The 57671-nt window shown below is 40.2% G+C and carries 50 protein-coding genes and 2 riboswitches (2 of these 52 only partly in view); of the genes, 8 read left to right on the top strand and 42 right to left on the bottom strand.

The genetic code is table 11. The annotated features are described in order from the left end of the window. From Q4550_RS08400 to Q4550_RS08370, 7 genes are all read right to left on the bottom strand, one after another. On the bottom strand, positions 1–1217 hold the 5' portion of the coding sequence (locus Q4550_RS08400; RefSeq protein WP_303531678.1) for an NCS1 family transporter. Its footprint begins 265 nt before the window's first position; 1217 of the gene's 1482 nt are visible here — the first part of the coding sequence; the start codon lies at positions 1215–1217; the stop codon falls past the left edge of the window. Positions 1218–1241: 24 nt separating this feature from the next. Continuing rightward, positions 1242–2660, bottom strand: a complete 1419-nt coding sequence (hydA, locus tag Q4550_RS08395; protein WP_303531676.1) for a dihydropyrimidinase — start codon at positions 2658–2660, stop codon at positions 1242–1244. Positions 2661–2675: 15 nt separating this feature from the next. After that, positions 2676–3956 (bottom strand): NAD-dependent dihydropyrimidine dehydrogenase subunit PreA, encoded by a 1281-nt coding sequence (gene preA / locus Q4550_RS08390; protein WP_303531672.1) that lies wholly within the window; start codon positions 3954–3956, stop codon positions 2676–2678. A 20-nt stretch (positions 3957–3976) separates the two neighbouring features. Further along, complete coding sequence (locus tag Q4550_RS08385) at positions 3977–5338, bottom strand: NAD(P)-dependent oxidoreductase (protein ID WP_303531671.1); 1362 nt, start codon at positions 5336–5338, stop codon at positions 3977–3979. 98 nt (positions 5339–5436) lie between these two features. Next, positions 5437–6327, bottom strand: coding sequence for a nitrilase-related carbon-nitrogen hydrolase (locus tag Q4550_RS08380; protein WP_303531669.1), 891 nt, complete (start codon positions 6325–6327; stop codon positions 5437–5439). A gap of 261 nt (positions 6328–6588) precedes the next feature. Beyond that, a complete protein-coding gene (locus tag Q4550_RS08375) occupies positions 6589–7470 on the bottom strand; it encodes a 5'-methylthioadenosine/S-adenosylhomocysteine nucleosidase (protein ID WP_483298557.1) in 882 nt (293 codons plus the stop codon). A 247-nt stretch (positions 7471–7717) separates the two neighbouring features. Further along, positions 7718–7820, bottom strand: a riboswitch (purine riboswitch). A gap of 178 nt (positions 7821–7998) precedes the next feature. Then, positions 7999–8409 (bottom strand): thiol-disulfide oxidoreductase DCC family protein, encoded by a 411-nt coding sequence (locus tag Q4550_RS08370; RefSeq protein WP_303531666.1) that lies wholly within the window; start codon positions 8407–8409, stop codon positions 7999–8001. A gap of 131 nt (positions 8410–8540) precedes the next feature. Here Q4550_RS08370 and Q4550_RS08365 point away from each other — a divergent pair, with 131 nt between their 5' ends. Further along, positions 8541–9890 carry an MATE family efflux transporter gene (locus tag Q4550_RS08365; RefSeq protein ID WP_303531663.1) on the top strand — a complete coding sequence of 450 codons (1350 nt, stop codon included), beginning with the start codon at positions 8541–8543 and terminating at the stop codon, positions 9888–9890. A gap of 37 nt (positions 9891–9927) precedes the next feature. Here Q4550_RS08365 and Q4550_RS08360 read toward each other — a convergent pair whose 3' ends face one another. The 3 genes from Q4550_RS08360 to Q4550_RS08350 form a co-directional block, all read right to left on the bottom strand. Then, positions 9928–11547: an ABC-F family ATP-binding cassette domain-containing protein gene (locus Q4550_RS08360; protein ID WP_226613088.1), complete on the bottom strand. Its 1620-nt coding sequence runs from the start codon at positions 11545–11547 to the stop codon at positions 9928–9930. 82 nt (positions 11548–11629) lie between these two features. Beyond that, positions 11630–12295, bottom strand: a complete 666-nt coding sequence (gene bshB2 / locus Q4550_RS08355) for a bacillithiol biosynthesis deacetylase BshB2 (protein ID WP_194221648.1) — start codon at positions 12293–12295, stop codon at positions 11630–11632. 13 nt (positions 12296–12308) lie between these two features. Then, a complete protein-coding gene (locus tag Q4550_RS08350; protein WP_303531656.1) occupies positions 12309–12650 on the bottom strand; it encodes a YojF family protein in 342 nt (113 codons plus the stop codon). Positions 12651–12825: 175 nt separating this feature from the next. Here Q4550_RS08350 and Q4550_RS08345 point away from each other — a divergent pair, with 175 nt between their 5' ends. Continuing rightward, complete coding sequence (locus Q4550_RS08345) at positions 12826–13731, top strand: AAA family ATPase (protein ID WP_303531654.1); 906 nt, start codon at positions 12826–12828, stop codon at positions 13729–13731. Next, complete coding sequence (locus tag Q4550_RS08340) at positions 13732–15615, top strand: vWA domain-containing protein (protein WP_303531652.1); 1884 nt, start codon at positions 13732–13734, stop codon at positions 15613–15615. A 342-nt stretch (positions 15616–15957) separates the two neighbouring features. Here Q4550_RS08340 and Q4550_RS08335 read toward each other — a convergent pair whose 3' ends face one another. The 3 genes from Q4550_RS08335 to Q4550_RS08325 form a co-directional block, all read right to left on the bottom strand. After that, complete coding sequence (locus Q4550_RS08335) at positions 15958–16854, bottom strand: branched-chain amino acid transaminase (RefSeq protein WP_303531765.1); 897 nt, start codon at positions 16852–16854, stop codon at positions 15958–15960. 246 nt (positions 16855–17100) lie between these two features. After that, positions 17101–17601 (bottom strand): G/U mismatch-specific DNA glycosylase, encoded by a 501-nt coding sequence (gene mug, locus Q4550_RS08330; RefSeq protein ID WP_303531651.1) that lies wholly within the window; start codon positions 17599–17601, stop codon positions 17101–17103. Between the two features lie 6 nt (positions 17602–17607). Next, positions 17608–18384, bottom strand: coding sequence for a class I SAM-dependent methyltransferase (locus tag Q4550_RS08325; RefSeq protein ID WP_303531649.1), 777 nt, complete (start codon positions 18382–18384; stop codon positions 17608–17610). Between the two features lie 275 nt (positions 18385–18659). Here Q4550_RS08325 and Q4550_RS08320 point away from each other — a divergent pair, with 275 nt between their 5' ends. Then, positions 18660–19892 (top strand): dicarboxylate/amino acid:cation symporter, encoded by a 1233-nt coding sequence (locus Q4550_RS08320; protein WP_303531647.1) that lies wholly within the window; start codon positions 18660–18662, stop codon positions 19890–19892. A gap of 72 nt (positions 19893–19964) precedes the next feature. Here Q4550_RS08320 and Q4550_RS08315 read toward each other — a convergent pair whose 3' ends face one another. From Q4550_RS08315 to Q4550_RS08305, 3 genes are all read right to left on the bottom strand, one after another. Further along, positions 19965–20423 (bottom strand): DUF4306 domain-containing protein, encoded by a 459-nt coding sequence (locus tag Q4550_RS08315; RefSeq protein ID WP_303531645.1) that lies wholly within the window; start codon positions 20421–20423, stop codon positions 19965–19967. Positions 20424–20685: 262 nt separating this feature from the next. Beyond that, positions 20686–21288 (bottom strand): alpha/beta hydrolase, encoded by a 603-nt coding sequence (locus tag Q4550_RS08310; protein WP_303531643.1) that lies wholly within the window; start codon positions 21286–21288, stop codon positions 20686–20688. Continuing rightward, the gene (locus Q4550_RS08305; RefSeq protein ID WP_194221641.1) at positions 21288–22232 is read right to left on the bottom strand and encodes a ring-cleaving dioxygenase; all 945 of its coding nucleotides are present in this window, start codon (positions 22230–22232) and stop codon (positions 21288–21290) included. The genes Q4550_RS08310 and Q4550_RS08305 overlap by 1 nt, the downstream gene beginning before the upstream one ends. A gap of 217 nt (positions 22233–22449) precedes the next feature. Here Q4550_RS08305 and Q4550_RS24630 point away from each other — a divergent pair, with 217 nt between their 5' ends. Beyond that, entirely contained in the window at positions 22450–22539 is a 90-nt protein-coding gene (locus tag Q4550_RS24630; protein ID WP_224880206.1) for a putative holin-like toxin, read from the top strand. Positions 22540–22637: 98 nt separating this feature from the next. On the opposite strand, the gene Q4550_RS08300 is transcribed toward Q4550_RS24630, so the two are convergent. Together Q4550_RS08300 and gltB are read right to left on the bottom strand one after the other, a co-directional pair. Further along, on the bottom strand, positions 22638–24122 hold the full coding sequence (locus Q4550_RS08300; RefSeq protein ID WP_303531642.1) for a glutamate synthase subunit beta: 1485 nt from the start codon (positions 24120–24122) through the stop codon (positions 22638–22640). 14 nt (positions 24123–24136) lie between these two features. After that, on the bottom strand, positions 24137–28726 hold the full coding sequence (gene gltB, locus Q4550_RS08295) for a glutamate synthase large subunit (protein WP_303531640.1): 4590 nt from the start codon (positions 28724–28726) through the stop codon (positions 24137–24139). A 176-nt stretch (positions 28727–28902) separates the two neighbouring features. On the opposite strand from gltB, the gene gltC reads away from it, so the two are divergent. Then, complete coding sequence (gene gltC, locus Q4550_RS08290; RefSeq protein WP_194221638.1) at positions 28903–29808, top strand: glutamate biosynthesis transcriptional regulator GltC; 906 nt, start codon at positions 28903–28905, stop codon at positions 29806–29808. A 44-nt stretch (positions 29809–29852) separates the two neighbouring features. Here the strand turns inward: gltC and Q4550_RS08285 are convergent, their stop codons facing one another. The 4 genes from Q4550_RS08285 to Q4550_RS08270 all read right to left on the bottom strand — a co-directional run bounded on the left by Q4550_RS08285 (position 29853) and on the right by Q4550_RS08270 (position 33943). Beyond that, positions 29853–31259: an MFS transporter gene (locus Q4550_RS08285; RefSeq protein WP_303531638.1), complete on the bottom strand. Its 1407-nt coding sequence runs from the start codon at positions 31257–31259 to the stop codon at positions 29853–29855. A gap of 86 nt (positions 31260–31345) precedes the next feature. Next, positions 31346–31915 (bottom strand): HAD-IA family hydrolase, encoded by a 570-nt coding sequence (locus Q4550_RS08280; RefSeq protein WP_303531636.1) that lies wholly within the window; start codon positions 31913–31915, stop codon positions 31346–31348. A gap of 125 nt (positions 31916–32040) precedes the next feature. Then, positions 32041–33423, bottom strand: a complete 1383-nt coding sequence (locus tag Q4550_RS08275; protein ID WP_303531635.1) for a glycine--tRNA ligase — start codon at positions 33421–33423, stop codon at positions 32041–32043. Between the two features lie 382 nt (positions 33424–33805). After that, positions 33806–33943 (bottom strand): anti-repressor SinI family protein, encoded by a 138-nt coding sequence (locus Q4550_RS08270; RefSeq protein ID WP_303531633.1) that lies wholly within the window; start codon positions 33941–33943, stop codon positions 33806–33808. Between the two features lie 25 nt (positions 33944–33968). After that, a riboswitch (cyclic di-GMP riboswitch) is annotated at positions 33969–34057 on the bottom strand. Positions 34058–34282: 225 nt separating this feature from the next. On the opposite strand from Q4550_RS08270, the gene Q4550_RS08265 reads away from it, so the two are divergent. After that, positions 34283–34513 carry a hypothetical protein gene (locus tag Q4550_RS08265; protein ID WP_303531632.1) on the top strand — a complete coding sequence of 77 codons (231 nt, stop codon included), beginning with the start codon at positions 34283–34285 and terminating at the stop codon, positions 34511–34513. Between the two features lie 32 nt (positions 34514–34545). On the opposite strand, the gene Q4550_RS08260 is transcribed toward Q4550_RS08265, so the two are convergent. From Q4550_RS08260 to Q4550_RS08245, 4 genes are all read right to left on the bottom strand, one after another. Beyond that, positions 34546–34860, bottom strand: a complete 315-nt coding sequence (locus tag Q4550_RS08260; RefSeq protein ID WP_194221634.1) for a thioredoxin family protein — start codon at positions 34858–34860, stop codon at positions 34546–34548. Positions 34861–35122: 262 nt separating this feature from the next. After that, a complete protein-coding gene (gene egtB, locus Q4550_RS08255) occupies positions 35123–36406 on the bottom strand; it encodes an ergothioneine biosynthesis protein EgtB (protein ID WP_303531628.1) in 1284 nt (427 codons plus the stop codon). A 70-nt stretch (positions 36407–36476) separates the two neighbouring features. After that, positions 36477–37115 carry an SGNH/GDSL hydrolase family protein gene (locus tag Q4550_RS08250; protein WP_303531626.1) on the bottom strand — a complete coding sequence of 213 codons (639 nt, stop codon included), beginning with the start codon at positions 37113–37115 and terminating at the stop codon, positions 36477–36479. Positions 37116–37177: 62 nt separating this feature from the next. Further along, positions 37178–37387, bottom strand: a complete 210-nt coding sequence (locus Q4550_RS08245) for a glutaredoxin family protein (RefSeq protein WP_303531624.1) — start codon at positions 37385–37387, stop codon at positions 37178–37180. A 104-nt stretch (positions 37388–37491) separates the two neighbouring features. On the opposite strand from Q4550_RS08245, the gene Q4550_RS08240 reads away from it, so the two are divergent. Then, on the top strand, positions 37492–38187 hold the full coding sequence (locus Q4550_RS08240) for a Crp/Fnr family transcriptional regulator (protein WP_306558400.1): 696 nt from the start codon (positions 37492–37494) through the stop codon (positions 38185–38187). 75 nt (positions 38188–38262) lie between these two features. On the opposite strand, the gene Q4550_RS08235 is transcribed toward Q4550_RS08240, so the two are convergent. The 16 genes from Q4550_RS08235 to Q4550_RS08160 form a co-directional block, all read right to left on the bottom strand. Beyond that, positions 38263–38469 (bottom strand): hypothetical protein, encoded by a 207-nt coding sequence (locus tag Q4550_RS08235; protein WP_303531622.1) that lies wholly within the window; start codon positions 38467–38469, stop codon positions 38263–38265. Positions 38470–38579: 110 nt separating this feature from the next. Then, positions 38580–39695 carry an aminopeptidase gene (locus Q4550_RS08230; RefSeq protein ID WP_303531621.1) on the bottom strand — a complete coding sequence of 372 codons (1116 nt, stop codon included), beginning with the start codon at positions 39693–39695 and terminating at the stop codon, positions 38580–38582. A 104-nt stretch (positions 39696–39799) separates the two neighbouring features. Beyond that, entirely contained in the window at positions 39800–41248 is a 1449-nt protein-coding gene (gene aldA, locus Q4550_RS08225; protein WP_303531618.1) for an aldehyde dehydrogenase, read from the bottom strand. Between the two features lie 73 nt (positions 41249–41321). Further along, positions 41322–42191: a patatin-like phospholipase family protein gene (locus Q4550_RS08220; RefSeq protein WP_303531616.1), complete on the bottom strand. Its 870-nt coding sequence runs from the start codon at positions 42189–42191 to the stop codon at positions 41322–41324. A 122-nt stretch (positions 42192–42313) separates the two neighbouring features. Continuing rightward, on the bottom strand, positions 42314–42451 hold the full coding sequence (locus Q4550_RS08215) for a hypothetical protein (RefSeq protein WP_194221627.1): 138 nt from the start codon (positions 42449–42451) through the stop codon (positions 42314–42316). Between the two features lie 321 nt (positions 42452–42772). Continuing rightward, complete coding sequence (gene argH / locus Q4550_RS08210) at positions 42773–44155, bottom strand: argininosuccinate lyase (protein WP_303531610.1); 1383 nt, start codon at positions 44153–44155, stop codon at positions 42773–42775. Positions 44156–44167: 12 nt separating this feature from the next. Continuing rightward, on the bottom strand, positions 44168–45379 hold the full coding sequence (locus tag Q4550_RS08205) for an argininosuccinate synthase (protein ID WP_283152123.1): 1212 nt from the start codon (positions 45377–45379) through the stop codon (positions 44168–44170). A 70-nt stretch (positions 45380–45449) separates the two neighbouring features. Then, a complete protein-coding gene (gene argF, locus Q4550_RS08200) occupies positions 45450–46418 on the bottom strand; it encodes an ornithine carbamoyltransferase (protein ID WP_303531605.1) in 969 nt (322 codons plus the stop codon). A 4-nt stretch (positions 46419–46422) separates the two neighbouring features. After that, entirely contained in the window at positions 46423–49623 is a 3201-nt protein-coding gene (gene carB, locus Q4550_RS08195) for a carbamoyl-phosphate synthase (glutamine-hydrolyzing) large subunit (RefSeq protein ID WP_303531604.1), read from the bottom strand. Then, positions 49610–50683 carry a carbamoyl phosphate synthase small subunit gene (locus Q4550_RS08190; protein WP_303531602.1) on the bottom strand — a complete coding sequence of 358 codons (1074 nt, stop codon included), beginning with the start codon at positions 50681–50683 and terminating at the stop codon, positions 49610–49612. The genes carB and Q4550_RS08190 overlap by 14 nt, the downstream gene beginning before the upstream one ends. Positions 50684–50685: 2 nt before the next feature. Continuing rightward, positions 50686–51852 (bottom strand): acetylornithine transaminase, encoded by a 1167-nt coding sequence (locus Q4550_RS08185; protein WP_303531601.1) that lies wholly within the window; start codon positions 51850–51852, stop codon positions 50686–50688. Next, positions 51843–52676: an acetylglutamate kinase gene (gene argB, locus Q4550_RS08180; RefSeq protein ID WP_303531599.1), complete on the bottom strand. Its 834-nt coding sequence runs from the start codon at positions 52674–52676 to the stop codon at positions 51843–51845. Before argB ends, Q4550_RS08185 begins: the two co-directional genes overlap by 10 nt. Next, positions 52639–53871, bottom strand: coding sequence for a bifunctional glutamate N-acetyltransferase/amino-acid acetyltransferase ArgJ (argJ, locus tag Q4550_RS08175; RefSeq protein ID WP_303531597.1), 1233 nt, complete (start codon positions 53869–53871; stop codon positions 52639–52641). The genes argB and argJ overlap by 38 nt, the downstream gene beginning before the upstream one ends. A gap of 27 nt (positions 53872–53898) precedes the next feature. Next, positions 53899–54936, bottom strand: a complete 1038-nt coding sequence (gene argC, locus Q4550_RS08170; RefSeq protein ID WP_303531595.1) for an N-acetyl-gamma-glutamyl-phosphate reductase — start codon at positions 54934–54936, stop codon at positions 53899–53901. Positions 54937–55143: 207 nt separating this feature from the next. Continuing rightward, entirely contained in the window at positions 55144–57288 is a 2145-nt protein-coding gene (locus tag Q4550_RS08165; protein ID WP_303531593.1) for a DNA topoisomerase III, read from the bottom strand. 86 nt (positions 57289–57374) lie between these two features. Then, on the bottom strand, positions 57375–57671 hold the 3' portion of the coding sequence (locus Q4550_RS08160; protein ID WP_303531591.1) for a hypothetical protein. Its footprint extends 6 nt past the window's final position; only the last 297 of its 303 coding nucleotides appear in the window; its start codon lies beyond the right edge, outside the window; its stop codon occupies positions 57375–57377.

Genomic DNA, 57671 nt, shown 5'->3' with positions numbered 1-57671 from the left:
GCGGCATTTACCCCGTTCATATAACGATACTGACCGTTTTGCTCATACAAATCTGGAACGTTGACGCGACGCTTTCTTAGAAGATAATAGTCAGCAAAAAGAATTCCAACAATCGCAGATAAGATACCACCAACTATAAGCAAAATCGGTATGAGTATATTAAATAAGCTCCACGGCTGAACAACTGATCCTATAATACCTGCAATAAATACACCTGCCCAGAACGGAATTTTAGGTCCACCTACATTGGAGAAAATTGTGGCAGCTGGTACTAGATTGGCAGATACATTCGTTGACCATTGAGCGAGAACGATCATTAATAATAAAATGCCTAGAACTAACCCAGTGGCGGCTTCCTGCAGTGCAACGACTGGATCATAATTCGAAACAGCAATGTAGGATACACCACCAATAATAACCATAAAGGTTTGCGTGATCGGTAGCGCAATCATACTACCTACTAACGTTCCTTTATTACGCTTCACCCAATTCTGCTCGAATTTAGGAGCCTTGATGAATCTTGATATAGAAGGAATGTCTGCTGAAATGGTTGCCCAAAATCCCATATTACTAAAGATAACGACAAGAAAAGCAGTAACTGCTGCTCCACCGGTCACAGGGCTTTCAATCCACGCCCATACTTCTCGCCCCTGTGCAACTGCCTGATCGGATAATGAAGCATACATCCATACAGAGATGATAATGATCACTGGTGCGGCAAGATCTGCGAATCGTTCAACTGCTTTGATACCTAGTGCAGTGTTTACGAGCTGAAGTGTTGCGAAAATCAGAAAACACACAAACCAGTTATCAAATCCAAAAAGTACATTTAGAATTGCGTTCATTGCCGTTGCACCAAAATACGTATTGATTCCAAACCAGAATGAAGCAGCAAGTCCTCTCACAATGGAAGGAATGTGTGTACCGATCGTACCAAAAGGTGCCCTCATGTAAACCGGAAAGGATAGACCATGTTCAATACCGATATCACCTATAACTGTAATAAACAAACCAATCCCAAGGGTTCCGATAATCGTTGCCGTTACAACCCACGTAAGTGATAGTGATTGAACACCGGCTCCACCAATTGCAAACGCGGCGAGAACAACAGCCATCCCAACCCACATCATTGCAAATCCGCCCGTCCCTATCTTTCTATCTTTATGGGCTATGGGCAAAAGATCCGGTGACTTTAAATAGCTTTCATCTTTTTTCATTCAGCTATCCCCTTTTTCGGTCTGTTACTGAATCATCATCGGCTTATCAGTGACGTTTTTTAGCTTGCCATATTTGGCTCTCTTCATATATTTCCCTGACCCCGGTGTACCAACAAACTGTTTGTTTTTAATCACGAATTCTCCTCTTACAAGAACTGTCTCTGGCTCACCTGTAATTTCCATTCCTTCAAAGGCATTGTAATCTACAGCCATATGATGTGTTTCAGCAGAGATTTTGCGTTTTGTTTCAGGGTTAAATATAACTAAATCTGCATCTGCTCCTATTGAAACTGTCCCCTTCTTAGGAAATAATCCAAATAGCTTCGCTGATTTTGTTGAAGTAATATCAACAAACTGATTTAATGAAATCCTTCCTTTAAGTACTCCTTCCGAGAAAAGAATACTAAACCGATCTTCAATCATTGGACCGCCATTAGGGATTTTTGTAAAATCATCTCGACCGAGGTCTTTTTGGCCATTAAAATCAAACGAACACTGATCAGAACCAATCGTCTCAAGCTGTCCAGTTCGAAGAGCGGTCCAAAGAGCTTCCTGGTTCCACTTTTCACGAAGTGGCGGACTCCATACATACTTTGCCCCTTCGAAATTCGGTTTCTCTAAGTAGGACTGATCTAAAACAAGATATTGCGGACAAGTCTCACCATGGATGTCATAGCCTTTCTTTCTTGCTTCGGCAATTTTATCAGCCGCTTCCTGACAGCTAACATGAACAACATATAGTTGAGAAGAAGCAAGGCCAGTTAATTGAGCCGCACGACCTGTTGCTTCTCCTTCCACTTCTGGTGGTCTCGTTAATGCGTGATAAATAGGTTCAGTCTGACCTTTCGATAGCGCTTCTCTCGTTAAATATTCAATCACATCACCATTCTCAGCATGAACCATGACCAATGCTCCGAGTTCTTTAGCTGCTAAAAGAGTCCGATAAAGGGTTTCATCATCTGATTGAAAAACGTTTTTGTAAGCCATGAAAACTTTGAAAGATGTGATCCCCTCCTGATTAATCACGTCAGGAAGCTGCTCTAAAACACTGTCGTTTATTTCGCTAATCATTAAATGAAAACTATAATCAATGACCGATTTATCCTTTGATTTGTCGTGCCATGTCTTAATTGCTGTTGATAGAGGCTTTCCTTTCTCAGTAAGACAAAAATCGATGACAGATGTGGTGCCTCCAAAAGCTGCAGCAATCGTCCCTGTTTCAAAATCATCTTTTGAGACCGTACCACCAAAAGGCATTTCTAGATGTGTATGTGGATCGATTCCTCCAGGAAATACGTAGCGATCACTCGCCTCAATGATTTCAGCTCCTTCTTCTTCAATGTTCTTCCCAATGGAAGAAATAATGCCATCAGATATTAGAATATCTGCCTGGTACGTTTCACTGGCCGTTACAATAGTCCCATTTCGAATGATTTTTTTCATTTTAAATCCCCCTACTTATTTGGATATTTTGATATCTTTAAGCGAACCGATAAGAGATTGACGTTCGTTCCAGGTCATTTGTGGCAAATCACTTTGTACTTCAATCATATCGATTGCTCCATCAACTGGACAAACAATGGAACATAAATTGCAGCCTACACAATCCTCTTCTCTTACTTGAAGAATCGCATGCCCATCTGGGTCATTTAGCATATCGATACATTGATGCGAAGTGTCCTCACATGCAATGTGGCATTTATTGCAATTGATGCAAACGTCATTGTTAATACGCGCCACCACTTTATGGTTAAGATCAAGATTGCCCCAGTCAGAGAAAGTTGGAACAGATTTCCCAATGATGTCTTGGACCGAAAGAATGCCTCGTTCGTCAAGGTAAGAGGACAATCCGTCGATAAGATCCTCCACAATTCGAAAGCCGTGATGCATGGCGGCTGTACAAATTTGAACATTGCTTGCACCCATCAACATAAATTCAATTGCATTTTGCCAGTTAGATACACCGCCCATACCAGAAATCGGCACGTTAATACGGCTGTTTCTCGCACATTCACTTACCATATTTAGCGCAATCGGCTTAACCGCAGGACCACAGTAGCCACCATGCGCGCCTTTTCCGCCAACATGCGGAATCGGTAGCCATGTATCAATATCAACTCCAGCAAGACTATTAATTGTATTAATCATACTCACCGCATCAGCTCCGCCTCTAACAGCTGCCTCAGCCGTCGCTGTGATATCTGTAATATTAGGCGTTAACTTAACGATGACTGGAGTTTCTGCAGCTTCTTTTGCCCAAAAAGTTTGTTTCTCAACAAGCTCAGGGACCTGCCCTGAAGCAGAGCCCATTCCCCGTTCAGCCATTCCATGTGGACAGCCAAAATTAAGCTCAAGGCCATCAACGCCAGCTGCTTCCGTCTTTTTAACAATTTCATGCCATGCTTCCTGATTAGGCTCAACCATTAATGAAGCGACCACGGCGTGGTTAGGAAATTTTTTCTTCGTTTCATAGATTTCTTTCAAATTCACTTCAAGTGGCCGATCTGTAATTAGCTCGATATTATTAAAACCCGCTACTCTTTGGCCATTGAAATGAACGGCTGCGTATCTCGAAGAAACATTCAGGATCGGGTCTCCAAGCGTTTTCCAAACAGCTCCTCCCCATCCCGCTTCGAATGCACGTTGTACTTGGTAGCCGGAATTGGTTGGCGGAGCGGATGCTAACCAAAATGGATTCGGTGAAGTGATACCCGCAAGATTCGTTCTAAGATCTGCCATCGATATTCCCCTTTCTCCTCTTACGCTGAGTACGTTGCTTTTAAGCTTTCATGCATATGATAAGCAGCCGTTTTCCCCTGTTGAGCCGCTGAAACAACCATGGCTTCTCCCTGTCCTTTTCCGAAAATAACATCTCCACACGCATAGATTTTTGGATTCGATGTTTCCATCGTTTCTTGGTTAATTAAAATGACACCGTCTTGATGAGCAAGACCAAGCTCTTCTATAAATGGAAGATGCCGCTTTTGGCCAATCGCTTTCACCACAGCATCACATTCAATAAGAAATTCAGAATCCGGAATAGGTTCTGTCCTCCTTCGCCCATCTTCATCCGCTTCCCCAAGCTTCATCTTGACGCATTTCATTCCTTCTACATCGCCAGTTTCATTTGTCATGATTTCAACCGGCTGTGTTAACCAGCGAAACTCAACGCCATCCTGCTTGGCAAATTCATATTCAAAGTCATAAGCAGTCATTTCTTGTTCAGATCGACGATAAAGTATTTTGACGTTTTCTGCACCGAGTCGAACAGAGCAGGTGGCCCCATCAATCGCTGTATTCCCTGCTCCTATCACAACAACTTTCTTTCCTTTTAAGTGAGTTGGAAATGGCGCATTCTTTGTCATTTTGACGAGTTCAATGGCATCGTAAACACCATCAGCTTCTTCCCCTGAAATTTGAAGATCTGGAACATTTGCCATTCCTATTGCTAAAATAACGCGGTCATTTGTAGAAACTAACTCTTCAAATGGAAGGTCAACGCCTATTTTCACACCCGTTTTAATGGTGACGCCTAACCTTTCAATTTGCTCCACTTCCCAGAGTGAAATGGCTTTTGGTAACCGAAAAGACACGATGCCATACGTATCAAGTCCACCTGCCTGTTTCTCGGCTTCATAGATTGTGACACTATAGCCAAGTAGCGCAAGTTCGCGAGCAGCTGATAGACCGGCTGGGCCGCCACCTACAATGGCAACCTTTTTCCCGTTTGGTTGTCCTTGTTTAAATAGCACTTGATCATTTTTAATTGCCCAATCTGTAGCGTAGCGCTGCAGATTACCAATTAAAATTGGTTTTGTCGAATGATTTAACACACATGCACCTTCACATAGTTCTTCCGTCGGACATACTCTTGCACAGCTCGCTCCTACAGGATTTGCAGTCATAATTGTTTTTGCTGATCCTTTCATGTTTCCTGATGCAATTTTTTTAATAAAAGTTGGTATATCTATGCCGGTTGGACACGCCTTGATGCAAGGAGCATCATAGCAGTAAAGACATCTTTGAGATTCTTGAAATGCTTCCTGATTCGTGAGAGGTGGAACAACTTCAGTAAACCCTTTCTGCAGTTCCTTTTGGATCGCTGGTTCGCTTGTATTCATATTCGTCCCCCCTGTTTAAATTACGCTTTCCGCTTGATAAACTAATAGATTATTAAATGAAAAAGCAGGCGGCGAAGCCACACCTGCTTTCACTTCCATCAAGGCAATAGTGAAGTCATTTCCCCATATGTCTCAGGACGGCGATCGCGATAAAATTGCCACGTATCTCGAACTTCACGAATCATCTTTTTATTTACATCACCGATAATCACTTCATCTTCATCCCTTGAACCCATCGCTACAAAATTGCCTCGTGGATCAACAAGATAAGATTGTCCATAGAATTCGCCCATGTTCCAAGGTCCCTCTGTCCCAATTCGATTAATGGCTCCAAGATAGTAACCGTTCGCAACAGCATGAGCTGGCTGCTCTAGCTTCCATAAGTACTCAGAAAGTCCAGCTACCGTTGCAGAAGGATTAAAAACGATCTCTGCGCCGTTTAAACCAAGCAGTCTTGCTCCTTCTGGAAAATGACGATCATAACAAATATACACGCCTATCTTTGCGAAAGCCGTGTCGAACACCGGATAACCAAGATTACCAGGCTTAAAATAGTATTTTTCCCAGAATCCATGGCCATTGTCTCCAACTGCTACATGTGGAATGTGTTGTTTCCGGTACTTACCAAGATAAGAACCATCAGCATCAATAACCGCAGCAGTATTATAATAGGTTGAGATGCCTTCTCGCTCATAAATAGGTAGAACAATCACAATACCAAGTTCTCGAGCAAGCGCCTGAAATCTCACTGTCGTTGGACCCTCGGGGATCTCTTCTGCAGCGTCATACCACTTTGTATTCTGCTCTGCACAAAAATACGGTCCATAGAAGATCTCCTGAAGACAAACAATTTGAGCTCCTTTTTCACTTGCTTCTCTTACAAGGTGAATATGTTTTTCAATGGCTTTTTCTTTGTGAAGGTCAACTGATTCACTACCTTCCACATCATTTTTCGCCTGAATTAGGCCAATTTTCACTGAATCTGCCATATGTATGCCCTCCTATTCACATTAGTTAACTGAATTTTCTTTCTAATAAAAGTGTAGAAGATTCATTTCCTCCATGCACTATACAAAATGTAAAATAAAATGTACAAAAAACTATCATTCTGTCGCGAGTCTTTAAAAGAAGATGGATCAAAAAAACAGCCTAAGTGAAGTACGGCTCTCTCCGCACTTACTACTTAAGCTGTTTTTGTTAAAACCCATGGTTGTATTTATGGTTTACGATTACTAGACACTTCATGGGTGCTAGTTATCTTTTTGATCCTTAATATATTGTTGAACGACCTTATAAACATACTCCTGATTTGCTTCAGCAGTATTTGGGTTGTATTCTCCTCCATTTACTTTATTATTTGAAAGAATACGAATCCCTAGGAAAGGAACATCGAAGGCTTGAGCGATTTGTGCTCCTGCAGCACCTTCCATTTCTTCAACGGATGTACCATAATTTTCATGAAACCACTTGATACGATCAATTTCATTATTCCATACATCCGCTGAACCAATTGTTCCTTCCACAACTTTTCCTTTTGTATATTCTTCCTTCACGGCGTTCGCTGCAGCAAGTAAGTCCTTATCTCCATCAAAGTATCGGATGTTTTCTGCATCTGGATCTTCTCCTGCGCTACCTTCAGACGCCATTAAGTCCATTGGTTTCCATTCCGTTGGCTTAATACCCTCATTCTCCTCGAGATTAGTTGTTTTTAATGAACCCGTGTTTGTGGTTCTTTGCCCTAATACGATATCAAATACGTCCAATTCAGGATCATGTCCTCCTGATGTCCCTTGATTGATAATCGCGATCGGGTTATACTTCTCTATTGCTAGTGCAGTGGCAGCTGCTGTATTCTCCATTCCTTTACCTGTTTTCGTAACGATAACAGGATAATCATTCACTGTCCCTTTGTAAAAAACGAACGAACCTGAATTTTCTTCTGTTACATTCTCTAATTTTTGTGCGAACTCTTCTGCTTCAATTGGCATTGGTCCCTGTACAATGATTGGTCTTTCTGTTTTCTCTTGTTCAGCTGAAGATTCTGGTGCAGAGTTACAGGCTGACAAAACAACTAACAAAAGTAAAGTTATCATAGCTGATGTAGCGTATTTTTTAAAAAATGGTTTCCTCATCGACTTTCTCTCCCTAGTATGTAAGTTCGGACACTCTTCTTCATCAAATACGTGATTTGTGACTGACAATAGTAAACTTTTCTTCTGTTGTCATTCTCCCCCCTCTAGATTGTGATTCTCGTATTAAAATCAAAAGAAATAGGCCAGGATTTTGTAGAAGATGTTCTACCGTCCAGACCTACGAAAGTTAAAATATGCGTCAAATATCCCTGCCAAAGTTATTAGTAAAACTAAATGTTAAGTCAGCTACATGCATACTTCAACTCGTAGTCCAGTACTTTAACGGGAACCGGGTAGAAACACTCAGACCATATTTCTGAGGATATACGAGTAAGAAATGATTAAGTTAGTACTTTAATACCATAACAAAGATCATTAGTTATAACAACAAAAATATGAACATTCTTATAAAAAATCATTTAAAATGTTCGTTATTAGATAATATCGAGAGATTTTTATGAGTACTTCTATTAATATTAACAGTAATTAGCAAAAAAACTATAATCCAATAAAATGATTGAACTACAATTATAAAAATCTCTCTCTTTGTTCTTTTGATGGAATCATACAACTTTCATTTTTCCCAAACCATTTGTAACGGCGCTTTGCAATGCCGTCATAAATTTTGTCTCTTAGCCGTAATGGTAAAAGTCGAAGTATAAGAAAAAGACTAAAAAAGCCTCCTAGCTGCTTTAAAATATAAAGAGCTGCATCTGATTTAACAAGCGCCTTTCCATCCTTAATGACAATCACACTATCCGGAACGTCTGTTAGTTCAGCGTCATGAAGGAGACGCTTAGCCGTATTCGATTGGAGAGAAGCAAAAGAAAAAACAGCTTTTTTATCATACTTAAACATAAACTTCACTAATCCATTGCATAAATTACAAACCCCATCAAAAAGAATAATGTTTGTTTTCGATTCTCTGGTTGTATTCACTATTCCATTCACCTCGTTTTAAAACATGCTCATTACTTCACATAATAAGTATATCATAACTACATAATCTACGATGGGGAATATGCTATAATTTCCATGTTCATTATTCTACATAGCAAGGATGTTGCACCATGTATCCAACTAAAACGATCAAGGAAAAGATCAAATTATTAGCCATCATTCTTTACCCCATTTTAATCACTCAAGTTGGTCTCTACTCAATGAATTTCGTTGATACGATTATGAGTGGACGAGCTGGGGCAAATGATCTTGCTGGAGTTGCCATTGGTTCAAGTCTCTGGGTTCCTGTATTTACAGGATTAAGTGGAATATTACTTGCCATCACTCCGATTGTTTCGCATTATATCGGTGCAAAGCAGGAAGATCGGGTTTCATTTTCAGTACTTCAGGGCATTTACCTTTCCATTGCTCTTTCCGTTAGTATATTAGTTGTTGGTTATTTTATATTAGACCCTATTTTAAACACCATGGATCTTAATAGCAAAGTTGCTCAAATTGCAAAAGAATATCTTATCGGACTTTCTTTCGGTATAATTCCACTGTTTATTTATTCCGTTCTAAGGAGTTTCTTTGATGCACTTGGTGAAACAAGAACGACGATGCTAGTAACTTTAACGTCGCTTCCAATCAACGTATTCTTCAATTATGTTTTGATTTTCGGTAAATGGGGATTCCCTGAATTAGGAGGTGTTGGTGCTGGATATGCATCAGCGATCACTTATTGGTTTATTCTTTTAATCGCCTTACTAGTTGTCATCAGAGTAAGACCATTCCGAGCATATAGGATTTTCAACCGTTTTTATCCAATATCCTTTTCTACCTGGAAAGAACAGCTAAAAATCGGTGTTCCGATAGGTTTTTCTATCTTTTTTGAAGTCAGTATTTTTGCGGCCGTTACACTTTTAATGAGCACGTATACAACCGAAACGATCGCTGCTCACCAGGCAGCCATTAATTTTGCTTCTCTTCTATATATGATCCCCCTTAGTATATCAATGGCGTTAACAATTGCTATTGGATTTGAGGTTGGGGCAAGAAGATTACAGGATGCAAAGCAATACAGCTATATGGGCATTGTCTTTGCTGTTCTAATGGCCTTACTATCAGCTCTTTGTTTATTTCTCTTCAATGACACCGTCGCGAGTTGGTATACAAGCAACCAGGGAGTGTTTGATTTAATTAAAGTATTCCTTATTTACGCCATCTTCTTTCAGCTTTCCGATGCCGTTGCTGCTCCCATACAAGGAGCGCTTAGAGGATATAAAGATGTTAACGTAACGCTTGTTATGAGTCTCATTTCTTACTGGGTGATTGGCCTTCCTTCAGGCTACTTATTAGCGAAATACACAGCGTTCGGTCCATACGGCTACTGGGTTGGGCTTAGTGCGGGACTTTTCGTTGCTGCTATTACGCTCTTCCTACGTCTCCGTCACGTACAAAGAGTCGGAAGAATTATATAAACAAAAAGCGGCTCCCAGAAGGGTGCCGCTTTTTGTATTACTTGTACATTTCTTGTGCTTTTGCTTGTAATTCAGTGTTTTCAAGGTACTCATCATAAGTTGCTTCTTTATCAATGATCCCTTTAGGTGTTACTTCAATTACTCTATTTGCGATCGTTTGAATGAACTGGTGGTCATGAGATGTAAAGATCATTGCACCTTTGAAATTCATAAGACCATTGTTGAGTGCAGTAATTGATTCAAGATCCAGGTGGTTTGTCGGATCGTCAAGTACAAGAACATTCGCACCGCTAAGCATCATTTTTGAAAGCATGCAGCGAACTTTTTCGCCACCGGAAAGAACGCTTGCTTTCTTCAATACTTCTTCACCAGAGAAAAGCATTCTTCCAAGGAATCCGCGTAGGAAGCTCTCGCTTTGATCTTCTGGGGAATATTGACGAAGCCAATTAACAAGGTTCGTATCCACACCCTCAAAGTAATCAGAGTTATCTTTAGGGAAGTAAGCTTGTGAAGTGGTAACGCCCCACTTGAACGTTCCGCTATCTGCTTCCATTTCACCCATCAAGATTTTAATTAGCGCCGTATTCGCAATTTCATTACGCCCTACGAGTGCCACTTTATCATCTTTATTTAGCATAAAGCTTACGTTATCAAGTACTTTTACACCATCAATCGTTTTTGTTAAACCTTCTACGTGAAGCACGTCGTTTCCGATTTCACGATTTGGTGTAAAGGCAACGTAAGGATATTTTCTTGAAGAAGGCTTAATATCATCAAGCGTAATCTTATCAAGAAGCTTCTTACGGGACGTAGCCTGTTTAGACTTCGACGCGTTCGCGCTAAAGCGCTGGATAAACGCTTGAAGTTCCTTTACTTTCTCTTCTTTTTTCTTGTTCGCATCTTCTTTCATCGTACGAGCAAGCTGGCTTGATTCATACCAGAAATCGTAGTTACCCACATACACTTGAATTTTACCGTAATCAAGGTCAGCCATATGCGTACACACTTTGTTTAGGAAGTGGCGGTCATGGGACACAACAATAACGGTATTCTCAAAGTTAATAAGGAATTCTTCTAACCATTGAATGGCGCCAAGATCAAGGTTGTTCGTAGGCTCATCCAGTAGAAGAATATCAGGCGAACCAAAAAGTGCCTGTGCAAGAAGTACTTTCACTTTTTCAGAACCAGTAAGGTCTGCGAGCTTCTTGTCATGGAGATCTTCAGAAATACCAAGTCCTCTAAGTAATACAGCTGCATCTGATTCAGCTTCCCACCCGTTAAGGTCAGCAAATTCACCTTCAAGCTCTGCAGCTTTCATACCATCTTCATCTGAGAAATCCTCTTTCATGTAGATCGCATTCTTCTCCTGCATTACTTCATGAAGACGTGCATGTCCCATAATTACGGTGTTAAGAACCTCATACTCTTCGTATTCGAAATGGTTCTGTTTCAGGACAGCAAGTCGTTCACCCGGTCCCATGTGAACATCGCCAGTTTGTGGTTCGATTTCACCTGATAAAATCTTAAGAAACGTTGACTTACCTGCACCATTAGCACCGATTAGTCCATAACAGTTTCCTGGAGTAAATTTAATATTAACATCTTCAAAAAGCTTACGATCACCATATCGTAAGCCGACATCTGTAACTGTAATCATTTAGGTCGTATTCCTCCATCTATCGTAATATAGTGCAAATTATAACATGTTCTACACGGAATAGATATGAACCCAACAGATCTTATTCATCAAATGGATAGATCCAGAAAGATTCTTGTTTAATAAACGACATCATTTCAGAATTAGGATCCATTGAACCATCTTCAAGTCTTGCCACCATCGCCTCTGTTTGGGAGCGGTGTGCTTCAATGGTTTTGATCTTCGTTTCTAACACATCCGTTACATCAAAAACTTTATCAGGTTTACCAAGTACCACTTCACGGTCCGGAGTAATTGGCAAAGCATAAACCGTTGGACGTTTTTCCTTCGGGATTCGTTTTAACGTTTCTATGACAGCTGCAGAGCAAGCATCATGATCCGGATGGATACCGTATTCTGGATAAAATGTAATAATTAATGATGGGTTTAATTCATCAACTAGCTCTCCAATTGTAGATACAAGCAGTTCAGGGTCTTCAAACTCAAGCGTCTTGTCTCTAAACCCGAGCATGCGAAGATCTTTTACGCCCATAGCGTTGCAGGCATCTTGTAATTCTTTCTTTCGTACTTCTGGAAGTGTTTCTCTTGTCGCAAAAAATGGATTACCCATATTGCGTCCCATTTCTCCGAGCGTTGCACATGCATACGTGACAGGCACGCCTTCATTTACAAATTTCGTTATCAATCCTGCAGTTCCGAAAGCTTCATCATCCGGATGCGGGAAGACAACGAGGACTTGTTTCTCCATAATCGTTTCCTCCTTAATCGAATGGTGTATAGCTTAATTGAACAGCTACTGCTAAACGTCCGCTTGAATCATGACCTGCCATTAATAAACGACCATCATCCAACTGATAATCCGTTAAGCCTTCAGCGTACATCCAACCGTCATTTAATTTAAACCCAACGCGGAATGGACCGTTACCTGCCATTTTGACATTGGTGAATTTGATTGAGCCATTTCTTATGTAAGCTCCAACCGCAAGCTTTTCTTTATCTTGAGCAGCATAGGCTCCACTCGTTGTTTCTAAGTGAAAATACAGTTCTTTGTTCTCAAATGTTTCAAGGATTTCTTGTACTTTTTCTATTTGAATAGGCTTCATTCTTATGCCCCCTTCTTTCTTAGGCCTACTTGCTAGAACTAGTATAGCTCATCTATTCCGCCTGGTAAAATGATTGACGTTGGCATTCGAACGACTTTCATTAGACAGAGACTGTTTTTTTCCGTTATAGTTAACTTTTGAATACACATGAATTCGAAACTCGGAGGTATGAAAGATGCAATTATATGAAACGTTTGATATTCCAGATAAAATACGAGACCGTATTGAAGCAAGACGCGAGGCAAACTCCAATCCAGAGCACTATCTCATCGGATCTGAAGGCTATACAGCACCAGATATGTCGATCGTAAAAGATGCCGTCACATCTTTGATTCTAGGTAAAAATGTACTTCTTAAAGGGCCGACAGGTGCTGGTAAGACAAAACTAGCCGAACTAATTAGCTACTTCTTTAACCAGCCAATGTACTCGATTAACTGTTCTGTTGACCTTGATGCGGAAGCGCTTCTAGGGTATAAAACGTTAACATATGACGATCAGAACAATGCTCATATTACATTCATTCCCGGACCAGTAGAAAACGCGATGAAAAACGGCGAACTTCTCTATATTGATGAAATTAATACAGCAAAAGCAGAAACACTTCCCATTCTAAATGGTGTACTTGACTATCGTCGTATGGTTCTAAACCCTTTCACAGGAGAAACGGTTCGGGCAAAAGAGAACTTTGGCGTCATTGCTGCAATTAATGAAGGATATATTGGAACAGCACCATTAAATGAAGCATTAAAAAATCGCTTTATCGTGATAGAAGTACCTTACCTACAGGGAGAAGCTTTAAAAGAAATGTTAAGTGAACAATCGCTTTTAGATGATTCAAAACAGCTGGATCAGTTTGTTACGTTATCTGCTGATCTTCAATCAAAAGTAAGAGATGGTCAAATTTCAGAGGAAGCCGCCTCTCCTCGTTCACTTCTAGACGCTTGTGACTTAACAACATTTATGGAAGCGAGACGCGCGATTAAACGAGCGATTACAGATAAGCTTGAAGATGAGCGTGAAAAAGCTGCAGTGGAAAACATCGCAGAAACAATTTTCGGACGTTATCAGGAGAAATCATAAATGAAGTTTCTAAACTTTGCTGAGAATCAGACTGATCCGTTTCTTCATCTAAGTTTATCTGATCTCGCTGAAACACTGAGTCATCTAGAGAGTGAAGTTCAGTTCGCTTTCCATTCTTACTACAGACCAGCCGAACAGTTGATTACGGTCAGTCATTATTGGAATGATATTTTTGATGGAACGCAATATGATGGTATGAAAAGTGATATTTACCTTCGTGCACTTGGTAATGTTCATTATACGAATTTCAATGAAGTAGATCACTTCCTCTCCTCTATCAAACAACAATCACATCCTCTTTTCCGTAAGCAACTGTTTGCATTATTAGAGGATATAAGACTCGAGCAGATTTGTAAGTCTATCCGACCAGGAATGAGCTCTGCTTTTGATACAAGACGAACGTTATTTCAAAAGCGTTTTCGTGGTCGTCTTGAAGTTCATAATCGCCAGAATCAGCTGCTTGATGCATTATTCTGCGCAATTTATCTACAAGCGATCGGTAAACCAGTTGCTCTCGGAAATGAACTAGCAGAATATAAGCCCTATCTGCGCCATTTAATTATTGAGATTTCTAAAGCAAGTTCAACAAAAGACGTTGCCACTCTCACAAACGCATTTTGTCAGGAGCTCAATGATGATCATTTCGATATGACAACAGAATATTTAACGATGTATGGAACCTCGGCCAACGCTTCCGCTGTTGTTGAAGATGAAGAAGCTCGTCAGTTAAAAAGTGACGATACAATGGAAACGACTGATAAAGAAGATAAAGAAACGTATGATGAGGAAATGAATACGTGGCATGAAGAGCAGGAGCAAGAAGGATCCAACTTCCTTCAATTTGACTTAGAAGAAGGCGCTAAATCAGATCTGATTGGAGAAGGCGAGCGAAAGGAAGAATCTGGTGATCAGGCCTTTGTCAGTGTCCAAGGTGCTTCTAAGCAGTCAGAAGGCAGTCAGTTTGATGAAGAGGCAATTCTTGAAAGTCGTGAGACAAAAGCTGTTGCTTCTTCACAGGATCCTCTAGGTGAAGCGAATCGAAACGTAAAAGAAGTGATTCGTCATGCCGAAAAACCAACTTTTGAAGAGCTTTCGAATTATCGAACTGCGAAGGCTGACATCCAATACGCTGAAAAATCACTTCGTGCTGCGATCCAAAAAACGATTGAGCAAAAACAAATTGCTCCTAGAAGTGATCTTCACTTTGGACGATTGAACCGCAAGCTACTAAGGCTATTAACAGACGAAAACCCTCGTCTCTTTTATAAAAAGAATGCGCCTAGTACAGAGCTTGATGTAACGTTCTCGTTGCTCGTCGATTGCTCGGCATCGATGTACGACAAGATGGAAGAAACACGACTAGGAATCACGCTTTTCCATGAGACGCTAAAAGGACTTAATATTAAACACTCGATCACTGGATTCTATGAAGATGCATTCGATGCTGATGATCAGGAACAACCGAATACCCTATTTCAAATTGTTGATTACAACCGATCGACTCAAGCTCATGAAGGGGCTAAAATTATGCAATTGGAACCTGAAGAAGACAATCGGGATGGGTATGCGATTCGAAAAGTTGCTCAAGAATTAGCCGAACGAAATGAAAAACATAAAATTTTACTTGTGTTTACAGACGGCGAGCCTTCCGCATACGATTACAGCGAAAATGGTATCATCGATACTCATGAAGCCGTGATGCAAACAAGGAAAAAAGGCTTTGAAGTAATCGGTGTTTTCTTATCTAACGGGGAACCACAGGAAAAGGAAAAAAATACGATGCGAAATATCTACGGCACACAAAGCCTTGTGATTCCTTCTGCTAATGAGATTCCCGCTTATTTAACGCCTCTGTTGAAACGATTGTTGCTGCGATTTGTATAGAAAATATGAACGGTTATCACATTGTCCTTAAATGGTGATAACCGCTTTTTCTATAATAAATATGCTTGAAATCCCTTTTATTGATGGACCCCATTTCTATATCCTGTCTCATCCAACTAATAAACCAATTCGCTAAACCGCTAAGTAATAATGGTGGAATTCGGCAGTAAAGTATATCAAAATAGAATTAAATACTACATTAATAGAAAAAAAGCAGTTTATGCTGGTGCTAAGATTAACGGTTTAGCAAATTGAATTTCTCTTCTTTTTACTCGTTTATTAAAAATATCCATCGTAAAGGATATAGTACCTTAAGCGATTTAGCTCGAATATTTTTGCATTTTAATACACAGAAGTACAGTAGCTAATATAGGATGATATCCCCCCACGAGCGATCTGGTCATACGTTTTTTGGATTTTATGTGTAATCTGACCGATTTTACCATTTCCTATCATTCTTCGATCTATCTCCACTACTGGTTTAATTCCAATAGCCGTTCCCGTAAGAAACACTTCATCTGCCTCGTATAACTCAACTCTCGTAATACTCTGTTCTCGCATTGATAATCCCAACTCTCTGTATACAATTTGAGCAACGGTATTTCGAGTGATTCCAGGAAGAATATCATCAGATACTGGAGGAGTCACAACTTCATTCCTTCGTACGATAAAGAGGTTATTAGTAGCTCCCTCACTTACATTCCCTTCTCTAGTTAAAAAAAGAGCCCCATCATAACCGTTTAACACCGCTTCATTAATTGCCAACCCTGAATTCAAGTAGCCAGCTGTTGATTTTGTTTGTGGAGGAATCATGTTACTTCCTACTCTTGTCCAAGAGGAAACACATACATTTATAGAATGTTTTGGCTCATACTCGGTAAGATCCAGATAGATTGCTAGATGATTTAATGGATCATTTAAATCTGGACGTAACGTATTAGCTCCTTTGAAACAAAGCGGCCGTATATAAACATCTTGAGTCACTTGGTTGATTGATAGTAACTGCCTGGTAATCTCAGACAACTGATCTATAGAATAGGGAATGGGAATATACAAGCTTTTTCCAGAGCCGTGGAACCTTTTAAAATGATCATCTAATCGAAAAACAAAAAGCTGCTTTTGTTCTTTATTCCAAAAGGCGCGTATACCTTCTATGCAACCTAGACCATAGTTTAGCCCTTTATTTTTAATGCTAAGACTTAAGGAACGTTCATCTACAAATCGATCTTTATCAAACATAAAAGGCACAGCATTCACCCTCTTTAATGGCTAGATGGAACGTTGTTGTTTTTTACCGAAAGCCGATATATCATCACTATTAACTAACATAGCTTTTTAAATAATATATGCTCGTAATGGCTAATCATTAGAGAATTTTCGATTAATGTTGCACCAGTAATGTACGACATGTTCTTACGAAGGGACTATTTCTCTGTACTTAGCTAGATACTGTTGATTCTCGAATGAGAACAAAATCTATGTCGTTCATTTTCTTAGCATTGTACTTAAATGCCGATAGATTTCTACTAATTCCTCAAGTGTCATCCTAACTAATCCGCTAGTTGATGGTGCCACAAAATCTTGCACACCATCTATTTGATTAACGGGTTGATATCCCCACTCAGCCTTTCTAACACCCGAGAATTTCTGGTAAACTCCTTTTCCTACAAAACAATTGACTTCGGGCTTATACAATCTAATTTTCTTGCTAAGCTGCTCTCGTCCTTTTGTGTAATCATCAGACGTTAAGTCAGCCGCTCCTCGCGTAGGACGATCTACGATATTCGTGAGGCCATACCCATATTCTAAAAGCCTATGGTCTTCCTCTGGTAAGAGCTTACGATCTGTAAGACCCGCTTCTTTTAATACGGAATAAAAACGATTTGTTGGGTTTGCATAATGATGCCCCTCATTCTCGGACTGGAGTCCAGGGTTAAAACCGATAAACAAAACTTTCAACTGGTGATCAAGATGGTCTGGTAACAAAGCGCCTCACTCCTTGCATTCAAGTATTCCATAATGAAATTTCGATGTTTTTCGAATTTGTTGTTGAAAACCTAACTGTTCAAACCGGGAGCTTTTAAATGAATCTTTTAAAATAACTCTTATGCGGGCAACTCGTCTAGCTTCCATCACCATATTTTCTGTGAGTGCATCATAAATCGCAACCTGTTTGATACCAGATACGCCGTCAGATGCTAAGATAGAATCTTCAAACATTGGGTCAAAATATACAACATCAACCGAGTTCTCCATTAAATGAGGTAATACGTCTTCATATTTATTACTTCGAACTGTTATTCGCCTCATTGCCTTATCTACGTAGTTATTATTACTTTCCCATTTTTTTAATCCTTCTTGCAGTAATAGTGCGTGCTCTGAACCCTCAATTGCTTGGACACTACCGAATTCGCCTACTATTAAACTCGCAACGATGCTGTCAGAACCAAGACCTGCTGTACAATCTAACAAGCTCATTCCTTCACTAAGACCACTCGCCTTAATGAACGCATCATCACGACCATTTAGAACCGCCTTGCAACGAAACATCGCCGAGTTTGGATGAAAGAAAATCGGTGTTTCAGCGCTTTCTTTATACAAATATAATCGATCAAAACCGACAACCACAACTATTTCCTGATAAAGATGAATGATTTGTTGAATCGATCGTTTTTCTCTTGATATGTAAGTACCTTCATAATTATGACTCAGTTTTATAGCCTCTTTAATGAGTGCTTCAGTCGGTCTTCCTGCAGTTGTAAAAATCATCCGATTATCTCCTTTAATTTCCTTCAAAGCTAGTATACCATGTCGTTTAAGATGATTTCCGGAGAGAACAGCTCCACCTTAGAAACTATATTGAAATAAAAAATGAAGTGAAACTGTATTCGGTGGACACGTGCTATCAACTAATATAAACACCATTGGCTCATTGTTATATAAACCATATAATTTTAACATATACGATAAATGAAAATTCAAATTCTAAACAAATTATTATGTAGCTGTTATACTAATAACACTATTTAATAAGAGGTGGAACAATGCAAAAAATGTGGCATATGTATAAAAATTCTTCATTCATACTAAAAATGACGCTTGGCTTTATACTTGGTATTACAGCTGGAATTCTTTTTGGCTCAAGTATAGAATTCATTAAACCGCTTGGCACCATTCTAATCAACTTGCTTAACCTAGTAGCCATTCCAGTTATTTTTCTAACAGTTGTGCTTGCAATCAATCAAATGAACCCAAAATACCTTGGGAAATTAGGTGGAAAACTGTTAGTATATTACGGATTAACAACAGCAGCCGCTGTTTTAATAGGGGTTACAATCGCTTTATGGATTAGCCCTGGGTCTGGTCTAACACTTCCGGATACGAAAATTGAAAAGCCTGACACTCCTGGTTTTTCTGATGTTCTCTTAAATATCGTTCCGAATAACCTTTTTGAAACCTTTTCTTCAGGACAACTCATGGGTATCCTCTTTCTTGCTGTAATCATTGGATTAACTATGGGGAAAATGCGCTATTCTGAGAAAAATGACTTGCGTGAATCTGGCGAGAGACTTCATAAGCTATTCTCCGCTGCAAATGACTTATTCTTTTTGTTACTGCAAGGTATTTTGCTTTATGCACCGTTTGGCATCTTTGCCATTAGTGCAACATCCTTCGGCACTCAAGGCTGGCAAACGTTCCAATCTTTACTTGCTTTCACAGGTGTTTTTTATTTAGGCGTTCTATTACTTTGGGCATTGATTTATACTTCTTTTCTAAAGTATGCGAAATTAAGTATTAAAAACTTCTTTTCTCAAACGAAAGATGCTTACTTAACAGCATTTTTTACATCAAGTAGTATCGCTTCTCTTCCAATCGCGATTGACTCTGCTAAAAAAGCCGGCATCTCAGAACGAATTGTGAACTTTTCTTTACCAATCGGGGCCGTCTTCAATTCAGACGGAGGGGCGTTAAGAATGGGTGTGTCGATCGTTTTTGCCGCAAATGTCACCGGATTAAACTTCTCCGTTATGGATTATGTGACCATTGTTGCCATAGGTACACTTCTCTCCATAGGAACGGCCGGGATTCCCGCTGCCGGCTTAGTGACATTATCAGCAGTGTTAACCATGTTTAACCTTCCCTTAGAAATTGTTGCTTTAATCGCTGGAGTTGACGTCATGATTGGCATGGCTGGTACAGCTTCGAACGTACTTGGTGATATTATTGGGGCAGCTGTCATCGATCGTGATAAAAAACCATCCAAATCAGCTGCTTAAATGAAAAGGCGGCCCTGTTATCTCGATAACAGGGCCGCTTTTCTCTAATTAAACGATTAAACTCTATTAACACTAAATGTCTCTTGTCCTTCTACCGATCCATAAGAATCCTCCAATATTGAGTAAACCAACAGTGATGAGCAACCATGAAATTATTTCTAATCCAACTGTGGGAGAATTATTGCTAAAACAACTTGCGAGAAGTAACCCCATTCCTAGACTTCCATAATAGACTTTTAACTTCTTCCGATCATGCTTAACGGCGAATGAAAATAAAAACGTCAGCAAATAAATACCGCTTACCACCATAAGAATTGGGAAGAGCGGTTTGAATTTAGCCGCATATATAAAGTGATCTAGGCTTGATATATCTGCTTGCCCTGTAACTTGGCCGTTTATCACCCTTGAAAAAAATGTGCTATATTCCCATTCCCACGGCTTATTTCGTAGCTCACTACCTTCATACCAGCTTCCTAATGTAGATAAAACAAGCATAACAAGTGCGGTACTACCTTTCACAATATTCATCATCCAACATTCGACTCCTTACCTGAAAACTACTTCAAATCATCACCCTTATTTTACCATAATGATTTTTGGTTCTAAACCCGCTAAAACCATGTACTCAAACTTAATAGATTAAGTAAATTTATTGCTTATGAATGATTCAAAATCTAGTCATTAAATATCGTATGAACTTATCTTTTATCATAAAACGAGCATCAAAATCATTCGATTTTAATGCTCGTTTCCGCTTTTTTATTGTATAACTAATTAAAATCAACCAGCTGTTCTAATAGTTTTCTTTAAACCATTCTGCCGCTTTTTCTGCTTCTGATCTCGTTAATTGATGACCTGCACTTTCCCAATGAACCGTTACCTCTGCCCCAGCATGAGAGAACATTTCCTGAAGTTCCTTTGTTTCTTGAGGGGCGCAAATGGGATCATTTTCACCAGCGCCTATGAAAATTGGTTTTTGCTTAAGGTTCGGTAGCTCAAGATGACGCAGTGGCACCATAGGATGATGTAGGACAGCGCCTTTAAGCGCATTTGCATCGTGGAATAGAAGGCTAGCTACGATGTTAGCGCCATTTGAGTACCCTATTGCAATAACGTTGTTGCGCTCAAAATCGTATTTTTGTGCCGATTCATCGATGAAAGCATTTAATTCATGTGTTCTCTCTATTAAATCCGCTTCATCAAAAACGCCTTCCGCTAATCGCTTGAAAAAGCGCGCCATCCCGTTTTCTGATACATTCCCTCTCACACTCAGAATGGAATGCCCAGGAGCAATAAGCTCAGCTAAAGGAACTAAATCTTCTTCTGTTCCGCCAGTACCATGAAGTAATAGTACAGTCGGAAGCTCTTTTTTTCCTTGTTTAAAAAGATGGTTCATCATTTGTCACCATTCAGGACTCTTGCTTCCGCTGGTTCAAGATGATTTTCAATTTGAGATCGCTTCTCTTCTAGCCATGGTGGTAGAAGAAGCTTTTTCCCCATTTCATCAGGGTCTTCATCTTTTGCAAACCCTGGAGGATCCGTTGCTATTTCAAACAGTATTCCACCTTCTTCTCTAAAGTAGATGGCATTGAAATACTGTCGATCCACGACCGGAGTTGGAGTATACCCATTTTCTTCGAGTAAGTTTCTCCATTCTTCATGATCATTGAAGTCATTAGCCCGAAACGCAATATGATGGACAGTACCTGAGCCCATGCTTCCAGACTCTAGCGGTGTTTTCTTCACGTCGACCGTGTTGCCTATCGAATCACTGGATTTAAATCGAACAAAATCTTCTTCTTCAGCTACACGAATAAAACCAAGAACTTCTTCTAACACATTCATAGTTGCTTCCGGCTTGCCGGTCAATAATGTAGCACCTGCGAATCCTTTGATTGCATGTTTTGTGCTAACACCGCCAAAACTCCACGTGTTTCGCTCCCCTTCTTCTCTTTCAACGAGTTCAAGGTGTAGTCCATGCGGATCATCAAAAGCGAGAACCTTTTCACCAAACCGAGTCATCTCACCGTTTTCTACGTTTAATTTATCAAGACGCTTTTTCCAGAACGTTAAACTGCCTTCAGGCACAACGAAGCTGGTTACGCCAACTTGACCAGAGCCAATCTTTCCATCATGTGCTTTCGACCATGGGAAAAAGGTCATAATTGTACCAGGTGCCCCTTCTTCATTTCCGAAATAAAGGTGGTATGTTCCTGGATCATCGAAGTTCACTGTTTTTTTAACGAGACGAAGACCAAGAACCCCACTATAAAAATCAATATTTTCCTGAGGATTTCCTACAATTGCAGTAATATGATGTATCCCTGTTGTATGCTTCATAAATGACAAGTCTCCTTTTCAATATTACATCCACTTTAGAAGGTTCCCGTATAGTACGGTTTTTAATCGTCTAATTTGTTCTTTTAGACGCATTTATCTCGAAATCGAGATATTCGATTTAAGTGTATATAATTTGTATTCTTATGTCAAATCTTTTCCTCTTATGCGTATAGGACAACCCCTGCTGGTGACATTCTATATGTAAAGGAGTGATGTGATGCTAAGCGTATTTGAGGCCCTGTCGTTAATGGTCAGCTTTTCCGCTCTTGTGCTCGCCATCATCCACACGAAAGATCGTTCATCGTAACAAAGTGAAAAAGCACCCCTTCGGTGATGACCCCCGGAAGTTAGTTTTACTCTAACTTTCGGGGTCATTACCTTCATAGGAGTGCTTTTTTACATCAATTAAGGCATGACAGTTTTATTCATAAGATAACGATCGGTCTCGCGTGCAACGCCGCGACCTTCATTTATCGCCCATACAATGAGACTCTGTCCTCTGCGAACATCACCTGCTGCAAAAACACCATCAACGTTTGTGCGATAGTCTTCGAATTCAGCCTTCGCTCGTTTCCGATTGTCCTGCTCTACTTCAAAATGTTCGAGAACCCCTTCTTCAGGTCCAGTAAATCCAATAGCAATGAAGACAAGTTCAACTGGCCAAACTTGCTCTGTACCAGGGAGTTCCTTCATGAACACATTGCCCATCTTATCAACATGCTTTTCGATTGTAACCGTATGAAGTTCCTTCACATTGCCATCTTCGTCACCAACAAATTTTTTCGTCATGATGGAATATTGACGAGGGTCTTCCCCGTGCTCTGCTTGCGCTTCTTCATAAGCATAGTCAAGAGTAAAAACCTTAGGGAATTCTGGCCAAGGATTATCGATCATACGGTCGGCAGTTAGCTGCGGGTGTTTACCAAATTGGTGTACACTTTTGCAACCGTGTCTGAGCGCAGTTGCCACACAGTCCGCTCCAGTATCTCCACCACCGATGACAATAACATTTTTACCTTCTGCAGAAACATACTTGTTATCTTGAAGCTTAGAATCAAGCAAACTTTTCGTGTTCTGTCTTAAATAATCCATGGCATAATGAATGCCACCTAGCTTACGACCTTCAATCGGAAGATCACGGTGCTTTTGAGCACCTGTACAAAGAATTACAGCATCATGCTGATCACGAAGCTCATCTTGAGTGACATCTTTACCAATTTCGGTATTCGTAATAAAGGTTACTCCCTCATCTTCAAGAAGCTTCACACGTCGCTCAACTAATTCTTTATCAAGCTTCATATTCGGAATACCGTACATTAGTAAACCACCAATACGATCGTCACGCTCAAATACTGTGACAGTATGACCAGCTTTATTTAGCTGATCAGCCGCTGCTAAACCAGCAGGGCCTGATCCTACAATGGCAATCTTCTTACCTGTACGATTTTTAGGAGGCTCGGGTGTCATCCAACCTTCTGCAAACCCGCGATCAATAATTTCCTTCTCGATACTTTTTATTGCAACAGCATCATCAGGAATAGCTGCTACGCAGGCTCCCTCACACGGTGCCGGGCAAACTCTACCGGTGAATTCCGGAAAGTTATTCGTTTTAAGAAGTCGATCTAGCGCGTCTTTCCATTTCCCTTGATATACAAGGTGATTCCATTCAGGAATCAAATTATAAAGTGGACAACCCGATGCACTTCCATTTAGTTCTATACCTGAGTGGCAGAAGGGCGTGCCACAATCCATGCAGCGTGCCCCTTGCGTTTTCAGAGTTTCTTCTGATTGAGGAAGCTGGTATTCTTCCCAATCTTTTAAGCGTGTTGAATGATCTCTTTCACGTGCTTTTTCTCTAGGATAGTCTAAAAAACCTGTTGGTTTACCCAATCGAATACCTCCCCTTATACCGGTTCCAGGTCACTTTGACGTGGCTTTACTTGACCGTTCTTAGCCTGCTGGAACACTTCATATGCTGCGTCGTCATCTTCATAGCCTTTTTCTTTCAATTCTTCTAATGATTCTGTGATTCTCTTATATTCTTTCGGAATCACTTTCACAATTTTCCCGACAACCTCATTCCAGTTTTGAATGAAACGGATCGCTTTCGGACTATCAGTAAAGTAAGCATGCTGCTGAATCAAATGCTTCACTTCAAGAATCTCGTCATAGTTACGTAGTGATTCAATGTGAACCATTTCAGCATTTACATTGCGCTTAAACGCCTCCTGATCATCTGAAAGAACATAAGCAATTCCACCTGACATACCTGCTGCAAAGTTCTTTCCGGTCTCACCAAGAATAACGACACGTCCACCTGTCATGTATTCACAACCGTTGTCTCCAATACCTTCAACAACCGCACTTGCACCACTATTTCTTACACAGAATCGCTCTCCTGCGAGACCGCTAATATAAGCTTCACCTGAAGTTGCTCCGTAGAAAGCAACGTTACCTACAATTGTATTTTCATCACGAGCAAACTCAGCCTTAGCGGACGGGTGAATGATCAGTTTCCCACCTGATAACCCTTTACCTACATAATCATTAGCATCGCCTTCTAGTTGCATTGTGACGCCATTTGGTACGAAGGCTCCAAAACTTTGACCTGCTGAACCTGTGAAGTGTAAGCGAATCATATCTTCTGGAAGTCCTTCTGCGCCATAGCGCTTCGTAATTTCATGTCCTAGAAGAGCACCTGCAACGCGGTTTGTATTACGAATAACATAAGACCCTTCAAAAGGCTTCTGTTCTTCGAGCGCACCGAGTGCTGCAGGAATAATTGAGGTATTGTCAAGTGCTGCTTCTAACTTGTGATCCTGATCACGCTGTTTGAAGCGGCCAACCTCTTCTGACACATGCGGCTGATAGAGAAGCGGTTTTAGATCAAGGTATCTTGCTTTCCAGTGATCTTTCGTGCGACGACTTACTTTCAGTACATCCGTACGTCCAATCATCTCCTCGATCGTTCTAAATCCTAGCTCAGCCATGATTTCACGAACTTCTTGTGCAATAAACTGCATGTAGTTCACGACGTGATCCGGATTCCCCATAAATTTCTTACGTAGTTCAGGATTTTGAGTAGCTACACCAACCGGGCATGTATCAAGATGGCACGCTCTCATAAGAATACAACCTAGAACGACTAACGGTGCTGTCGAGAATCCAAATTCTTCAGCGCCTAGAATAGCTGCCATCACGACGTCACGACCAGTCATCATTTTTCCATCAGCTTCTAGAACAACACGATCACGTAAATCATTTAATACGAGTGTTTGATGCGTCTCCGCTAGACCAAGTTCCCATGGAAGACCAGCGTGTTTGATACTCGTTCTTGGAGATGCTCCTGTTCCACCCTCATATCCGCTAATGAGAATAACATCTGCAAGCCCTTTAGCTACACCTGCAGCAATCGTACCAACCCCTGCTTTTGAAACTAGCTTGACGTTGATTCGTGCAGATGGATTTGCATTCTTTAAATCATGAATTAGCTGGGCAAGATCCTCAATCGAATATATATCATGATGTGGCGGTGGTGAAATTAGTCCAACACCTGGAGTCGAGCCACGTACTTCAGCAATCCAAGGGTATACTTTCTTCCCTGGTAGCTGACCACCTTCACCAGGTTTTGCACCTTGAGCCATTTTAATTTGAATTTCATCTGCATTGCTTAAGTAGTAGCTTGATACACCAAATCGACCTGATGCTACCTGTTTAATAGAGCTTCGACGAAGATCACCATTTTCATCAGGAGTGAAACGAGAAGGGTCCTCTCCACCTTCACCGCTATTGCTACGTCCCCCTATACGGTTCATTGCAATCGCAAGAGCTTCGTGAGCTTCACCACTTAAGGCACCATAGCTCATTGCACCCGTTTTAAACCTACGAGTAATCGATTCAACACTTTCAACCTCATCAATCGAGATCGCATCTTTTGAACCAAAATCAATCGCCTGTCTTAAATAAGTGAGATTCTCTTCTAACGCCATGCCAGAGAATTTCTTATATAATTCATAGTTATTACTTCTAGCAGCGTGTTGGAGTGTATGAATGGTTTTCGGATTGAATGAATGGTGCTCTCCCCCATTTCTCCACTGCAGTTCACTACCTGTTTCAAGTGTAAGATCACTATATTCAGAATCATGATAAGCAAAGTGATGCCTCATTAACGTTTCTGTTGCAATAACATCGATTGGAATACCATCAATTTGCGAAGCTGTACCAGCAAAATAACGATCAATTACTTCGTTGCTAACTCCAATCGCCTCGAAAATTTGCGCTCCTCGATAGCTTTGTATTGTTGAAATGCCCATTTTGGACATCACTTTTACAATTCCAGTTGTCGCAGCATCAATATAATTATCAACGGCATCTTCGAAAGAAAAGCCCTCAATAGTCCCGTCATTAATCATATGGTCAATCGAGTCATAAGCAGCATATGGATAAATGGCGTCTGCTCCATAACCAACTAACATAGCAAACTGATGAACGTCCCTAGCTTCACCTGTTTCTACGATCAAACTTACTTTCGTCCGCGTCTCGCGTTTAATCAAGTGATGATGAAGGCCACTTAGAGCAAGTAAAGAAGGAATCGCCGCTTTCTCATGATTCACTCCAAAATCAGAAAGAACAAGTATGCTTTTCCCGTTTTTAATTGCGCGATCAGCTTTACGGAATAACGCCAGAAGTGCATGCTCCATTTCCGTTTCACCACGTGCTGCATTAAACAATAAACTAAGTGTTTCAGGATGAAAGTCCTCTTCGTCTAATGCCTTAATCGCTTCAAATCGACTATCCGTTAAAATAGGTGTTTCAAGACGAATTCTTCTAGCGCTTCCTGGTTTGGTTTCAAGTAAATTTCCTTCAGGGCCAAGCAGCGTCATTGTTGAAGTAACGGATTCTTCTCGAATCGAATCAATTGGTGGATTCGTTACTTGAGCAAACAGCTGTTTAAAGTAGTTAAACAGTAACTGTGGACGCTCAGAAAGAACAGCTAATGGCACGTCATTTCCCATTGATCCGATTGGATCTTTTTTCTCAGTAACCATTGGCGCGATATTTTTTGTAAGTTCTTCATATGTGTATCCAAAAGCACGCTGTGTTTGGACGAGTTCTTTCTCATCTATCTGTCTTGTCTTCACTTTTTCTGGTGAAAGACTCATAAGGTTTTCATCAAGCCATTTACGGTAAGGTTTATCAGTCGCAATTTGCGCTTTAATCTCCTCATCGTCAACGAGGCGCTTTTCCTCTAGATCGAGTAGTAGCATTTTCCCAGGACTTAAGCGGCCTTTTTCTGTAATCTTCTCTTCTTCTATTTCAATAACGCCAACTTCAGAAGAAAGAATAAACGTGTCGTCGTTTGTAATAACGTATCGTGCAGGACGCAAACCATTACGATCAAGCATCGCTCCTATTTGACGACCGTTAGTAAACGCAATAGCCGTTGGACCATCCCATGGCTCCATCAATGTACTATGATACTCATAAAATGCCTTCTTTGGATCCAGCATCGTAGCATCACGGTCCCATGGCTCTGGAATCATCATCATAGCCGCATGTGGCAATGAACGGCCTGAGAGATTCAAGAATTCAAGACAGTTATCTAATGAAGAGGAGTCACTTCCATTTGGACGGACAATTGGAGCAATATCTTTCATGTCATCTCCAAATACTTCCGATTGAAGAGCTCCTTCTCTTGCTCTCATCCAGTTCACATTTCCACGAAGCGTATTGATCTCCCCATTATGAATAAGATAACGGTTTGGATGGGCACGATCCCAGCTTGGGAAAGTATTTGTACTAAAGCGTGAGTGCACCATTGAAAATGCTGATTTAAAACTAGGATCTTTCAAATCAAGATAAAATTGATCTAGCTGTTCTGGTGTTAACATCCCTTTATAAACAATCGTATCTTTGGAGAAGCTCGCTGCATAATACTTTGTTTTTGATAACTGAGAATCTTGAGCAACTTGCTTCTCTGCTTTTTTACGAATAACGTATAATTTACGTTCAAATTCTTCAGCTGAAATATCGCTTTTCTTAATAAAGACCTGTCGAATGACAGGCTGAGCAATACATGCCGCTTCTCCAATTGTCGTTTCATCTACAGGAACCGTTCTCCAGCCAATAAACTCTTGACCTGCTTCCTTGATTGCTTTCTCAACAATTTGTTTTGCACGCTGTCTCAGCTGATTATCTACCGGAAGGAACATCATTCCTACTCCGTATTCACCTTTATCTGGTAGGTTTAATCCTGAATTCTTTTTGAAAAACTCGTGTGGAATCTGTAACATAATACCCGCACCGTCACCCGTGTCAGGATCGCTTCCCTGCCCTCCTCGGTGATCTAGCTGGCGTAACATATAGACTCCTTTTTCAATAATGTCGTGTGCAGGCACATTATTCATATTGGCGATCAGTCCGATGCCACAAGCGTCATGCTCATGAATTGGATCATATAATCCTTGTTTCTCTGGAAAATTACTTCTATCCATAATCCCACTCCTCGCTCTTATCCCAATTCATTATGGTTTCTCGCTTTAACGCCATAACGTCGAAATTGTTTAAATATTCTACACTTATTGTACATTGCTTTAACCAATGCTTCCAATATATAATTTAGATATAATTAATCTAATATTGATATGAATCAAAGGAGAGATTGTTTTAAATGGAACTCAGGCAATTGTATTATTTTATGGAAGTCGCGAAACGAGAGCATGTGACAGACGCAGCTAATTCCCTTCACGTCGCACAATCAGCTGTAAGTAGACAAATTGCCAACCTTGAATCTGAGCTTGGAGTGCAGTTATTTATTCGAGAAGGCCGGAATGTAAAGCTAACACAAGTAGGACATATATTTATGGATCATGCTGAAACGGCCATTTCAGAAATTGAACGCGCGAGACAAGCCGTATATGAATTTTTAAATCCTGATACAGGGACGATTCGAATTGGATTTCCAAACAGCCTTGCCGCTAAAACATTACCTACCGTTATTTCTGCATTTCGAAAGGAGCATCCTAGCGTTGGATTTCAATTAAGACAGGGATCTGTACAAGATCTTACCGATGCAGTAAGTAAAGGGGAGATAGATATTGCTTTCGTGTCCCCAGTGCCGAAAGATCGAACTGATGTTGATGGGCATATTTTCTTTACAGAAAAACTATTAGCCCTCCTCCCTATATCTCATCCCCTGGCTGACTATCCAATGCTACGGCTCGGACAATTAAAAAATGAACCATTTGTGCTGTTTCGCTCTGGTTATGCCCTGCATCATCTCGTTACTTCAGCCTGCCAGCAAGTTGGATTCAAACCACGTATTGCGTTTGAAGGTGAAGATATCGATACGATTAAAGGACTAGTTGCAGCTGGGCTTGGTGTAAGTCTACTACCTGAGATAACCCTTTCCGAGCAGCTCCCAGGAGAAACAGTTAAAATTGAGTTATCCGAGCCAAACGTCACGAGAACAGTCGGCGTCATTATCCCGCAAGGAAGAGAGTTAGCTCCTTCTGAAAGAAAGTTTTTTGAATTTCTTACCCATTTTTATGAAGTTCTTAACCGATTTGGACAATAAAAAACCATGTCGAGCGACTACGCTCGACATGGTTTTTTAATCAATTAACTTTGTGATGCTTTTGACGGCATTTTTAGAAAGACGCCGAGAATAAGTCCAGTTAGAAATATAACCGAAGCAGCTAGATACATATGCTCATATCCTGATAGAATCATCTCCCTTACTCCATCCGTTATTTTGCTACCGCTAAATGAACTTGAACCTGAAGTCGCTATGAATCCTGCAAGGATAACAGGACCAAGCGATGTGCCAACAGATCTAAATAAACTTACTAGAGAAAGCGCTGCGCCAGCTTCTCGATCAGGAGTTAACTCAAGGATAATGTAATTAAGCGGTGTGCCCATTGTAAATCCAATCCCAACACCAGACAGCACCATACCAAGCGAAAGGGTTAGCCACCCATCTGCTAGATAAGTAAAGACGAGTGAGCCAAGAAGACTTAATGAAAAGCCTAATAACACGACTTGTTTAGCGCCCCACTTATCAAGAAGAACACCTCCTATAGGTGCTGCAAATCCAGAAGCAACGGCTAAAATTGTCATCACATAACCACCCTGGCCCCTTGATAATAACAAGATAATTTCAGAGAATGACGGTACGAAAATCATACTAATGATCCCAATACCGGTAATCGTTGAAATAAGTAATGCGAGAACAATATTCCGATCAGTAAAGTAGCTTAATTTCACTATAGGATCCGCGGCCGCTTTTTCGACCTTGATCAATGGATAAATAAGCACGAGACTGATAAGTAACAATGGCCATACAAGCAATGATTGGATGGATTGAAGAAATTCACTCGTTTCAAGGTTGGTTAGACCTAGTAAAAGGGACACAATGAGAAATGATAGAACAAGCGCTCCGCCCCAATCAAGAGTAGGTTTCTTACTCTCTGTTCGGTCATCCGGAAGCTTTAACCCCATTATGATAATAACAACAGCAATTGGAAGGTTGATAAAGAAAATCCAGCGCCAGCTAAGCTGTGCAACGAAGAAACCTCCAACGTTTGGTCCTAATATAGTTGCTACACCAAACATCGCACCTACTAAACCAAGGGCCATACCTCGTTTTTCTTTCGGAAAACTACTTCCAATTACAGCATTCGCTATCGGAATGATTCCCCCTCCTCCGAGGGCTTGAATCGCTCTTCCAACTAATAGAACAGGAAGGGATTGACTAACTCCCGCAAGAAGGGAACCTAGTGCAAATAACGTAATCCCTGCAAGAAAAATACGCTTTCTTCCAAATAAGTCAGCAAGTTTTCCTACAATCGGCATGCTTACCGCATAAACAAGTGTATAGATCGTAACGACCCAAACTGTCCATTTCAAATCGATGCCAAGATCTTCTATAAGTGTTGTTAAGGCAGGAGAAACGATTCCTGAATCAAGCGCGCCTAGAAAAACCCCTAATAAAAATGTAATTAAAATAAAGCGAAGTTTTTTATCCACGGCAAAACCATCCCCTTCATATTCATATGTGTATTATCACATATGAATATGAAGGCTTCAACTTTTAAAATGCTTTAAAAAGCTTTTTACAAAGATGGCCATAACAGGTTTTTCAAGTCTTCATAATTAGTAACATATAGATCGGCGCCTGAAGAATTATTCTGAAACAAACACGTTTTCATTCCCACTTCTTTAGCGGGGAGAATATCAAGTACTCTGTCACCAACGGCAAGATCCAGCTGATACTTGTTATTCAAATGGTGATAGGATGCAGGATCAGGCTTACGTGGAAATCCATCATCTCCGGCTACAAGATCAGCGAAATAATGCTCCATTTTAAAATACTCTAAAATCGTGATCACCTCTTCACGCGGTTTATGAGTCATGATGACATTCAATTCAGCTTTTTGAAGAATTGTTTTCAAACCAGGAAATGGTGGTTTATCTTCTGGTGACAAAGCATTATCCATTTTACGAAACGTTTTAATTTGTTCTTCAGTTAATTGAAACACTTCCGTCGCATGACGAAAAGACACTTTTAGCTCTTTTAAAATATCTTCTTCCTTTACATCATTAGAAACTAATTCTTTCATCACTTTTGTAAAAGCAGGGTATGTATCAAATAATGTGCCATCAAAATCCCATAGAATCCTCACTTACTATTCACTCCTTATTAGTTATAAAACAAGTTAGTTTAATCTCGCGGGTAAACGATCAATAAGAATCATTGTCATTCTTTATTATAAAGAAAAGCCGCTCGAATTTTGAGCGGCTTCTTACATTAAAATTGTGTTTTTTCTTCAAGAAAGCTTTTCAGTTCAGAAATCGGCATTCTCTTTTGTTCCATTGTGTCACGGTCACGAATCGTCACTTGTTGGTCTTCAACAGAATCAAAATCAAATGTAATGGCATACGGTGTACCAACTTCATCATGACGACGGTAACGTTTACCAATTGAGCCAGCCTCATCATAATCAACCATAAAGTATTTTGAAAGTTCCGCATGAACAGCACGCGCTTCTTCAGAAAGCTTCTTAGATAGAGGGAATACAGCAGCTTTAAACGGAGCGATCGCTGGATGGAAGTGCATCACACTTCTAGTTGTGCCATCTTCTAGCTCCTGTTCTTCATATGCTTCAATCAAGAAAGCAAGAGTGACGCGGTCAGCACCAAGTGAAGGCTCAATGCAATAAGGTACATACTTCTCACCTGTTTGTTGATCGTGATAAGTGAAATCTTCATTGGAATGTTCCATATGCTGCTTTAAGTCGTAATCTGTTCGAGAAGCAACACCCCAAAGTTCGCCCCAACCAAATGGGAACTTGTACTCGATATCAGTTGTTGCATTACTATAATGCGACAGTTCATCTTCCGCATGCTCACGCAGTCGGATGCTATCTTCTTTTACACCAAGATTTAGAAGCCAGTTTTTGCAGTACTCTTTCCAATACTCATGCCACTCTAGTTCGTTACCTGGCTTACAGAAGAATTCAAGCTCCATTTGTTCAAATTCACGAGTACGGAATGTAAAGTTTCCAGGTGTAATTTCATTCCGGAAGCTTTTTCCAACTTGTGCAATACCAAAAGGCACTTTCTTACGCATAGAGCGTTGAACATTTTTAAAGTTTACGAAGATTCCCTGCGCCGTTTCTGGGCGAAGGTAAATTTCACTCGTGCTCGATTTTGTTACACCTTGATGGGTTTTAAACATAAGATCAAATTGACGGATTTCTGTGAAATCTTCACTGCCACACTCCGGGCAAGTAATATGATTTTCTTTCATCAAACGCTCCATTTCTTCAAATGAAAGGCCGTCTGCAATCATGTCCTCTTCTTCAGTTGAAAGAGCGTCCTCAATTAATTTATCTGCACGGTGACGTGTTTTACAGCTTTTGCAATCAATTAAAGGATCATTGAAATTACCTAAATGTCCTGAAGCTTCCCACGTTTTTGGATTCATTAGAATGGCGGCATCTAGACCACTATTATAAGGTGATTCTTGAACAAACTTCTTCCACCATGCATCTTTAATATTTTTCTTAAGTTCTACACCAAGTGGTCCATAATCCCATGTATTTGCTAGTCCACCGTAAATATCAGAACCAGGGAAAATAAATCCTCTGTGCTTCGATACTGAAACGATCTGATCCATTGAAATTGTCATGTCATTCTCTCCTTTTTTCTCAATCAATATAAAAAGCTCCCAATCCATGGACAAAAAATGTCCAGGGACGAGAGCTTATGCACCCGCGGTTCCACCCTAGTTGATGCAAATAAGGCATCCACTTTAAGTAACGTAACTCCAGACTGCCGTTTCATCAGACCTCGTTCGGGCTTCCACCGTCCCCGAATCGCTAAAAACAAGGTTACTCTGACTACTATTTATCCTTCATAGTTAGTATGGTTTATGTATGCAATTGATATGACATATGATACAAAAAATATTGCCCTAAAGTCAAGGAATATTCATTTCACACCGTATTTGCTTTCATCAAAGCTTATCACAAAAAAAACGACCTTATAGGTCGTCATGCATTTATGTATATTCATAGATGTCGGTTTTTGTGTTGTTTTAAGAATGCTTGTACCTCTTCTTTCTTCAATCCAAGTTCTCTGGCAGCCCTCATGAGAATAACCCATTCTTGATCAAGTACCTTCTTAGGCTTAGGTTTAGCCATGGTCATTCTTTTCTCCTCCTTCATGGGTTTTCCAGGAGGACCAGCCGTCATCGTTGGAGAACCAACATTAGACCTGTGTCTTTGCGTCCCATCCTTTAGGATGGTTTGCCCTTGTCTGGAGAATTCAGAAATGACACATTCCGACCATAAACTTACAAAATACACAACTTTTTAGTGAATCGATGTGATTATCGAGAAGTTTGACGTTATATGCTACTAATATACCAGTTATTCGATGAAAATTCAAAATATTTTTAAATTTCCATTTCTACTTCTAACATCCTACGATTTCACTCATATGCTAACTGTATTCCCTGAATATATTTTTCGCAAAGGAAGAGTGATATGCAGAGAAATCACATTAGTACCGCTTGGAGCGGTAAACATGTTGTTTTACTTCGTTGTGAACCCATCTCTAGCACCGTAAAAACCATGTATAAAAGTATTCATGCCCCAACAGAACCATTACATCCACATTGTAGTGAAACACTCTCTACTTACCTTAGCATTGGATATACAGTTGCATTTGTTCATTCATTAATTGACGGCTCCATCGAATATGTTCTAACAAAATAAAAGAAGGTTGCCTTCGCAACCTTCTCTTTTGTTTAGAATTGACTTAAATATTCTTTCACCTGATCTGGATTTTTGGTATTCGCACTATGCAAGTGACCAATCTTTTTGCCGTCTTTATAGACAAGAAGGCTCGGGATACCCATAACATCATTTTCCTCTGTAATTTCAGGGAATTGTTCAATATCGATTTGAGCCCATTGCTTTTCATGATGCGCATTCATTATATCATCAATAAAAAAGTCAAGGCGCTTGCAATCCGGGCACCAGTTAGCTTCATATTTTAGAATGGATACGTCATTATTGTTAATGAATGACTGATAAGAATCAGCTGTTTCAATCTTCTTCATGATTATCTCTCCTTCACCTATATCTTCATTAACAATTATATCGAAATAATCATTGAATGTCTGTAAGAAAGCTTACGTTAATTCACACTAAGATAGTGCAACCTGAACAGCTGTTCTTGATCAGTCCATGTTTTCATTGGTGTGAAACCTGAATTCTCTGCTAACTGTTTAAGTTCTTTAAGATTCTGTTCGAGTCGGATAGTATTCTTCTGGCTATGTGATTTCTTCAGATAGCTCTGATCCATTGCGAAGTTTTTAATGATTACTTATCATCTGCAAGACGAATGCCGGTAAATTGCCAGCGTTTATCTGGACCAAAGAAATTTCGATAAGTCGGACGAATATGAGATACGGAGGTAACACATGATCCGCCTCTTAGAATCATCTGACTGCTCATGAATTTTGCATTATACTCACCCAACGCCCCGTCAAGCGGTTTATTACCAGGGTAAGGCATATAAGGACTTTTCGTCCATTCCCACACATCTCCATAGGCTTTTTTTATTCTACCTTCATTTTCCTTGATCGATGCCACGGGATGATAGATGCCATCTTCAACAAAATTACCCGCAATCGGCTGATCGCGAACTGCAAGTTCCCATTCGGACTCAGAAGGAAGTCTTTTACCTACAAAGCTTGCATATGCTTCAGCTTCGTAGTAACTAATATGTGTAACAGGTTCTTCTATATTTAGTGGAACTAACCCATGGAGCGTAAAAGTATACCACTCCCCATCCTTTTCAACCCAATGCAACGGTGCTTGCCAATTTTCTTTCTTTACTGTTGCCCAACCATCTGATAACCAGTAGGTCGCTTCTTTATAACCACCAGCTTTAATAAACGCAAGATACTCCCCGTTCGTTACTGTTCTAGTCGCTAACTTAAATGGCTCAAGCCAAGATTTATGTATTGGACGTTCATTATCAAAGGAAAAACCATCATCTTCATTTATACCCGTTTCAATCAGACCTCCCTCAAACGAGATCCACTCTAATGGTGTAGCTTTTTCTTTAGAATTAACCTCAAGTGAACGGTAGACCGGTTTCAATGGATTAATGGAAAAATTATATTTAATGTCGGTCATTAAAAGCTCTTGATGCTGTTGCTCGTGATTCAATCCGATTTCTACTAAATCAGCAACCTGGTGAAGTTTACTATCGTCAATTTCTTGAATAAGAGTAACCATTTCTTCATCAATATCAGATCGATAGCTTCTAACTTTATCTATACTTGGTCTGCTCAGCAAACCTCTTGCATGGCGAGGGAAATAACTTCCTACACTTTCATAGTATGAGTTAAATAAGTATTCGAATTCTTCGTGAAACGACTTGTAATTTTCACAGTATTCTTTCAGAATAAACGTTTCAAAAAACCACGTTGTGTGTGCCATGTGCCATTTGGGAGGACTTACATCTGGAATCGATTGAATAGTGAAATCCTCCGTTTCAAGTGGTTCCACTAATGTGTTCGTCATTGTGCGTGTTGCTTCATAAGCATGAAGCAATTGTTCTCGTAATTCGTTTAATTGAATGGATTGTTGTACCATAAGTTCCTCCCCAAAATCTTAATAATTTATGAACATAAAGTTTTACCCTAGTTTTAACTAAATTAAACATTTAAAGACATATTCCTGTTTTTATGAGAGCATTTGAAATTTCTTTATGGCCCTTTGTGTTGGGATGAATTCCATCTGAAGCTAAAAATTCCTTTTCCCGTCCTTTAAAAACTGGATAAATATTAGCAACTTTAACGAATTTTCCAGCTGAACATGTTTCAATGTGTCGGTTAAATGCCTTAACCCAAACATCTGAAAAAGCTAAATCAGGAATGGGGTTATACAAATTCACAATCCGAATCATTGCTTGAGCGTAATTCCGTTTTAGCTCCTTCGATAAATAGGCTACAATCCAACTCATATTCTGACAACATTCATGTAAAGCACCATCTAGTACAGCCTTGTTTTTTGTAATAGCGTAAGCTTCAGCTGCATCAATCAGATCGTTTCCTCCGGCTGTGACCGTAATAACAGGCGATTGTTTCATAGGAATTTGGGAGCAATAGAGCCATCGTTTAACATCTGCAGTAGTCGCACCATTTTCTGCAAACGTTCGCGCTTTAACCGGAAATTGTAACTCGTAATTTAGAGAATTGGAATAAAAGTCTACAAATGTTGGAGTAAACAAAACCGTTCCAGTACCTAACGTAATAGAATCTCCTATTGCGGTATATTTAACAGAAGTAATTGAGTCAGACATAGAATCACCTCTTAATTATAGATGCCCTATATTATTCCACTCAACACTCTATTGTTACTTTGCTAGTTAAGGTCTTCCAAAAAAAGAGCTTCTTCACCTTTTACGAGGAAAGGCACTTGACATTCCCCTGCTACCTTTATAAGATCTTTAAGTCTTTCCGGTTGTTCCATTAAGTTGACTTCTACAAATGGAATATTTCTTTCCTTAAGATGTTGCTTCATTTTATAGCAATCGATACAACCCGTAATCGTAAATAACGTAACCTGTTCCATGTTAGACTTCTAACCTCCTAACATAGTTGAGTATAAGTGATAAAATAGATAAAATGATGTAAGCTAAATTACGGAGTACAACTACTTTGACATGAATGAAGGTGATGAAAATAGATAAATTAACAATGTTATCTCAGATCAATTTATTTGAAGAACTTGAAATGAATGATTTAATGCAAATTGATCGCGTAAGTGACATGCAACCTTTAAAAAAAGGAACAGTCATATTAGGACCCGAAAACCCGATGAAAGCCCTCTTCCTTTTAAAAAAAGGAACGGTACGTCTCTATCGCTCAAACGCTGCAGGAAAACAATTAACTGTTGACCTTCTAGGAGACGGTAACATCTTCGGTGAAACATCTAGTTTCTCTCTCAATGACGATTCCGTATATGCGGAAGCCATGTCTGACGTATATGTCTGCGTCATCGGAAAAGATCAATTTGAAGAACTTATTTCCGAAAACCCCAAGCTCGCCATAAAATTCATTGAAATTCTTTCTTCTCGTTTAAAGGAAATCTATGAAATGAGTGAAAACCTGGCGCTCAGGAGTGTAAAATATCGAATCCTATCGCTTTTAATGAAACTCAGCGAAAAATTTGGTAAAAGAAAGAATGAATGGCAAACCATTGATATTAAGTTAACGCATTATGATATCGCTACGATGATCGGGTCCACAAGAGAAACAGTGAGCGCCACAATTAGCGAACTTAAAAAAGCTGGCTACATAAAAAAAACGCCGCTAACATTTGCGATCCATGCAGAAAAGGCAATATCCTACATGGAAGAAAACGGCGAATAAGAAGCAGAGACATCTGATATCCTCTTCACAAGAAAAGACGCTACGTTTCATTAGCGTCTTTTCTTGCCCCTCGATCTAATTTGCAGCTTTTCCATCTGAGTCTTTCTGGTTATCCTTTTTTCCTTCTAGTTTATCCCACTTAATCGGTCTATTGAGATTTAATTTTTTTTTCAAGTTCAATAAACAGTTGAAATGACCAACATACCATTTATCGAACTTCACCATATGAATGGTTTCCCAGTCTCTCATCTCCTTCGTACATCCATCACAATGTATTTCCATTGGAAGGCACTTCCTGTCTTAAGTAGTTTTCTTTATTTATATTCAAAGAACTGAAAATGTGATTGGTCATCTGTACGAAAAAACGCATCCAATGGATGCGTTTCTCTACTTTATTTTAGATTCTCTGGATTTAACACTTGAAGTGCTTCAGGGACAAACTTGCCATCTTTGCGAATTAACTCATCATCAAACCAGATTTGCCCGCCACCATATTCCGGACGTTGGATTAAAACAAGATCCCAATGAACGGAAGAATCGTTGCCGTTTGGCGCTTCATCATAGGCTTGTCCTGGGGTGAAATGGAAAGACCCATCGATTTTCTCATCAAAGAGAATATCTTTCATTGGCTCACGAATGAAAGGATTGACTCCGATAGCGAATTCTCCAATAAATCGTGCACCTTCATCCGTGTCAAGAATTTGATTAAGTCTTTCTGTATCGTTTGCAACTGCGTCAATTACTTTCCCGTTCTCAAAAGTAAGCTGGACGTTTTCAAACACAAAACCGTTATAAGGAGAAGGTGTATTATACGTAATAACGCCATTGACGCTATCTTTTACAGGGGCCGTAAATACTTCTCCATCAGGTATGTTAAGTTCACCCGCACATTTTACAGCTGGAATATCTTTAATAGAAAAACTTAAATTTGTATCCGGGGAAACGATTCGGACTTCGTCAGCTTTGTTCATACGCTCAACAAGGACATCCATTGCCTCACTCATTTTTGCGTAATCCATTGTACAAACATTGAAGTAGAAATCTTCAAATGCTTCTGTACTCATACCTGATAACTGTGCCATTGATTCATTAGGATATCTCATCACAACCCATTTCGTATGTTTTACACGTTGGTTGCTGTGAACTTTTGTTTTGTAAATCTGATTATAGAGAGCCATTTTCGCTTCAGGAACGTCAGAAAGTTCATTAATGTTCTCAGAACCACGAATGCCAATATACGCATCCATTTTCTCCATTTGATTTAAGTCGATTTCGGCCCATTCTGTTATTTGTTCTTCTGTGGCATTCATCAATAGCTCACGAAGAACTTGATTATCTCTTAAATTCACATGAGGAAAGCCCCCTGCTTTATGTACTTCTTTTACAATGCTCCGCACTAATGAATTATTCACATCAAAAGCTTCAATCAAGACATGTTCACCTTGTTGGATTTTTGTAGAATACTGCACAAGTTTCTCTGCAAACTCTATAATACGAGAATCAAACATATTCTCCCTCTTTTCATCAAATTAATATTCTTAACCCTTTCTATTATACGCTCTAGACCGGAGTTTCTTCAAACATTAGAAAACCGGGCATACGCCCGGTTTTATTATTTGATATCTTGATCGTATTCCATATAGATAACGTGTGTCTTAAGATATTCATTAAGACCATGTTTACCATCTGCACCACCGATACCTGATTGTCCCATACCTGCATGGAACCCTTGAACCGCTTCAAAGTTCTCACGGTTCACATACGTCTCACCATATCGAAGGACGTTCGATGCCTTCATCACTTCGTGTATGTTATCACTAAAGATCGATGAAGATAGTCCATAATGAGTATCGTTAGCCATTTCTAGAACTTTGTCAAAATCGCTATATACAACAATCGGTAAGACTGGTCCGAAAATCTCTTCTTGTATAACGTTCATATCCTGTGATACATCAGTAAGAACAGTAGGTTCAAAGAAAAAGCCTTTGTCCCGATCTACACGCTTCCCACCTGTTTTCACAACAGCACCAGCTTTCACTGCATTATTCACCATTTCTTCGACAGAATCGATTTGCTGTTTGTTCGCAAGTGGACCAATGTCACATCCATCTTCGTTTAAAGAGTCCCCTACTTTTGTATTCTTAAAAGTATTAGTAATTTTCGAGATGAATTCTTCGGCTACGTCTTCATGCACATATACACGTTCTGCATTTGTACAAGCCTGACCATTGTTGGTTATACGAGATGTCGTAATCTTCTCAACGGCTAGGTCAACGTTCGCATGTTTTGTTACGATCGCTGGCGCTTTACCACCAAGCTCAAGGTTCACTTTTGTAATGTTTTTAGCAGCCGCTTCCATTACTTTTGAACCAGCTGGATAGCTTCCCGTTAAGCTAATCATTTGTACGTCTGGTGAAGAAGCAAGTGGCGTACCAATGTCTGAACCTTTACCAGTAACTAAGCTAAATACTCCTTTAGGAACGCCAATTTCATGGATAATACTTGCTAGCTCACATGCTGTATTTGGCGTATATTGACTTGGCTTAATAATAATCGGACAGCCTGTGACAAACGCTGGCGCTACCTTTCGAGCGAAGATAAACATTGGGAAGTTCCATGGCACGATACCGCCAACGATTCCGATCGGCTTTTTGAAAACAAGAATATTCTCATTCGGGCGATCACTTGGGAGTACTTCTCCTTCGTATCGTCTTGCCCAACCTGCCATATAGCGGAAGTAATCAATCGTTAGGTCTACTTCTGCCTTTGAAGCATCTACTGTTTTACCATTTTCTTCAGTCAACATGTTAATAAAAGCTTCTTTTTTCTCTTCTACTTTATCGGCAATCTTATATAAGTATTCAGCTCGTTCAATTGAAGGTTTCTTTTCCCACTCTCTCTGGGAAGCTTTAGCAGCTTCAATTGCACGCTGCACGTCATTCTCATCACTTTTCGGAATTCTTGAAATCACTTCTTCTGTTGCTGGATTGATCACTTCGAGCATTTCTTCTGAATGACTATTTGTAAATTCACCGTTAATGTATAGTTGATAGCTTTTCACTTGAAAGACCTCCTACATAGTGTTGGAGAACTGTTCCCAAGTTAACTATATTCTTAAACATATGATCACACATTCAAACAGTTTCTTTCGCTAACTCCCTCTTTTCAAGCCAAGCTTCTAGTTCTTTATGATGCCTTTTCATCTCTTCATATCCTTGATTGTATAAAGTCGTGAGACGAAGCTGTGACTTTTCTATCCGTGCTACTTCAAGAGGTGTTGAAGGTTGAATGATAAAATAATTCTCCCGATTTGCTTCTATATGATCAAGTGTTTGATTGTAATGAATATATCGCTTTGTAATGGCTTGTGCGAGCGCAGGATTTTTCCGATAAAGACGTTGAATCATCCATGATAACTTTGATTTCTGCTTTCGATATCCTTCATTGCGGGTCAAAACGACTACATGACTTTTATTGCCATCGACTTCCGATTTTTGAACTGGGATCGGATCTGTAATACCGCCATCCAGATGAAAACGATTATTAATTTGAACGGGCGGGGCCATGAATGGTAATGAGCTCGATGCTCTTAGAATCGAAAGAATCTGTTCACCATCATCTTTCTTATTAAAATAATAAGGTTTCCCGGTAGAGATATCTGTTGTGCCAATAACAAATTGCTCAGTAGCATTCTGAAATGCATCAAAATCGAACGGCACATGAGTAGAAGGAATTTCATTAAAGATTAAATCCATACCAAACAGCTGTTTTTTACGGAATAAATTCTTGTATGAAATGTATTCGGGATGATTCACATAATCAATAAGTACTGTGCGGTTCCTTCCATTTTGCCTTGAGAGGTATGAAGCTGCATTACATGCACCAGCAGATACGCCAATCACATAAGGAAAATACAACTCGTGCTCCATCATATACTCTAAAACGCCTGCCGTATAAACGCCTCTCATCCCTCCGCCTTCTAGTACAAGACCTACTGAATTCATTTAAAAGTCCCCTTTTCAATCATCTATATTTAATTTTACTGGAGTTGGAAATGAACCTCAAGAAAGCAAGCTTAGTTTCTCGTCAATAGTAAAAAGCTCCCTGCCATTGCAGGAAGCTTACTTTATTCTTCGCGTTCTTCATTCTGAATTGTTTTATGCCCTGTTGATGCTTCGTGAGGGAACTTTGTTTGATCTGCTGTTTTCGGTCGTTCACGTTCCATTCCTTTTTTCTTATGATCAAATGCCTTTCCTCGGCCCATCTTACCCCTCCTTTCACCTCTTCGTATTCTCCCACTTACGGAAAAAAAGTATCCGAAAAAAGTTTGAATGGGCATGTATAGAAGCAGATGAAAGCGGCCATGATAATTAGTGAAGAGGGAAGAACAAAAGTGCATAAGGAAAACGGAAGCTTTTAAGGAGATGGTCGCGTTGAACTACTCTGTTGGTAAAACAAGGCTCTGACAACTTTCATTAGAAAGAGGTGTCTCCAAAAGACAACTACCGTTCTACCCCATCGCTTGTTTAGCAAACGCTAATAACTTCCTTCTTCATGAGGGTCTTATCCTTTCGGATAGGGCCCTTTATGCATTCTCTTTCACATGCTGATGAGCTAAACTAATCTGAATCGCGATTTGCTCTGGTGACGTACCTCCATAGCTTTTTCTTGCGTTCATCACATTAGCAGGCTTAAGCACTTCAAAAACATCTTCTTCAAATAAAGGGCTAAATGATTTAAATTCTTCCATCGTAAGATCAAGTAAATATTTCTTTCTTTCGATACCATAAAGAACAATCTTTCCAATGACTTCATGCGACTCACGGAACGTCATTCCTTTGTTAACAAGGTAATCCGCAATATCGGTTGCATTAGAATAATCTTCATTAACGGCTTGCTTCATGTTTTCTGTCTGTACTTTCATTGTTTCAATCATAGGCGCCAAAAGTTGAAGAGCGCCATCAAGCGTCTTAGCTGTATCAAACATGCCTTCCTTATCTTCTTGCATGTCTTTGTTATAAGCAAGTGGTAGTCCCTTCAATACCGTTAACAAGCTAAACAAATTTCCATACACTCGACCTGTTTTCGCACGAAGAAGTTCAGGAACATCCGGATTCTTTTTCTGGGGCATAATACTCGATCCCGTACAGAAAGAATCGTCTAGTTCAATAAATTGAAATTCCTGACTGCTCCAGATCACCATTTCTTCCGACAAACGGGACATATGCATCATAAGCATGGAAGCATTTGAAAGAAACTCAACAATAAAGTCACGATCACTAACTGCGTCCATGCTATTCGGATAAACGGCGTCAAAACCTAACAGTTCTGCCGTGCGATGGCGATCAATCGGAAAGGTTGTTCCAGCTAGTGCGCCTGCACCAAGCGGTAACATACTCGTTCTCTTTAAGCTGTCTTGAAATCTTTCCTTATCACGTTCAAACATCCAGAAATACGCGAGCATATGATGGGCAAATGATACAGGTTGAGCACGCTGCAAATGTGTATAACCTGGTAAAACAGTTTCAACATGAGATTCAGCCTGGCTTAGAATCGCCTGCTGAACCTCTTCGATGTGTGAAATAAAATGGTTAACCTTTTTAATAAGGTACATATGCATATCCGTTGCAACTTGGTCATTACGGCTTCTACCGGTATGCAGCTTTCCTCCGACAGGTCCTATTTCATCAATAAGTGCTTTTTCAATATTCATATGAATGTCTTCTTGAGATACATCGTATTCAAACGTTCCATTCTGAATGTTCTCAAGAACCACATGTAAGCCTCGCTTGATTTCTTCCATGTCAGTGGAACTAATCACACCGCATTCACTAAGCATCTGAACATGGGCCAGACTGCCTTCGATATCTTCTTCTGCTAGTTCTTTATCATACTGGATCGAAGCTGTATATTCTTCTACAAGCTTATTCGTTTCTTTCGTAAAGCGTCCACCCCATAGCTTAGACACACTAACATCTCCTTATTGAGTTACTTTTTGTTTCTTATGAACTTCCGCATTCACTTTTGTAGGTAATCCCCATAGTTTAATGAATCCAACTGCAGCGTCATGATCAAAGAGATCACCTTTAAGGTATGTTGCAAGTTGTTCGTTATAGAGAGAGTTCTCTGATTTACGTCCAACTACTGTGTTTGACCCTTTGTGTAATTTAAGACGTATCTTACCACTTACTACTTTTTGGGTTTCGTTAATGAACCCTTCAAGCGCCTGACGAAGTGGTGAATACCATAAACCATCATAGATCAGTTTTGAAAGTTGCTGATCAATCGTCGTTTTGAACTGTGATACTTCGCGAGTATGTGTTAGAAATTCTAGTTCTTTATGAGCGTTAATCAAAATGAGCGCGCCTGGATTTTCATATACTTCTCTTGATTTAATCCCAACGAGACGATTTTCAATATGATCAATACGTCCAATACCGTGGACGCCGCCAATTTCATTTAACTTCTCAATAAGATCAACTAACCCCATCTTTTGGCCATTAAGTGCTGTTGGGCAGCCTTCTACAAAATCAATTTCAATGTATTCCGGCTCATCAGGTGTTAGGTGAATTGGTGCTGTCCAATCGAATGCGGCTTCTGGAGCCTCAGCCCACGGATCTTCAAGTACTCCAGCTTCACATGCACGTCCCCAAATGTTGGCATCAATTGAAAATGGATTATCAAGTTTAACAGGAACCGGGATCCCTTTTTCTTGTGCGTAAGCAATCTGTTCATCACGCGTCATTCCCCATTCACGAACAGGAGCGATCACTTTCAAGTCCGGATTCAACGCTTGAATCGATACTTCAAAGCGAACCTGATCATTTCCTTTTCCTGTACATCCATGTGCCACTGCCGTAGCTCCTTCACGTTCAGCCGCTTCAACGAGAAGCTTTGAAATGAGGGGACGTGACAGTGCTGAGGATAGCGGGTATTTCCCTTCATATAATGCATTTGCTTTTAATGCGGGTAAAAGATAGTTCTCAGCAAGAAGTTCTTTCGCTTCAATCATATAAGCTTTTGAGGCACCCACATTCAGTGCCTTTTCCTTGATCGTCTCTAGATCTTTCCCTTCACCTACATCAAGTCCAAGGGCAATAACCTCGTATCCATATTTTTCTTCTAACCATTTTATCGAAATGGAGGTATCAAGACCTCCGGAATAAGCAAGAATGATTTTCTCTTTTGCCATGTCATCCACTCCTTATCTTTGTATTAATATATATGATAACGTATATTTATTCAAAATGCACGAAAAAAATTTAACTTTTTAATAAAAGTTTCAAAAGTGCTTTTTGCGCGTGCAGACGATTCTCTGCTTCCTGGTATACAACTGAATGAGAACCGTCGATAATTTCCGCTGTAACCTCTTCTCCTCTATGCGCTGGAAGACAATGCATAAAGATGTAATTTTCATCAGCGTTTATGCATAACTCCTCATTCACCTGATAAGGTTCGAAAACTCCCTCACGTTCAGCTTGCTCGTCTTCTTGCCCCATACTCGCCCAAACATCGGTAATCAAAACATCCGCATCCTTAGCAGCTGCAAGGGGATCAGCGGTTACTTCAATGACCGAACCATTTGTTTTCGCTACTTCGTTCGCTTTCGCTACGATCGCTTCATCTGGTTCATACCCTGCTGGACAGGCGATCGTGAAATTCATGCCCACTTTCGCTGCCCCTTCAATAAGTGAATGAGCCACATTGTTTCCATCTCCAAAATAAGCTGCTTTCAATCCACTTAAATGACCTTTATGCTCGATAATCGTTAGTAAATCAGCAAGAATTTGTGCTGGATGATGTGTATCTGTTAATCCGTTAATAACAGGAACGGAAGAAGCTTTCGCAAAACGTTCAATCGTCTCATGGCCAAACGTTCGAATCATTACTCCGTCAAGGTACCCTGCTAGCACATTAGCGGTGTCTTCAACAGTCTCGCCTCTTCCAAGCTGGATGTCTTTCGAACTAAGAAACAAAGCATGCCCGCCAAGCTGAAGCATCGCTACTTCAAATGATACACGGGTTCTTGTTGATGACTTTTCGAAGATCATCCCAAGCACCTTTCCTTTTAATTCTTCATGAGGGATCCCTTCCTTTTGAAGTTTTTTCAACTTTTCAGCTTCTTGCAAAAGATAATGAATCTCCTCACTGCTAAGTTCAGCGATCGTTAGAAAATCTTTCCCCTTCATTCCTTCTGCGATTTCATTTTGCGTTTTTACCGACTGCATCATTAAATCATCCTTCCTGCCCGATTGGAGTTTCTTTCATTTGGTGCCAATGCTCTAGACTGTTGACTTCAAGTGTCTTGGATCCTTCTAAGACCAATAACTGAAGCGTGTCAAGATGTGTAAAACATGGAATTTTATATCGTGTGGCGAGTGCACGCATTTGAAATCCAGAACGTTCTTTTTCTCTGCCGATTGTCGGAATCGATACAACTGCGCTTAGCTCTTCTTTCATTAGCGCCTCAATTTCATTTAAATCTTTTTTTATCACGATTGATTGGATACCTTTATCATTTAACAATTTGGCTGTTCCAGATGTTGCGTAGATTGCAACACCTTTTTCTTTAAGCTTCATTAGTACATCACATGCAGCTTCTTTATGCTCTTCACTAATTGAACATAGTATAGAAGAAGGTAGCTTATTCGGATCCCACGTAGATACAATCGCTTTTCTTAATGCTTCTTCCGATGTTTTTGCCATAGCAAGGACTTCTCCTGTAGACTTCATCTCTGGTCCAAGAACATGGTCAACGTTTTTTAACTTTCCATTTGAGAAGATAGGAAACTTTACCGTGTAATAAGGTTTTTCTTCTAATAAACCCGTTGCTTCTAATGAGTTACTTTGCAATTGAGCTTTAATCGCCCATTCAACCATTGGAATGTTCGTTACTTTACTGATAACGGGTACAGTTCTCGAAGATCTTGGATTAATTTCAAGAACATAAATGATGCCTTGATCGATGACAAATTGAATATTCATTAACCCTCGACATTCGAGCGCTTGAGAGAGCTTTTCAGAATACATCGTAATCGTTTCTTTCTGCTCTTCTGTAATAGATACAGGTGGATAAATCGCTGTGCTATCTCCAGAATGAACGCCCGCTCGTTCAAGGTGCTCCATAATGCCAGGAATGGCGATTGATTCTCCATCGCAAATCACATCGACTTCACATTCAATTCCTTCCACAAAGCGGTCGAGAAGGAATGGCCACATTTTCTTTGAACTGCTCTCTAATTTTTGTGTATACCGTTTCAGTTCATCCATATGACGGAAGATAAACATGTTTTGTCCGCCTATCACATAGGAAGGTCTTACAATGATCGGGAACCCTAACTCTGCGGCTAGATCCTCCATTTCATTTGGCTTGTAAGCCATTTTCCCTTCTATATAAGGAATCGAAAGAGAATCCAACAATTGATAAAATTGATCACGGTCCTCGACTTTATTAATGTTCTCAACAGGTGTACCGAGGATTGGAACTCCGCGCTCGTGCAACTCTTCCGCTAAATTAACAGCTGTTTGACCACCAAATTGTACGGCCACTCCTATAATATGTTCCTTCTCAATAACCGCAAGGACATCTTCAAGTGAGAGCGGCTCAAAGTAAAGACGATCTGCAACGCTATAATCTGTACTAACCGTTTCTGGGTTATTATTCATAACAATCGCACGATAGCCTAACTTCTTCACTGCCTGTGTCGCGTGAACGGAGCAATAGTCAAACTCCACACCTTGCCCGATTCGAATGGGCCCTGAACCAAGAACGAGGATGCCTGGCTCACTGATCTGCGCCATCTCATCGCTCCCTAAATACGTAGAGTAGAAATAAGGCGTGATTGCTTCAAACTCACCCGCACACGTATCAACTTGCTTCATTCCCCTCAGAATGCCAGCTTCTTTACTCATACTCATGATCGAATCGATCGTTTTTCCAGTTGCTTTCGAAATGTAGGCATCACTAACGTTTAATTGCTTAACATGAATTAGCAATTCTTCAGAAAGATCGGTTTGATTCATTATCTTTACTTCCGCTTCCACAATTCGCTTCACCTTATGAAGAAACCAGCTATCAATGGCTGTAAGTGATTTAATGTCCTCTACAGAATAACCTCTTCGAAAAGCTTCACTAATTAAAAAAAGTCTTTCATCTGTTGGCGTCATTAGCTGATCATTTAAATATTCTTGACTTACCTCTTCATATAAGCCTGTTAATGATTGATGACCACTCTCAAGAGATCGAACAGCTTTGTTTAAAGCACCTTCAAAACTTCGATCAATTGACATCACTTCTCCTGTTGCTTTCATCTGTGTTCCAAGTACGCGATCACCTTCAGGAAACTTATCAAATGGGAATCTCGGTATTTTGACAACTAAATAATCAAGGGCAGGTTCGAATGCTGCATAAGTATTACCTGTAATCGGATTTGGAAGCTCATCTAATGTAAAGCCAATGGCACATTTTGCAGCCATACGTGCAATCGGATAGCCAGTAGCTTTAGAAGCTAATGCAGACGAACGACTTACCCGCGGATTCACCTCAATGATGTAATAATCGTTTGATTCAGGGTTTAATCCAATTTGAATATTACAACCACCAATAACATCAATGGCACGAATCACTTTTAACGAAACGTTTCGTAGCATCTGGTATTGGTAATCATTCAGCGTCTGAGAGGGTGCAACAACAATCGAATCCCCTGTATGAATTCCAACAGGATCCATATTTTCCATGTTACATACGATCATGCACGTATCGTTTTCGTCACGCATCACTTCATATTCGATTTCTTTCCAACCAAGCATACTTTTTTCAATGAGTACCTGGTGAATAGGACTTAAGGAAAGGCCGCGATCAACAATTTCAAGCAAGGCGTTATCATCAGCTGCAAATCCACCGCCTTCACCACCCATTGTATAGGCTGGGCGAACCATGATCGGATAGCCAATTTCTCGAGCGAATGTTAACGCCTCTTCCCTTGTCACGGCAATTTTCGACTCAGGTACTGGTTCGCCAATATCAAGCATTAGCTGTCTAAACTTCTCACGGTCTTCTCCATTTTGAATGGATTCAACAGAGGTGCCAAGAAGTTCCACATTCAATTTTTCTAGAATCCCTTTTTCGTAAAGCTCTACGACAAGATTTAAACCTGTTTGGCCGCCAAGTGTCCCGATGATGCCATCAGGCTTTTCTTTTTTGAGTATTTCCTCTACATAAGGAAGCGTCATTGGTTCCATATAAACATGATCCGCGATTGATGAATCAGTCATAATGGTGGCTGGATTGCTATTTATTAAAACAACCTCAATCCCCTCTTCTTTTAGCGCCAAGCACGCCTGTGTACCTGCATAATCAAATTCCGCTGCCTGACCAATGACAATAGGGCCAGATCCTAAAATGACAACTTTTTTTAACTCTTTACGTAAAGGCATAGTGCTGGTCTCCTGTTCTCGTAATCTGGTTCATAAATGCGTCGAACAAAAAGGCTGTATCTGAAGGTCCCGCGTGTGCTTCTGGATGGAATTGAACCGATTGAATGTTGTAATGGTGATGTTTTAATCCTTCAACGGTTCCATCATTTAAATTAACAAAAGTAAGCGCAAACCCTGTATCTTCTAAGGTCTCCTGTACGACTTCATAACCATGGTTTTGGGAGGTGATAAAAACTTTCCCCGTCTCCAAATGCTTCACCGGGTGATTCGACCCACGATGTCCAAATGTTAGCTTTCGAGTGGAAGCCCCGTGTGCAAGAGCGAGAAGCTGATGACCAAGACAAATCCCGAATGTTGGATATTTTTCACTAATAAGCCGGATCGTCTCAAAAGTTGCAGATAATGCTTCAGGATCTCCAGGACCATTACTTAACACCACTCCGTCTGGTTGTAGGTCAACAACTTCCTCAAAAGTTGTATTAAATGGCATAATTGTTACAGCACAACCAAGAGATTGAAGGGACGTAAGAATTGATTTCTTATACCCGTAGTCCATTAGCACGATATGTGGTCCCTCACTTGGATAATGTGTTTTTTCTTTTACAGATACATGTGGAACAAAAGATTTCTCTGATTTCCATTCAAAGCTGTTATTTGGAAGTTCAGCCGTTATCTGTCCTTTCATTGTTCCATAATCCCGTAGCATTTTAACTAGGGCTCGTGTGTCTACACCAGTTAAAGAAGGAATTTCATTCTGTAATAGACCTTTTGAGAAAGACCCTGTTGCTAAATAATGACTAGGTTCCTCACACTGCTCTCCTGTAACCACACCATGAAGATGAAGGTGTTCACTTTCACTATCAAGATTATTTATTCCATAGTTACCGATTTGTGGGTAACAGAAGACGATGATTTGCCCGGCATAAGAAGGATCCGATACAATCTCTTGATAACCAGTCATGCTTGTATTGAAAACAACTTCACCAGAAGCTTCTAAAGCTCCTATTAGATCGCCTTCAAATACTGCTCCGTTTTCTAATACAAGATAGCCCTTTTTCATGCCTAATCCTCCCCTTCAGCTGACTTAAATACGTCGGTTAGCTTCTCCAAAAATTGCTCTACTTCCTTCGTACTCACATTAAGAGGTGGAAGAATGCGAATGACGTTAGGTCCTGCACTTAAAACAAGCACGTCTTTTTCTCTAAGCTTACTAACAAAAGGCGCGGCATCCTCCACTTCAATTCCTAGAAGTAAACCTAGTCCCCTCACTTCATTAATGGAATTGTGCTGCTGCGACAAACTTTTTAATTTATTTATAAACATGTCTCCCATTTCTTTTGCGTTTTGAAGTAAAGAAACGATCTCTTTTACCGTCGCAGTTGCAGCGGCAGAAGCAAGTGGATTTCCCCCAAATGTACTTCCGTGAGTTCCTGGACCAAATGTTGAGGCTACGCTTTCCTTCGCAAGCATCGCACCAATCGGGAATCCTGAACCTAACCCTTTTGCAAGCGTCATAATATCTGGTTCAAAACCATATTGCTCATGAGCAAATAACGTTCCGGTTCGGCCCATCCCGGTTTGAACTTCATCAACGACGATAAGAATATTGTTCGTTCTACAAATCGACACAAGCTCCGAAATCCACTCCTGATCTGCTGGACGAACGCCTCCTTCTCCCTGGACGAGCTCTAACATGACGGCTGCTGGTTTTCGTTCCTCGATTTCTGATAAACGATCAAAATCGTTGTAAGGAAAGTATTCAAAACCAGAAAGCATGGAGCCAAATCCATCTTGAAGGTTTGGTTGAGCTGTAGCGGAAAGGGAACCTAGCGTTCTTCCATGGAAGGACTTCGTGAACGTTGCAATTGTTTCTTTACCGCTCCACTTTCGAACGAGCTTAATCGCTGCTTCATTCGCTTCCGTACCACTATTACAGAAGAACACCTGGTCAAAACAGCTTTCCGCTGTTAACACGTCAGCGAGTTCCTGCTGTTTTGGGATATGGTATAAATTCGAGCAATGCCAGAGGAGATTTAACTGATCTGATACAGCTTTTTTGATCGCTTCTGGTTGATGACCAAGATTACATGTGGCAATTCCGGAAGTAAAATCAAGATATTTTGTTCCGTCTTCACTATATAGGAAGCTTCCTTCACCTTTAACGGCAGTAATCGGAAGTCGATTATATGTTTGCATGATGCTTTTTTGTGACGTTTCAGTTAGTGACATTCTAAAGACTCCTTTCGAACAATTCGCGTTCCAACAGGTTCATGTGCGACTGCTTTTAGCAGGGCATTCTCTTCTCGACCATCAACAATAATAACCGAGGAGACTTTATCCGAAAGAGCGGCAATCGCTCCTTTCACTTTAGGGATCATACCACCAATAATCGTGCCTTTTTCGATTAAACTTGTTATTTTTGGCTCATCTAGCGTTCTGAAAATAACTTTTTGTCCATCAATTTCTTCATACACACCCGGCGTATCGCTAACGAGACAAATATCTGCATGCAGCGCCTGAGCGACAGCTGACGCGGCTTCATCCCCATTAATATTAAGAGGTTCGAAAGATTCATCCGTACTGATTGGTGAGATAATAGGTATGTACCCAGCTTGAGAGAGTTGTTCAATTAGTGACTTATCTACATGGATGACTTCCCCAACACGGCCGAGTGATTCATTAGACTGTTTGCATGTAAACAGCTTGCCGTCTACGCCACTAATGCCAATGGCTTTCGCTCCTGCATGGTGGATCTTCCGCACGAGCTGTTTATTCACCTTACCGCTCAATACCATTTCAACTGTATCGACCATCTCATCTGTTGTGACACGTAGTCCATCGACAAATGTTGTCTGAATTGATAGTTTATCAAGCATCCTAGAGATTTCAGGGCCTCCACCATGAACGAGTACCGGATGATATCCTTGTTTTTTCATAGCTACTAGGTCAAGGTAAAATGAGTCTTGAAGCTGATCTAATATACTTCCACCACATTTAATAACAAAATATTTTTGATTATGTTCTGTAGGAGGCATTGATTCTGACATAGTCATAAGAAAGGTCACACCCCCATGCCGTTGCTTCTTCATTTCCGTTATGCAAATCAATATAGATATGAATGTTCTCGTTTTCTAAATAGGTTTTTGCTTCTTCCTCACTAAATTCCGCTGTTATACCATAATCCACTACTTTAATGGGTCCAAGTGATATGGAAAGAGAATCTTCTTGAACAGATTCACCACTGTACCCAATGGCACATACAATACGTCCCCAGTTTGCATCGGTTCCATATATGGCTGTTTTTACTAAACTAGAACCTACAACAGATTTGGCAATGGCTTTCGCACCGGTTTCTGTTTGAGCACCTTTTACGTGAACTTCAACGAGTTTTGTAGCCCCTTCGCCATCTTTAGCGATCAATTTCGCTAACTGTTGACAAACATACTCTAGTGAACTTAAGAACGTTTGCCACTCAGGATGACTTTCTGATAACGCTTCATTCTCCGCCTGACCATTTGCTAGAAGAAGGACCATATCATTTGTACTCGTTTCACCGTCAACTGTGATCATGTTATAAGTCGTGTCAGTCACAGAGCTTAATGCGGACTGAAGAGCGTTATTTTCTACTTCTGCATCGGTCGTGACAAAAGCCAGCATCGTGGCCATGTTTGGCTTGATCATTCCTGATCCCTTTGCAGCACCACCAATGGTGATGTCTTTTCCATCAATCTGACATGTTACGGCTACCTGTTTTGTCATTGTATCTGTCGTAACAATCGCTTCAGCAAAATCGGTGCCACTCGTTTTTTCTGTATAGTTTGGAATGTGATGAATCCCTTTGATAATGGCTTCCATAGGCAAATACTCCCCAATAACCCCGGTCGAAGTAACAGCCGTTTCCGTGTCTTTCAGCCCCATCACAGTTGCGAATTGTTTACGCATTTCATATGCGTCCTCAATGCCTTTCTTTCCTGTAAACGCATTGGCGTTTCCCGAATTAACGATCAGGCCTTGAAGTTTCCCATCTACTAAACTTTCTTTTGTTACTTTTAATGGCGGTGCCTGGAAAGTATTCATTGTAAACACCCCTGCAGCATTCGCTGGTACAACGGATTTAATCCAGCCAAGATCTTTACGCTTTCGTTTTAAACCTGCATGAAACCCACCAGCTTCAAATCCTTTAGGAGAAGTAACTGTGCCATCTTTTACGATTGAAAAAAGTTCCTCACTTACAGTCGATGTTGCCAAAGCCTTCAACCCTTTCGTTTAGTAGATTTATGGAAATACTGGAGATAAACTAAGACCTGTTGTCTCAGGATAACCAAATCGTAGATTCATATTTTGTACCGCTTGACCAGCAGCACCTTTCATCAAATTGTCAATCACCGAGATAATCGTTAAGCGATTTGTTCTCGAATCTACAGAAAGACCAATATCACAGTAGTTAGAACCGGAAACGCCTTTTGTGGAGGGCCATTTCCCTTCAGGCATCACGCGAATAAAAGGATGATCTTCATAGATTGATTGGTAAAGATCAATCACTTCTGCTTCGGATCGATCATGAGATAGATTGACATACATGCTGCACATCATCCCTCTTGTAAGCGGGACGAGGTGAGTAGAGAATGATACATTTACATTTTCACCGATTTGATTCGAAATGACTTGTTCTATTTCAGGGATATGCTGATGTTTTCCAAGTTTATATGCTGATACATTTTCATTAACTTCAGAGTAATGGGCTGTAAGACTCGTTTTACGTCCTGCACCTGAAAGGCCCGACTTTCCATCTATGATTAAAGACGATAGATCAGCCCATCCTTTTTGAATGATTGGAAGAATACCTAGTAGCGTTGCCGTCGGATAGCATCCAGGATTGGCAATTAAGTTTGCGGATTTAATGTCTTCTGAATAGTATTCCGATAATCCATATACCGCTTCTGTTAAAGCTCCTTCTGGTGGAGATGAATGGTTATACCACTTTTCGTATAAATCTCCACTCTTTAATCGGAAGTCTCCGGATAAATCGATCATTGGAACACCCGTATTTAGCAGTAAAGGCACAGATTGACTGCTCACGCCAGCTGGTGTTGCGAAGAAAATAACATCTGACTCGGAAGCAAGCTTCTCTGCATCAAGCGCTTCAAACTGACTTACTTGTATATTCGTGAGATGTGGGAAAACCTCATGGACATTTGTTCCTGCGTTAGATGGAGATACAATTGTATTAATTTCTACTTCAGGGTGACTAAGCAATAAGCGAATTAATTCTAGACCGCTATATCCGCTAGCACCGACTATACTTGCTTTCACTATTTCCACTCCCTCTTTCATTGCTTATTGAATGATTATACATATTTAAGTATATATATACAACAGTTTTTTTATTATTTTTTTCAAATTTATGAATTTGTTATAACGTATTAACAAGCACAACTTGGTTACCATCCTGATAAAGAGTTTGTCAGGTGAGAATATGAGTTCAAAAAAAGCATGCCCCTATGAAAGGCATGCTTTAAGTTACTTCTTTTCAAATTCAAATGTTAGTTTTTTCTCATCTGGGCTCCATACAAGCGCGGCATCAAACGTCCCTTTTTTACTTTTCAATCCTTTGATTACATTGGATTTTCCTTCAGTTAGAATTTTTTTAGCGTTGGTTTGCGAAATAGGTTTCCCAAGAATTCGTTTGGAGATTGTAAACGGGCAACTGGTTTTAGCATAACTACTACACCCAAATAATTTCCCCTTATCCAGTACGTAAGAACCGCAAAGTGGGCATGTGCCAATCTTTTTTCCTAGTGATTTTTTGGATGGCTGTGCTTCTATCTTAATATCTTTTAAATCCCATGATGCAGAAGATTCAACTGCATCGGAAGTTAGCTTTGCTGCAAGTTTCTTCACAGACTCCATGAACGCTTGTGGAGATGCCTCGCCACTTCCAATTTGTTTTAGCCGCTGCTCCCATTTCGCTGTCATTTCAGGACTTGAAAGAACGGCATTTCCGATCGAATCGATCAATAACATGCCTTTTTCCGTTGCAAATACCTGGTTTTTTACAACATCGATGTATTTGCGATCTTTGAGCATTGTGATGATTCCCGCTCTAGTCGCTTCAGTCCCAAGTCCTTCTGTGTCTTTCAAGATCTTCTCAAGAGATTCATCATCTAGATGCTTCCCGGCCGTCTTCATCATTGTAATAAGCTGTCCTTCAGTAAATCGTTTTGGCGGCTGTGTTTTGCCTTCTGTTACTTCTACAGATACAACTTTACCTTGTTCGTTCTTTTCAATAGGTGGTAACTCTTCATCCTTCTGACTCGATGGGATAATTCGTTGCCATCCTTCCTGAATTCGCACCTGTCCTTTTGATTGGAATAGGGCTCTATTATCAACGAGGGTGAGCACAGTTGTATAATCGACAATCGATGCCTCTTCGTGCGCCGCTAGTAAACTTCGTGCGATTAAATCATATATTTTAGCTTCATCACCTGATAATTTATCCAGGTTTGGCACCTGTTCTGTTGGAATGATCGCGTAGTGATCACTTACTTTCGCAGCATTCACAAATCGCTTGTCCGTTAAGAGCGAGTCACGTTTTAGTGGAAAATACTCTTGATAAGCTCGCTGCTTCTGAAGCTTTGATAAAATCGAAGGGAATTCTGCTGCTTCATCCTTGGTGACAAAGCTAGAATCACTTCTTGGATAAGAAATGTTCCCCTTTGTGTAAAGCTTCTGAGCAATATCCAATGTTTTTTTTGGTGAAAATTTATAACGCTTGTTGGCAGTAGACTGAAGAGATGATAGTTGATACAAGAAGGGAGCTTTGTACTGCTTCCGTTCTTTCTTAACCTCACTCGCTAAACAGTCCTTATTTTCACAAAATTGAGCAATGGCTTGGGCCATTTCGGGCGACTCAAGTCTCGTTTGATCTTCTTTAATCCATTTTCCAACAATCATTTTTCCATTGTAATCAAATGTACCCTTCACTTCCCAAAAAGGCTCTGAATTAAAGTTCGCAATCTCTTTCTCTCGTTGAACGACTAATGCTAGCGTAGGCGTTTGAACCCTTCCTGCAGAAAAAACATCCTGTAACCCTTTTTGTTTAAAAAGAAGTGTATACACGCGTGAGGCGTTAATTCCTACGACCCAATCTGCACAAGATCTTGCATAAGCCTCGAAATAAAGATTACGCGTTTCTGTTTCTTCTAACAGTGATTGAAATCCTTCTTTTACTGCACGTTCTGTTAATGAAGAAATCCAAAGTCGCTTCATTGGTTTCTTGCAACGAGCCTGATTCAAAATCGTACGGACGATGAGTTCACCCTCTCTCCCAGCATCACCCGCGTGAATAATAGATCCGACTTCTTTTTTGTTAACGAGTTCTTTAATGACATTAAACTGTTTCCATTTTCCTTTCGTTACCTGATATTGAAATTGTGTCGGAATCATCGGAAGGGTTTGAAGAGACCACTTCTTCCATGAAGATTCGTATGTTTCAGGTGGAACGAGTTCACACAAGTGTCCAACAGCCCAAGTCATATAGGCTCCATCAGGAAAATCAGGATTAGGTTTAATATAGAGATATCCTTGTTTTTTTTCGGTTGGATAAGGGGCGGCAAGACGCGTTCCCTGATCTGGCTTTTCGGCGATAATACAAACAGCTGCCAAAGGTAACATTCCTCTCTCAAAAAAATACGCTAGCTATTAGTATATCGTACATGTGATCGTATATGGTAGTAGGTGTTTTATCTATCCTAACTATATTCAACTATCGCTAAGGCGCTTGGATCAAAATGATCCTGAAGAATGCTAGAAGATGGAATTCCGAGTAGCACGTTTTTACTATCAGTTTGAACCGCTTTCTCTTCTAAGACAATTGGTATGTTTTCATGAACAAGGCTTACAATTTTAGGGCCATCCTCTTTTGTTAACTCGAAATCCAAAACTTTCGTACAAAAGGCTAGCGCTTGTTTCATATTAGGTACTTTCACGGTTACACACTCACGTTGTTTAACAACAAATCCCCTCCTTTTTAGATCATCCCTATAAAA

The sequence above is a fragment of the Anaerobacillus sp. 1_MG-2023 genome, assembly GCF_030547345.1.
Taxonomy (GTDB): Bacteria; Bacillota; Bacilli; order Bacillales; family Guptibacillaceae; genus Guptibacillus; species Guptibacillus hwajinpoensis_B.
This window is presented reverse-complemented; position numbering and strand designations above follow the sequence as displayed.

What these genes read in the sequence shown, in the direction of transcription:
- hydA (WP_303531676.1), bottom strand. Translation starts at nt 2,660, where the DNA reads ATGAAAAAAATCATTCGAAATGGGACTATTGTAACGGCCAGTGAAACG.
- preA (WP_303531672.1), bottom strand. Translation starts at nt 3,956, where the DNA reads ATGGCAGATCTTAGAACGAATCTTGCGGGTATCACTTCACCGAATCCA.
- Q4550_RS08385 (WP_303531671.1), bottom strand. Translation starts at nt 5,338, where the DNA reads ATGAATACAAGCGAACCAGCGATCCAAAAGGAACTGCAGAAAGGGTTT.
- Q4550_RS08380 (WP_303531669.1), bottom strand. Translation starts at nt 6,327, where the DNA reads ATGGCAGATTCAGTGAAAATTGGCCTAATTCAGGCGAAAAATGATGTG.
- Q4550_RS08375 (WP_483298557.1), bottom strand. Translation starts at nt 7,470, where the DNA reads ATGAGGAAACCATTTTTTAAAAAATACGCTACATCAGCTATGATAACT.
- Q4550_RS08365 (WP_303531663.1), top strand. Translation starts at nt 8,541, where the DNA reads ATGTATCCAACTAAAACGATCAAGGAAAAGATCAAATTATTAGCCATC.
- Q4550_RS08360 (WP_226613088.1), bottom strand. Translation starts at nt 11,547, where the DNA reads ATGATTACAGTTACAGATGTCGGCTTACGATATGGTGATCGTAAGCTT.
- bshB2 (WP_194221648.1), bottom strand. Translation starts at nt 12,295, where the DNA reads ATGGAGAAACAAGTCCTCGTTGTCTTCCCGCATCCGGATGATGAAGCT.
- Q4550_RS08350 (WP_303531656.1), bottom strand. Translation starts at nt 12,650, where the DNA reads ATGAAGCCTATTCAAATAGAAAAAGTACAAGAAATCCTTGAAACATTT.
- Q4550_RS08345 (WP_303531654.1), top strand. Translation starts at nt 12,826, where the DNA reads ATGCAATTATATGAAACGTTTGATATTCCAGATAAAATACGAGACCGT.
- Q4550_RS08340 (WP_303531652.1), top strand. Translation starts at nt 13,732, where the DNA reads ATGAAGTTTCTAAACTTTGCTGAGAATCAGACTGATCCGTTTCTTCAT.
- Q4550_RS08335 (WP_303531765.1), bottom strand. Translation starts at nt 16,854, where the DNA reads ATGTTTGATAAAGATCGATTTGTAGATGAACGTTCCTTAAGTCTTAGC.
- Q4550_RS08325 (WP_303531649.1), bottom strand. Translation starts at nt 18,384, where the DNA reads ATGATTTTTACAACTGCAGGAAGACCGACTGAAGCACTCATTAAAGAG.
- Q4550_RS08320 (WP_303531647.1), top strand. Translation starts at nt 18,660, where the DNA reads ATGCAAAAAATGTGGCATATGTATAAAAATTCTTCATTCATACTAAAA.
- Q4550_RS08315 (WP_303531645.1), bottom strand. Translation starts at nt 20,423, where the DNA reads ATGATGAATATTGTGAAAGGTAGTACCGCACTTGTTATGCTTGTTTTA.
- Q4550_RS08310 (WP_303531643.1), bottom strand. Translation starts at nt 21,288, where the DNA reads ATGAACCATCTTTTTAAACAAGGAAAAAAAGAGCTTCCGACTGTACTA.
- Q4550_RS08305 (WP_194221641.1), bottom strand. Translation starts at nt 22,232, where the DNA reads ATGAAGCATACAACAGGGATACATCATATTACTGCAATTGTAGGAAAT.
- Q4550_RS24630 (WP_224880206.1), top strand. Translation starts at nt 22,450, where the DNA reads ATGCTAAGCGTATTTGAGGCCCTGTCGTTAATGGTCAGCTTTTCCGCT.
- gltB (WP_303531640.1), bottom strand. Translation starts at nt 28,726, where the DNA reads ATGGATAGAAGTAATTTTCCAGAGAAACAAGGATTATATGATCCAATT.
- gltC (WP_194221638.1), top strand. Translation starts at nt 28,903, where the DNA reads ATGGAACTCAGGCAATTGTATTATTTTATGGAAGTCGCGAAACGAGAG.
- Q4550_RS08275 (WP_303531635.1), bottom strand. Translation starts at nt 33,423, where the DNA reads ATGACAATTTCAATGGATCAGATCGTTTCAGTATCGAAGCACAGAGGA.
- Q4550_RS08270 (WP_303531633.1), bottom strand. Translation starts at nt 33,943, where the DNA reads ATGACCATGGCTAAACCTAAGCCTAAGAAGGTACTTGATCAAGAATGG.
- Q4550_RS08265 (WP_303531632.1), top strand. Translation starts at nt 34,283, where the DNA reads ATGCAGAGAAATCACATTAGTACCGCTTGGAGCGGTAAACATGTTGTT.
- Q4550_RS08260 (WP_194221634.1), bottom strand. Translation starts at nt 34,860, where the DNA reads ATGAAGAAGATTGAAACAGCTGATTCTTATCAGTCATTCATTAACAAT.
- egtB (WP_303531628.1), bottom strand. Translation starts at nt 36,406, where the DNA reads ATGGTACAACAATCCATTCAATTAAACGAATTACGAGAACAATTGCTT.
- Q4550_RS08250 (WP_303531626.1), bottom strand. Translation starts at nt 37,115, where the DNA reads ATGTCTGACTCAATTACTTCTGTTAAATATACCGCAATAGGAGATTCT.
- Q4550_RS08245 (WP_303531624.1), bottom strand. Translation starts at nt 37,387, where the DNA reads ATGGAACAGGTTACGTTATTTACGATTACGGGTTGTATCGATTGCTAT.
- Q4550_RS08240 (WP_306558400.1), top strand. Translation starts at nt 37,492, where the DNA reads ATGAAAATAGATAAATTAACAATGTTATCTCAGATCAATTTATTTGAA.
- Q4550_RS08235 (WP_303531622.1), bottom strand. Translation starts at nt 38,469, where the DNA reads ATGGAAATACATTGTGATGGATGTACGAAGGAGATGAGAGACTGGGAA.
- Q4550_RS08230 (WP_303531621.1), bottom strand. Translation starts at nt 39,695, where the DNA reads ATGTTTGATTCTCGTATTATAGAGTTTGCAGAGAAACTTGTGCAGTAT.
- Q4550_RS08220 (WP_303531616.1), bottom strand. Translation starts at nt 42,191, where the DNA reads ATGAATTCAGTAGGTCTTGTACTAGAAGGCGGAGGGATGAGAGGCGTT.
- Q4550_RS08215 (WP_194221627.1), bottom strand. Translation starts at nt 42,451, where the DNA reads ATGGGCCGAGGAAAGGCATTTGATCATAAGAAAAAAGGAATGGAACGT.
- Q4550_RS08205 (WP_283152123.1), bottom strand. Translation starts at nt 45,379, where the DNA reads ATGGCAAAAGAGAAAATCATTCTTGCTTATTCCGGAGGTCTTGATACC.
- argF (WP_303531605.1), bottom strand. Translation starts at nt 46,418, where the DNA reads ATGATGCAGTCGGTAAAAACGCAAAATGAAATCGCAGAAGGAATGAAG.
- carB (WP_303531604.1), bottom strand. Translation starts at nt 49,623, where the DNA reads ATGCCTTTACGTAAAGAGTTAAAAAAAGTTGTCATTTTAGGATCTGGC.
- Q4550_RS08190 (WP_303531602.1), bottom strand. Translation starts at nt 50,683, where the DNA reads ATGAAAAAGGGCTATCTTGTATTAGAAAACGGAGCAGTATTTGAAGGC.
- Q4550_RS08185 (WP_303531601.1), bottom strand. Translation starts at nt 51,852, where the DNA reads ATGTCACTAACTGAAACGTCACAAAAAAGCATCATGCAAACATATAAT.
- argB (WP_303531599.1), bottom strand. Translation starts at nt 52,676, where the DNA reads ATGACTATGTCAGAATCAATGCCTCCTACAGAACATAATCAAAAATAT.